This is a genomic window from Lysobacter sp. A289, assembly GCF_054072675.1.
The window spans coordinates 1,994,686-2,051,833 of record NZ_JBSVRN010000001.1 but is presented as its reverse complement, the minus strand read 5'-3'; the positions used below and the strand labels follow the sequence as shown (position 1 = coordinate 2,051,833).

Below are 57,148 nucleotides of genomic sequence, written 5' to 3'. Positions count from 1 at the left end.
CGGACAGCGCGTAGCGGGCGGCTTCCCATGATTTTCCGGATTTCACGATCGTTCCCGGGATGTCGTGCATCAAGGTCGGGGTCGTGGGATTACCCGGCTAGTCGTGCCGGGTAAACCGCATGCCTTGATCCGCGGTTGGTTACACCCTGGGATTTATCCGTCGCTCCACCAGCATCCAGCACATTAGCCATCCGAGCAGTATTACCCAATGCATATATCGATAGCTTTCGATCGGGCTGCTCAGCAACAGGGAGCTCGCCAATCCAGCGCCGCTCAGGCCCATGAAGAGTAAGGGTTCCAGTCTAGCCCTGGCGTTACGCAGGCCCACCAAACCTCCTGCCAATACGATGGTTAGCCATAGCCATGGAGCGTATAGGCGCGCTAAGGATGAACTCAGGAGTGTGGCGCGCAGAGCTGATTGAAGGGGGTGCGCGTTTTCGGAAGTGATGTAGTCAGGGTTGAGCACATAGCTGTGCTTCTTCCAAGGCCCGATATCGCACAACTGGATCAGACAACGAAAGGTCGCCAGCCTATGCCTTAGGTAGGCGCTCGGGTGACGCACCACTATGTCCTTCCATGCGCCGCGAACCGATTCTGCATCGTGGCTAGGCCGATACACGATGATGTCGAATGGCGCGTTCTTCCGACGCGATGTTTTGAGGATCCCGTTGGCGGAGGCCGGGTCGTATCCGTCCCGAACTTGCTGCAGGAACTTGGCTGGAGCGCGGTCACTCAGGGCTGGGTGTCCGATGAGCAATTGTCGGGATGCCGATGCGGGGTCGGGCGTGCGGAGGAGTGTCCCGGCGATGTCGTGGAGCAAGATGGTAGTGGTCGGATTGGTCGGTGTGGCAACCATCCGGTTGATGCTCGTCACGGCCAGGGCGAAGCCGACTGCAAGTAGAACCCCAAGACTGCACGCCGACAACAAGCGAAGCCACGGGCGTGGGATTGCAAGCAGGTAGTAGCACCCGCCCGCCAACAGTCCTGCAGTTGCCGCCATGGCGTTGTGGCGGAGCGTAGTTGCCAGAACGCAGCAGGCCAACAGCAGCAGGAAAGCGCGAACCCTGCGGCGTTGGTGGTCCGCTGAAGCCATTTGGAAGACGTAGGCCAACCCCAACAGTAAAAAGCTGGACATCCAGATGTCCTTCCACATCATGCCGGTGAGCGCGAACACCGGAGGAAATGCGCCTACCAACAGCACCAGCAGCCACGGTGGCAAGCGGTGTGCCAGCATTGGAAATGCTTTGGCGCAAAGTTTCGCTACCGCCCCTGCATATAACAATGCCTGCGCGACCAACATCAGCGCCGGGCCCTCCACGATCGCGTCCAGACCCCGCCAGATCAGGGCCATGATTGGAGGGTGCCAGTCTGTCAACTCCAGAGTTCGCGCTTGTTTGAGTACGGCGTGGCTGTCGTTGGTCATCACGCCCGGATAGAAAGTCAGCACGATGATGCCGGCCAAAACCAGGGCGCCGATGGCAAGTCCGGTAGTGCTTGCCCGTCGCGACGATTCATTCAACATATCGCAGCTCCCATAACTGGCGTCGTGTCAGAGAGTCGTATCAGGGCGATCGTGCAGGTTGGATACGTGTTGCTCGATGTTGCGAACGCGGAACTGCATCCTCTCCATCAACTTCCGGTTGGTCGAGATCAGGTCCGCCAACAACCCCATCATGAACATCAATGACCCCAGGATCAGGCACAGGGCAGCAAACACCACTGACTGGATATGACCGTCGCCGCTGGAAGTGATGAAGAAGTAGAGGAAGCGCAGCCCGGCGATGATTCCAGCCAGTAGCAGGATGGCGCCCGGCCAGAAGAACAGGGTCAGGGGGCGATAGATTGCGAACACCCGAAGGATGGTGATCAGTGAGCGCTTGACATAGCTGGGAATGCTTTTCACCAGCCGCGAAGGCCGCAAGTCGCCATTGGTGCGGATTGGCACCGACATCACCCGCAGGTTGCTATGACCGGCCTGGATAATGGTTTCCAGGGTATAGGTGTAGGCGCTGAATACGCTCAGCCGCATCGCGGTTTCGCGGGAGATCGCCCGGAATCCGCTGGGAGCGTCGGTGACATCCGTGCGGCTTGCCACCCGAACTGCCCAACTGCCGAGACGCTGCAGCTTCTTTTTGATCCACGAAAAGTGTTCCGTGTCGTCGATTGGGCGCTCACCAATCACCATGTCGGCTTCTCCGGCGATTACCGGCGCGGTCAGTTTGGGAATGTCCTGGCCCTGGTACTGGTTGTCCGCGTCGGTGTTCACGATGACATCGGCACCGAGACGTAAGCAGGCATCTAGCCCGGTCATGAAGCCAGCTGCCAATCCGCGATTGACGGGATGACGGATCACGTGGTGCACGCCGAGTCTCTGGGCGATCTCCGCGGTGCCGTCCGTGGATCCATCGTCGATCACGAGCCATTCGACAGTGTCGAACCCTGGCACATCGCGTGGCAGGTCGTTCAGGGCGACCGCCAGGGTGCCGGCCTCATTCAGGCACGGGATCTGGATGATGAGCTTCATTTATGGATGTCCTTTGGGTTCGGGTGTTGCAGGAGTGCCATGATGGCGGCCGCGGCGTGTGAGCAACCAGCCGGTGATGAAAGCGACGAAGTCCCCGCTCAAGGATATCAATCGGAACAGCACGATTGCGGCCGATACGCCGGCGGCGGGCAGCGATGGCCCCATGCCGAGGCTCAGTGCGGCCTCTCGCAAACCCGCGCCCGCGGGTGCGCCGGGAATGACGAAGCCTGCCAACCACGCTACCGCTGCGGTGCCGATGGCCGGCCCGGCCATGATCGCAACCTGCGTAGACCAGGCCAGGCACAACCAGTACAAGCCACCAAATATGACGAAGAAGCCGAGATAGCCACCCATGGCGATGGCGACGGTGCTGGTTGGGAGTTCTGGAAGCCAACGCTGCGAGGGCAGCAGTTTGGCAGGTACCGATACGCTAAATCCAGCCACCAACGGAAGCAAGCCGAGCCACATAGGTAACACGGGCCATTCGGGAGCCATGGAGGAGATGGCCGGCATCCCGGCGCCCATGGCCACGGCGGCGCCGCAACATACCAGAAGGTAGATTTCAGCGAAGGCGGCGGCGACCAGACGTGGATGGCTGGCACCGGCGGTGATCCCTAGGCCATGGCGCGCCGCGTACTGGAGCACGTTGCCTGGCAGGTACTTGGCGAACTGGCCGATCAGATATGAGGTCACCAGCGGCCTGATGGATCGGCCGGCTGGAATCGCGGAGCGCAGCATCCGGGCCCAAGCCAGTGCCAAGATCCCGACGGCCGCTGCATACGCGACCGAACAGACCAGCACGAACGCCGCATTCTCGCCGACCGACCGGCCCGGTGTGGACAAGCCGACCTGCTGCACATGACGAACGAAAAACACCAGACACGCGATGCTGATCACCCAGCCCGCGAGCCTTGCGATCATCTTTAGGGTCATCGTGACCGGGGCCGGCAGAGCGCCATGGTCCAGGGCAACGGCCTGCGCAGCTCGATAATCTCGAAGTGCTTCTCAAGCATTATGCGGAACGCCGTGCTTGACCAATGCTGGTAATGCCCGGGCGTGTTGCCCAGGTCGCTCCAGTACTTCCCACGAGCTAGATTCAGAGCCCGCCAAATCGGCTCGCGTGGCACGCTCACAATGAGGTGTTGCCCACATACCGACGCGAGCTTTTCAACCGCGGCTCCAGGCTCGTCAAGGTGTTCAAGTACCTCGCAGCAAACCACGAGGTCAGCTTGGTCCCGGGGTGCCGAGAGTTCGTAGATGCTATCGCTGCGGAACGTGATCCTGTCTTGGACGCCGGCCGCGGCGGCGCGCTGGCGGGCTTCACCGACAACCTCCGGGGAAATGTCGAATGCATTGATGGCAGCTGGCGTGGCCCTGGCAACTCGAATGGTGAGCTCGCCCTCCCCACAGCCTGCCTCCAATGCGGTCGCCGGCTTGCCGGTGCGCGAGAGGAGGTCATCGAACGAATCGAAGAACCCCTGCATCAACCGGCGCGCGATTGGGTTACGGGTATTGTATTTGTCGTAGTAGTTGCCAGCGGGCTGGATAGTCATTGGCGCTGCTCGGTGGAGGGTGTCATGCGGTGCGCCCGTAAACGTCTTCGAAGCGAACGATATCGTCTTCGCCGAGATAGCTGCCTGACTGGACCTCGATTAATTCCAGCGGCAATTGTCCAGGGTTCTCGAGGCGATGGGTGACGCCGATGGGGATGTAGGTGCTCTGGTTCTCGGTGAGCAGGAAGACATCCTCCCCGCGAGTCACGCGCGCGGTGCCGCTGACTACCACCCAATGTTCGGCCCGGTGGTGGTGCATCTGCAGGCTCAGTGTCGCGCCGGGCTTGACCGTGATGCGCTTCACCTGGAAGCGCTCGCCCACGTCGATCGAATCGTAGGCGCCCCACGGACGATAGACTTTGCGGTGCCACGTGGCTTCCGGTCGCTCGGATTGCTTCAGGACATCGACCATGTTCTTCACGCCCTGCGCCTTATCCTTGTGAGCTATCAGCACCGCATCGTCGGTATCGACCACGATGATGTTGTCAAGGCCGAGCAAGGCGACCAGGCGACCATTACTCCATGCAAAAGTGTTGCGGCAGTCGTCGGCCAGCACGTCTCCGTGATGTGCGTTCCCGTCGCCATCCTGCTGGGCGACCTCCCACAGCGCAGACCAGGAACCGACATCGCTCCAGCCTGCAGCCAGCGGCAGAACGGCCGCGTCGGGTGTGTTCTCCATTACCGCGTAGTCGATAGAATCGGATGGGCTGGCGGCGAATGCATCGGCATCCACGCGGACGAAGTCCACATCGCGTTTGGCGTGATCGAACGCGGCGCGGCATGCAGCGACTATCTCAGGCCGCAGGCGTTCCAGTTCCGCCAGATACCTGGAGGCCCGGAACAGGAACATTCCGCTGTTCCAGTAATACTGCCCCGAGTCGACGTAGGACTTGGCCGTGGCGAGGTCGGGCTTCTCGACGAACTTTTTCACGCGCCGCACGCTACCGTCTTGCTCTCCGGCCAATATGTAGCCGTAACCGATTTCCGGCCCGGTTGGAACGATGCCGAAGGTGACCAATTTGCCGCTTTCGGCGGCGGGGAGGGCGGCGTTCACGGCTGCGCGGAACGCGTCGGGCTCGCGGATGACGTGATCGGATGGCAGCACCAGCAGCACCGGGTCGTCACCCTCTGCCATGGCCTCCAGTGCGGCAACGGCGATGGCCGGCGCAGTATTGCGGCCGACCGGCTCCAGCACGATGGCGCCGGGTTCGCAATCGACCTGTCGCAACTGCTCGGCGACCATGAAGCGATGGGCTTCGTTGGCCACGATGATAGGGGGCAGGTCGGCGGCGGTTGCTACTCGCAACCAGGTGTCCTGGAGCATCGAGCGGTCACCGACCAGCGGCAGGAACTGCTTGGGGTGGGCGCTGCGGGACAATGGCCACAATCGTGTACCTGAGCCACCGGAAAGGATCACGGGCTGGAGCATGGTTGCGACGGTCTCCTTGGGATGGTTCATGCCGGACTAGCGGACAGCACAAGCGCCGCGATGGTGCGGGCGATGCGGCCCGACGCTTTCCCGTCACCATAAGGATTGTGGGCGCGCGACATGGCTTGGTACGCACCTTGATCGTCGAGCAAGCGCGAGGCTTCCTCCACGATCCGCGCGCGATTGGTACCGACCAGCTTCACCGTTCCGGCCTCGACTGCTTCCGGGCGTTCGGTCGTGCTGCGCATGACCAGGACCGGCTTGCCTAGCGACGGCGCTTCTTCCTGGACGCCGCCGGAGTCGGTGAGGATCAAGTGGGCGCGCGTCATCAAATAGACGAACGGCAGGTAATCCTGGGGTTCGATCAGGGTAATACCGGCTTTTCCGGAGAGGATGCGATTCACCGGTTCCTGAACGTTTGGGTTCAAATGCACTGGATAGACGATCTGCACGTCTCCGCGATCCGCCAGCTCACCCAAGGCGCTGCACATCTGTTCGAAGCCGTCACCGAAGTTTTCGCGGCGGTGGCCGGTGACCAGGATGAGCCGTTTGGAGTCGTCCAGGAACGGGAATCGAGAGGCGAGCTGCCTTTCCAGGTCGGGGTGCGCCTGGATTTTGTCGACGACGGCAAGTAACGCATCGATAACCGTGTTGCCTGTGACATGTACGGCCGCGGCGGCCACACCTTCCGCGAGCAGGTTGGCTTGGGAGCGCTCGGTTGGTGCGAAATGCACAGCGGCCAATGGGGTGGTCAGCCGTCGGTTTGCTTCCTCGGGCCACGGAGCCTGCATGTTGCCGGTGCGCAGCCCGGCTTCCACGTGACCGATCGGCACCTTGGCGTAGAAGGCGGCAAGGGCAGTCGCCAGGGTCGTGCTGGTGTCTCCATGAACCAGAACCAAGTCTGGCTTGCGCATCTCGATGATACGTCCCATGCCTACCAGGATTTTGCTGAACGCGCCGGGGAGGGACTGACCCGGCTCCATCACGTCGAGGTCATCATCGGGCGTGATCTCGAACAGCTCGAGTACCTGATCCAACATCTGGCGATGTTGGGCGGTGACGGCGACGAAAGTCTCGATGCCGGGAGTTGCAGCCAGTGCCGACACGACGGGGGCCATCTTGATGGCTTCCGGGCGTGTGCCGAACACCACCATTACCTTCTTGTTGTTCAAGTCATTGGTTCCTTGTTTGTGGGTCAGGCCAGCGCCGCTTCCAGTTCCGGTAAAATCTTGAACAGATCCCCCACCAGACCGATATCCGCAATCTCGAAGATCGGCGCGTCGCCGTCCTTGTTGATCGCCACAATCGTCCCCGCGTCCTTGATGCCGGTCAGGTGCTGGATCGCGCCGCTGATACCGATCGCGATATAAAGCTCCGGTGCGATGATCTTGCCGGTCTGGCCGACCTGCATTTCATTGGGGCAGTAACCCGCATCAACCGCAGCACGCGAGGCACCGACCGCAGCGCCGAGCTTGTCAGCAAAGTCGTAGATGATCTTGAAGTTTTCCTCCGAGCCGACGCCGCGGCCGCCGGAGACCACGCGCTTGGCGCTCTGCAGGTCGGGGCGGTCGGATTCGCCGGCAGCGAGGCCGATGTAGCGGGTGTGGCTGGGCAGTTCGACGTCGGCCGATGCGGCTTCGATGCTTGCATTGCCGCCCGTTGCCGCTTCCTGCCAAGAGGCGGTGCGCACGGTGGCGACCACGGGGTGCTCGGCCGGTGCTTCGACGGTGATGATCGCGTTGCCGGCGTATATCGGGCGCTTGAACACGTGGCTGGATTCGACCGCCATGATGTCCGACACCTGGGCCACGCCGAGCAGGGCGGCGACGCAGGGCATCAGATCCTTGCCGAAGGTGGTGCTCGGGCCGAACACGTGGCTGTAGCCGTCTGTCAGCTTGGCGACCTGAGGGGCCAGTACCTGGGCGATCGCGTGGGCGTTGGCGTCGTTGGCGACGGTCAGGACTTTGGCGACGCCGGCGATCTGCGCGGCTTCAGCGGCGACCGCGGCCGGGTCGGCGGCGAGCACGACGATGTCGATGCTCTGCGGCGACAGCGCTTGCGCGGCGGTGACGCACTTGGCGGTGGAGGCGTTGAGCTTGCCGTCCAGGTGTTCGGCGATGATCAGGACTTTGGGCATTGGGGAGTTCCTCGTTCCGTCGTGTCCGCTAGGTGGGGCTTGGGCTGCGGGGCTGACGTCCATGGATTCCCGCCTGCGCGGGAATGACGGTTGGATCTGTAGGGCGGGTTTTAACCCGCCGTTTGACGTTGCGGTGTGGCGGGTTAAAACCCGCCCTACAGCAGCCCTTTGGATTTGAGTGCGGCGACCAGTTCGGCGGCGTCCTTGACCATGACGCCCTTGCTGCGTTTCGGCGGCGGGGTGTAGTGGGTGGTCTTGAGGGTATCGCCGGTGTCGACGCCAAGGTCGGCGAACGGGATCGTCTCCATCGGTTTGCTCTTGGCCTTCATGATGTCGGGCAGCTTGATGAAGCGCGGCTCGTTCAGGCGCAGGTCGGTGGTGATTACGGCTGGCAGGTCGACTTCCAGCGTTTCCAGGCCCGCATCCACTTCACGGGTCACGGTGGCCTTGCCGTCCGCCACCTCCAGCTTGGAGGCAAACGTCGCCTGCGGGCGACCCCACAACGTGGCCAGCATCTGGCCGGTCTGGTTGGCGTCGTCGTCGATCGCCTGCTTGCCCAGGATCACCAGGTCCGGCTGCTCTTTCTCGATCAGTTTGACGAAGGCGCGCGCTGCGGTCAGCGACTGGATGTTCTGTCCGGCGTCGACCACCACGTGGATCGCGCGGTTGGCGCCCATCGCCAGGCCGTTGCGCAGGTGGGCCTGGGCGTCGGCCGGGGCAATGGTGGCGACGATGACTTCCGTCGCGATGCCCTTGTCACGCAGGCGCAGGGCTTCTTCCAGGGCGATCTCGTCAAACGGGTTGGCCGACAGCTTGACGCCGTCGGTGACCACGCCGGAGCCGTTCGGCTTGACCTGGATGCGGACGTTGAAGTCCACCACTCGCTTGTAGCCGACAAGGATTTTCATCGTTGTGGGGGTTCCTTGATGGGGATGCCTTGCGTAGATGACCGCGCGGCGAAATCAAATGCCAATTCTAACCGCGCCTCCCGATTCATGCATTTACTGGTGCCTCCGGCGCTCAGGCGTAGCCCAGATCCGAACGCAACCGATGGAGCCTATTGGCCGCAATGTCGATGAGTGGTTGCGGCAGGCCGGCCTTCGAACCCTGATAGACATTGCTGAGCCTCTGGCCACTCCCTTGCTGTGCGTCTGCCGAGTATCGTTCGGCGATGCCCTGAAGTGTGCTGGTCGCGGCCGGCCGCCCGAGCCACGTCGCCATGCGGCCAAGCACCTCCGCAGGTCCTTCACGGATATCTTCGTATCGCACGAGGTGTTCCGGTTTACGTCGCAATGCCGAGCGGTAGAACTTCTCGACCATCGAGATGTTCTGCTCCAGATACTGCTCGTCACTCGCCATAGGCGTGACGTGGCGACGCAGTTTCGGCTTCCGGAACGTTCGGGAAGCAACCACGTCCAGTGGGTCGCGAACCAACACTACCGCCAGCGCCGAACTTCCCATGAGGTCGTGTGGATTCCAGCTGTGGGCGGAATTGATGAGGATGTCTTGGTCCGCGACTTCAGTCGGGACCTCCATGTGCAGTTGGTGCAGTGCATCCAGGAAGAAAGCCCTATCGTCCTGCTCGGCATCGGCCAATTCGCCGCCGATAGCAGGAGGGACATAGACTTCGCCGCATGCGTGGATCCCGGGAAGCGCGGACAGCATCGCCTCGACCCAGTGTGACCCGGAGCTCCCGCAATTCACCAGGAACAACGTTGGTGGACGGGAGACCACCCGTTGGCTGGAATTCCGGGAAACGCGCGAGATCATGCCGTCGACGGCGAGATTACGCGTTTGGCATTGTCGCGCAGCGCACTCCTGGAGTTTGCGGGCCTGCAGGGGGCGATCTTGTGGCCATGCCTCAAACGGCGCACGGACGTAGTCGCTGAATTTCAGCGTCCAGTTCATAGGAACCTCGAAGTGGAAGACGAGCCCGATCAGCGGGCCACATGGAGGCGATTCCGGAACAGTCGCGTCCGGGGGAGCGGCAATTGTAGGGGGTTCCGATCGCGTAATATTAGGGGGCTGGGCTGCCCATGCTTCCATCCGGAAGCGTCTAAGGGCAGGACTCGATCCTGCTACGTGCAAAGGGCAACTGGATGCTGGACGAACTCGGTTGGGATGCTTGGCTGACTTTGGCGGTGATCCTGCTGACGTTGGCCGCGCTGCTGTCGGAGCGCTTCAGTCCCGAGAGGATACTGGCCACAGCGGCTTTGGTATTCCTTGCCACGGGCGTGCTCACTCCGGCACAGGCGCTTGGCGGCTTCTGGAATCCCGGGGTGCTAACCGTGGCATTGCTTTTTGTGCTGGTGGCGGCGCTCAAGACTACCGGCGCGATCCGTTGGATAGGCGACTGGGTGCTTGGTCGCCCGCGCGGGGAATTTCGTGCCCAAGCGCGCCTTGTCGGTATCTCCGCTCCGCTCAGTGCCTTCATCAACAACACACCGGTAGTGGCCATGCTCACGTCCGCAGTGGAGCATTGGAGCCGGACCAGCCGTGTCGCCCCATCCAAGCTGCTGATGCCGATGAACTACGCCACGATCCTGGGAGGGATGTGCACGCTTGTGGGGACCAGCACCAACTTGATCGTGGCCGGGTTGGTGGTCCAGGCCGGGCTGCCCGCATTGCATATGTTCACCCCGTTGGGGGTCGGTATGGTGGCGACGACGGCAGGTGGCGTGTATCTGCTGACCGTGGGGCGATGGCTGCTGCCCGAGCGCCGCTCAGCGTGGGAGCAGGCCACCGCCGATACGCGTGAATACTCAGTCGAGATGCTGGTTGAGGCGGCCGGAGACGTGGCCGGCAAGACGATCGGTGAAGCTCGGCTCCGCCACCTTGCCGACTCGTACCTGCTCGAGTTGGTGCGCGACGGTCGCGTATTCGTCGCCGTTGGGCCGGAGATGCGATTAGAGGTCGGTGACCGGCTGGTGTTCGTCGGCGTGACCCATGCGGTGCGCGAGTTGCGGCGGATCCCGGGTTTGCGCCCAGCTACCGACCAGGTATTCAAAATCGATGGTGGCCAAGGACAGCGCACGCTGGTGGAGGTGGTGCTGTCGAAGTTCAGCCCTGCTGTCGGCAAAACCTTGGTGGAATCGGTTTTTCGTAGTCATTACAACGCCGCGGTGATCGCTATCTCTCGTCGTGGCCAACGCATGCATCAGAAGCTTGGGGAGGCTGTGCTGCAGCCGGGCGATACGCTTCTGCTCGAAACTAGTGGCAGCTTCCTGGGTGATCATGGCGGATCACCGGATTTCCTTGTCGCCAGCGAGATTGACGGCGACGCACAGGTTGATCGCCGTGGCGCGATCACGGCCTTATCGATCATTGGCCTCATGATCGTTGCCAACACGGTGCTCGGGGTGGATATCCTGATCTCGGCGCTGGTCGCGGCGGTGGCTGTCATCGTTGCTCGATGCGTGAGCCTGGCTGAACTGCGCCGCACATTCGACTTGCAACTGATCGTTGTGATCGCATGTTCGTTCGCGCTGGGCGCGGCACTGGATCACAGCGGCTTGGCAGCAGTGGTCGCGGGCAGCCTTGCGACATGGGCCGGCGGCGACCCCTTCTGGACGCTCGTGCTGGTCTACGTGGCCGCAGTACTGTTCACCGAGGTTCTGACCAACAATGCCGCCGCGGTGCTGGTATTCCCGATAGGACTCTCCGCCGCCCATCAGCTCGGGGTGGAGGTCATGCCGTTCGTGATTGCGGTGATGATGGGGGCCTCTGCGGGATTCATAAGCCCCATTGGCTACCAGACCAACCTGATGATTTATGGTCCCGGCGGCTACCGCTTCAGCGACTACCTGCGGGTTGGCGGGCCGCTGTCGCTGGTCGTCGCTGTCGCGGTACTGTGGGCGATCACGTACCTGTGGTCATTCTGATGATGGCCCGGTTAGACTCCCTCTTCACCACGGATCCCACAACCTCCATGCCGGACACGCAAGCACTTTCCCACCTCGACCGCCTCGAAGCAGAGAGTATCCATATCTTCCGCGAGGTCATTGCCGGGTTTCAGAACCCGGTGATGATGTATTCGGTAGGCAAGGATAGCTCCGTGCTGCTCCATCTGCTGGTCAAGGCCTTCTACCCCGCCACGCCCCCGATCTCGATGTTGCACGTGGACACCGGCTGGAAGTTTGGCGAAATGATTGCTTTCCGCGACCAGCGCGCAGCAGAAACCGGCGTGGAGCTGCACACTCACACGAACCCCGATGGCGTGGCGCAAGGCATTGGCCCAATCAGCCACGGCGCAACCGTCCACACCGACGTCATGAAGACCCAGGCCTTGAAACAAGCGCTGGACAAATGGGGATTTGATGCGGCCATCGGCGGCGCCCGCCGTGACGAGGAGAAATCCCGCGCGAAGGAGCGCATTTTCAGTTTCCGCAACGCCCAACATCGCTGGGATCCAAAGACCCAACGCCCCGAATTGTGGAGCCTATATAACACTCGCATCCACAAGGGCGAGTCCGTCCGTGTATTCCCCATCTCCAACTGGACGGAACTGGACGTTTGGCTATACATCTTCCGCGAAAACATCCCGGTGCCCTCGTTGTATTTTGCCAAAGAGCGCCCGGTAGTGGAACGCGATGGTGCCTTGATCCTGGTCGATGACGAACGTTTGCCGCTGCGGAATGGCGAGAAACCGAAAATGAAGAAGGTCCGGTTCCGGACCTTGGGCTGCTATCCCCTGACGGGTGCGATTGAGTCGGAGGCCGAAACCTTGGAGCAGATCATCGCTGAAATGTTGGTATCCACCACATCCGAACGCGAAGGCCGCGTGATCGACCAAGACCCCTCCGCGTCGATGGAGAAGAAGAAGCAGGAAGGCTATTTTTGATGAACGAGCCCCGCCAAGGCCAGCCAGCATGGGCTGCCGTCGCCGCGTATTTGCAACAGCATGAGACCAAGAGTCTATTACGTTTCATAACTTGCGGTAGTGTCGATGACGGCAAGAGCACTCTCATTGGTCGTTTGTTACATGACACGAAGCTGCTACTCGACGATCAACTTGCCGCCCTGGAAGCCGACAGCCGCCGCCACGGCACCCAGGGAGGAGACATCGACTTCGCCCTGTTGGTAGACGGCTTGGCCGCCGAACGCGAGCAAGGAATAACCATTGATGTAGCCTATCGGTTCTTCGGGACAGACAGGCGAAAGTTTATCGTTGCAGACTGCCCGGGTCACGAGCAGTACACGCGCAACATGGCTACAGGGGCATCCACTGCAGACCTTGCCATCGTTCTGGTGGACGCGCGCAAGGGCCTGTTGACCCAGACACGCCGCCATAGCTACATCGTCTCGTTGCTGGGAATCCAGCACGTGGTGCTGGCGGTCAACAAGATGGATTTGGTGGACTACGACGAAAAGGTGTTCGACGAAATTTCCGCTGGTTACCGGGATTTGGCCCTGCAGTTGGGAATCCCCAATGTCACCTCCATTCCCTTGTCTGCACTAAAGGGCGACAACATGCTGGAGCGCTCGGCAGCGACGCCTTGGTACCAGGGCGTAACATTGTTGGAGCATCTGGAGACGGCTGATGTGGGTCGCGAAGTGGATACCGGGGGATTTACCCTACCAGTGCAGTGGGTATGCCGCCCGAACCAGAATTTTCGGGGTTTCGCCGGAACCGTAGCCACGGGTCGGGTAACGGTCGGCGATGAAATCGCGGTGCTTCCGTCTGGGCAACGTAGCAAGGTTGCCGCCATCGTTACGGCAGATGGTGACCTTCAGTATGCCGTATCCGGCCAGGCCGTTACCTTGACTTTCACCGATGAAATCGATGCGAGTCGTGGCGACGTCATAGCCGCGACTGAGAACTTGCCTGAGGTGGCTGACCAGTTTGCCGTGCATCTGTTGTGGTTGGGCGAGCAGCCACTTCTTCCTGGTCGACCCTACTGGCTGAAAATCGGTGCCCGCACGGTAGGTGCGCAGATCACTGAAATCAAACACAAGGTCGATGTCAACACGCAAGAAGAACTGGCTGCGAAGCATCTGGATTTGAATGAGGTCGCTCAATGCAACCTCTATCTCGATCAACCGATCGCGTTCGAGCCATACGCTCTAAGCCCCGAATTGGGGGGCTTCATTCTGATCGATCGCCAGACCAACAGCACGGTGGCCGCCGGAACCGTGGACTTCGCGCTGCGTCGGGCTGGCAACATCCATTGGCAACACGTGGACGTGGACAAGTCCGCGCGAGCGCGGATCAAACATCAGCGACCGAGATGCTTGTGGTTTACCGGTCTGTCGGGGTCCGGAAAGTCGACTATCGCCAACCTGGTGGAGAAGCGCCTGTTGGCGTTGGGCCACCACACCTACATTCTGGATGGCGACAACATTCGTCATGGCTTGAACAAGGATCTGGGCTTTACTGACGAAGACAGGGTGGAAAATATCCGCAGGGTCGCGGAGTTGGCCAGATTGATGGTCGACGCCGGTCTCATTGTCTTGGTGAGCTTCATTTCGCCCTTCCGTGCAGAGCGGCAAATGGCGCGTAGCATGTTCGAGCCCGGTGAATTCCTAGAGGTATTCGTGGACACACCACTCGAGGTCGCGGAGCGACGTGACGTAAAAGGGCTGTATGCCAAGGCTCGGGCGGGGGAGATCAAGAATTTCACGGGCATTGATTCAGACTACGAGCGCCCGGTGGCACCGGAGCACGTCTTGGACACACTGGCGAACGAGTCCAACGCCCTGGCAGAGACATTGGTCAAGTCCCTTCTAGCGGAATAGTTTCGGAATGATAAAACCCTCCACTTTTCAAGACAATCCAGGTCATAAAGCATGAGATATTTGATAGCTATTGCCGTGGCGACGATCTTGGTCGTTGGTTGTTCCGAGCAATCGCAAGAAACTGCTGCCGTCGATGTGACGTCGGGAGCGCCTGTCGCATCCACGGATTCCACCACTGCTAACAGTCGAATCCGGCAGTTGACCGAGCCGCTGCCGGAAGGCGTGGAACTGGCTTTCCCGTATCACCTCCGCAGCGATCGCATTGTGGAACGGGAAGAGCGGTCTGATCGGCGTCGCATTGGGCTTGAGTATCTGGCTGGTGACAAAGAGAGCATCTTTGCGGGTATCGAGCAGTCATTGGTGGCGGCCGGCTTTGAACAGCGGGAGCGAAAAGATTCAGAAAATGGGAACATTCGTGCCAAGTTCGACAAGTCGAAGGTTGGGATCGTGATCGTGACGGTCACGCCATCCAACGACTCCAAGGCAGATCACTCCGACGCACGTGGACGCATTTTGCTGGATTGGCCGGCGAAGATCGCCGAAGACACCGCTCCCGAGTGACGACGCAGGTGAGATGCGGTGCGCGGTGGCTTTTGGCCCTACGCTGATTGTCAACCGCTGCATCACTGCCCCAATGGACGATCCCTTGGGGCAGGTGTCCACGCTAGACTCGTCGAATCCCGCAAAGGAGTTGTTCCCATGGCCCAGACCAGTGCCGCCTCGCCACGTGTCGACGATGCGAAGAGCAAGCTCTACCCCGACGCCAAGACTGCCCTCAACGGCGTGGTCGCCGATGGCCAGACCCTCGCCGTGGGTGGCTTTGGCTTGTGTGGCATCCCCGAGGCGCTGATCGAGGCGCTGCGCGATTCGGGCGTCACCGGCTTGACCGCGATATCCAACAACGCCGGTGTCGATGGTTTCGGCCTTGGCCAGTTGCTTGGGACCCGCCAGATCAAGAAGATGATTTCGTCCTACGTGGGTGAGAACAAGGAGTTCGAACGCCAGTTCCTGGCCGGTGAGCTTGAACTTGAATTCAACCCGCAGGGCACGCTGGCCGAGCGCCTGCGCGCGGGTGGCGCCGGCATCCCGGCGTTCTTCACCGCGACCGGTTACGGCACGGTGGTCGCCGAGGGCAAGGAGACCCGCGAGTTCGACGGCAAGCACTACGTGATGGAGACAGCGCTCAAGGCCGATGTGTCGCTGGTCAAAGCCTGGAAGGCCGACCCGTCGGGCAACCTGGTGTTCCGCAAGACCGCGCGCAACTTCAACCCGGCGGTGGCGATGGCCGGCGCAGTCTGCATCGTCGAAGTCGAGGAGATCGTCGAACTCGGCGCGATCGACCCTGACCACGTGCACCTGCCCGGTATTTACGTCGATCGCATCGTCCACAACCCGACCCCTGAGAAGCGGATCGAGCAGCGCACCGTGCGCGAAGGAGACAAATAATGGCCTGGTTCCGCGAGCAGATGGCGCAGCGCGCCGCGCAGGAACTCACCGATGGCGCGTACGTCAACCTCGGCATTGGCCTGCCGACCCTGGTTGCCAACTACATCCCCGATGGCGTCGATGTCTGGCTGCAATCGGAGAACGGCCTGCTCGGCATCGGCCCCTTCCCGACCGCCGAGGAGATCGACGCCGACCTGATCAACGCCGGCAAGCAGACCGTCACCGCACGCTCCGGCGCCAGCTATTTCGGCAGTCACGACAGCTTTGCGATGATCCGCGGCGGCCACATCGACCTGGCGATCCTGGGCGGCATGGAGGTCACCGACAGGGGCGACCTGGCCAACTGGATGGTGCCCGGCAAGATGGTCAAGGGCATGGGCGGCGCGATGGACCTGGTGGCCGGCGTCAAGCGCGTGGTCGTGCTGATGGAGCACACCACCAAGCGCGGCGAGCCGAAGATCCTGTCCGAGTGCACGCTGCCGCTGACTGGTGTCGGCGTGGTCAGCCGGATCATCACCGACTTGGCGGTGATGGACGTAACCGCGGACGGGTTGAAGCTGGTGGAGCTGGCGCCGGATGTCGGTGAGGACGAGTTGCGGGCGAAGACCGGGTGTGCCTTCTGCTGAGGAGTGTGACTCCTACAGCATTTTTCCTCGACCAATCAGGGCCGCCAGATACTGGCCGTAGCCGTTCTTGAGCAGCGGTTCGGCGAGCTTGAGCAATTGCTGGTTGTCGATCCAGCCGTTCTGCCAGGAAATCTCCTCGGGGCAGCAGATCCGCAGTCCCTGACGTGCTTCGATGGTCTCGATGAAGGTCGAGGCTTGCAGCAGCGACTGGTGGGTGCCGGTGTCGAGCCAAGCGGAGCCCCGTCCCAGGGCTTCCATGTGCAGTGCACCGTCATCCAGGTAGAGGCGGTTGAGATCCGTGATCTCCAGCTCGCCGCGCGGTGACGGTTTCAGCGACGCGGCGCGGTCGCAGACGGTGTCGTCGTAGAAGTACAGCCCGGTGATCGCATAATTGGAGCGCGGCTTGGCGGGCTTTTCCTCGATATTGAGGATCTTGCCGTGGGCGTCCAGTTCGGCCACGCCATAGCGCTCCGGATCGGTGACGTGGTAGCCGAAGACGGTGGCGCCTTCGGTACGGGCGCTGGCCCGGCGCAGGGTGTCGGTCAAGCCCTGGCCATAGAAGATGTTGTCGCCGAGCACCATGCAGCTGGGGTGGCCGTCGATGAAGTCGCGGCCAATGGTAAATGCCTGCGCCAAGCCGTCGGGGCTGGGCTGCACCGCGTACTGGATGTCCAGACCCCACTGCGAACCGTCGCCGAGCAGTCGCTGGAACAACGCCTGCTCGTGCGGGGTGTTGATGATCAATATTTCGCGGATCCCGGCCAGCATCAACACGCTCAGCGGGTAGTAGATCATCGGCTTGTCGTACACCGGCAGCAGTTGTTTGCTGATGCACTGGGTGATCGGGTACAACCGGGTGCCGGAGCCGCCGGCCAGGATGATGCCCTTGCGTGTCATGGTCAGTCTTCCTGTCCGAGGCGTTGGAGGCGGTAGTCGCCATCGAGGATCCGTTGCGTCCAGTCGGTGTTGTCGAGGTACCAGTCCACGGTGCGCGCGATGCCTTCTTCGAAGCTCAGCGCCGGATGCCAGCCCAGTTCGGATTCGATCTTGCTGGCATCGATCGCATAACGACGGTCGTGCCCGGGACGGTCGCGGACGTAGGTGATCTGGCTGGCGCGCGGCTGGCCATCGGCGCGCGGACGGCGCTCGTCGAGCAGGCGGCAGATGGTCTGGACCACGTCGATGTTCTGGTATTCGGCATTGCCGCCGACGTTGTAGGTCTCGCCCACGCGACCGGCCTCCAGCACCCGCACGATCGCGCTGCAGTGGTCCTTGACGTACAACCAGTCACGCACGTTCTTGCCGTCGCCATAGATCGGCAGCGGTTCGCCGGCGACGGCCTTGGCGATCACCAGCGGGATCAGCTTCTCGGGAAACTGGTAGGGGCCGTAATTGTTGGAGCAGTTGGTGGTCACCACCGGCAGCCCGTAGGTGTGGTGGAAGGCGCGGACCAGGTGGTCAGACGCGGCCTTGGACGCGGAGTAAGGGGAGTTGGGCGCGTACGCGGTGGTCTCGGTAAACTTGCCTTCCGCGCCGAGCGAGCCATAGACCTCGTCGGTGGACACGTGCAGGAAGCGGAACGCCGCTTTGCGATCGTCGGGCAGGTCGCGCCAGTAGTCGCGGGCGCACTCGAGCAGGCCGAGGGTGCCGACGACGTTGGTCTGCACGAACTCGGCCGGGCCATCGATGGATCGGTCGACGTGGCTCTCGGCGGCAAAATTGACGATTGCGTCGGGCTGGTGCTCGGCCAGCAGCGTTGCGACCAGTGCCCGGTCGCCGATGTCGCCCTGCACGAAGGCATGGCCGGGATTGCCGTCCAGCGACTTGAGCGTGTCCGGGTTGCCGGCGTAGGTCAGCAAGTCGAGATTGACGACCTTGATGCCGGCGGCCACCGCGTCAAGCACGAAATTGCCGCCGATGAAGCCGGCGCCGCCGGTGACGAGCCAGGTTTTATGGGTCATTGATTGGCCCTTCAGTTGAGTCTTTGCCGCGCCGTTCTGATGGTCCGAACAACGCTATTTGTTTTCATTCCGGCCATTCCGGCCATTACCGCGTCGCTTCCGTCATCCGCGTGGCGTCCTTCATCCCCGCATAGCTTCGGTCATCCCCGCATAGTCCGTCATCCCCGCGAAAGCGGGGATCCAGTGACTTCAGGCCCCGAAACGGCAAAGGCACTGGATTCCCGCTTTCGCGGGAATGACGGGGAAATGATGGAAATTGCGGTGATTGTCCGGGGATGACGGCAGTTGTTCAAATCTTGGCTAATGCCCTTCGCGCTCATGCTGGTTGCCACTGGTCAGGATCCAGCCGGTGAGATCGCCGGTGAGGGTCTGCAGGGATTGCTCGAATGCGTTGACTACGTCCCCGATGTCCGCGCTGGCCGCTGGTTGCGCTTGCACGAACGTACGGGCGGCGACGATTTTCTGGTCGGGAGCATGCAGCAGCTTGGCGTTGAGCTCGATCGTCGCGGCCGGATTGGCACCGTTGGCATAGTCCGAATCGAACCGGCGCAGGTCCAGCACGAGCTTGTAGTCCGCATTGACCCCGGTGCCTTGGCGGGCGATGGCGCGCAGCTTGCCCGAATCCTCCAGCGTCTGCAGCAGCGCGTCCTCGACCATCTCGGTGGGCACCTTGGCCCAGCGTGCGCCCTTGTAGATCTGCAGTTCGTTGGCCGTCGGGCGCACGGTGATGCGCAGGTTGTCGGTACTGCGCGAGGCGTTGGCAGGCGTCAACGAGAGTTGCCAGTCCGCGCTGGGCCAATCGGCCTGGGGCGTCACGTGCGGGTCAAGCGTATAGATGGTGGAGGCTTCGCGGGTGCCGGCACCCAGGATCGAGCAGCTCGCGAGCGCGATCGCCAGCGCAGCAGCGGCGAGCACGCGCGTAATGCCGTGCCACTGGCGGAGATTGTCGGGACGGAGGGCTTCGGTAGCCGGCGGGCAGGTCGTTTTCATTCTGGCTCAAACTCCTTCGGACCATCGCGGCCGAGCAAGTAGCGGGTCGGATTGTTGTCCAGGCGGTCACTCATCCGGCGCAGGTCGCGCACCAGTGAGCGCAGTTCGCCCAGGGTCGGTCCCAACTGGGCCAACCCGTCGTTGGCGAAACTGTTGATCGCGTTGCGGTTCTCGCTGAGTATGCCGTCGGCGCTGGTTGCGGCCGAGTCCAGCCGGGTCAGGGTGCCGTCCAGCTTGTCGACCAGTTGTGGGAGTTTCTGTATCAGTTCGCGGTCCACGTCCAATACCACTTGGTTGGTGTTGGCCAGGGTTGCCTGCAGTTGTTCGCTGGCCTTGCGTGCATTGACGATCAGTGCGCCCAGGTCCTCGCGCTGGGCGGCGATCGAGCCGGTCATGGCCTCGATGTTCTCCAGGGTGTTGGACACCCGCGCCACGTTCTCTTCGCTCAGGACCTGGTCGAGCCGGGCGACCAGCCGGTTGGCGGTGTCGGCGATGTTCTGCAGCGCGGACGCTTCGGTCTGGATAACCGGGATATCGCGTTTGTCCACGTCGTCCAGCCGTGCGCTGGCCGGATCGCCGCCGGTGAGCTGGATGATCGGGCTGCCGGTGATGCCGGTCATCGACATCTTGGCCCGGGTGTCGGTCTTGACCGGCGCATTGGCCTGCACCCGCAGCAGCGCGCGGACCCGGCGCGGGTCGTCGGGCGCCAGGCTCAGCTTCTCCACCGTGCCTACCGAGATGCCGTTGTACTGCACGCTGCTGCCTTCACTCAGCCCGGTCACCGGCTCGTTGAATATCACCAGATACTCCTGCCAGCTTTTCTCGGAGGAGTATTTCGCCGCCCACAATGCGAACAGCAGCAGCGACAGGGTGGCGATGATCGTGAAGGCGCCAATCAGGACGTAGTTGGCCTTGGTTTCCATCAATCAATTGCCTCTTTGAGCCGGCCCGGGTTGCCGCGCGCCGTCTGGGCGGCGCGTGCGCGTGGACCATGGAAATACTCGCGCACCCAGGGGTGGTCGAGCCGTTCGATCTCGGCCAGCGGCGCACAGGCAATCACCTTGCGGTCCGCCAGCACCGCGATCCGGTCACAGATAGCGTAGAGGGTATCGAGGTCGTGCGTGATCAGGAACACGGTCAGCCCGAGCGCCTGCTGCAAGGTGCGGATCAGGTGGTCGAATGCGGCCGCGCCGATCGGGTCCAGGCCGGCGGTCGGCTCGTCCAGGAACAACAGTGGCGGATCCAGCGCCAGTGCACGTGCGACCCCGGCGCGCTTGCGCATGCCGCCGGACAATTGCGACGGTAGTTTGTCAATGGAATCGGCGGGCAACCCGGACAGCTTCACCTTCAACAGCGCCAGCTCGTACAGCAGGGATTCGGGCAGGTCGCGGTGGTATTCCTTCAACGGCACCTGCACGTTCTCGCCGACGGTCAGCGACGAGAACAGCGCGCCGTCCTGGAACAACACCCCGGTATTGCGCTCGATCTGCCGGCGGACGTTGTCATCGGGGCTGCGTGCATCGATCCCGAGTACCTCGATCGCGCCTTCGTTGGGCTTGCGCAGTCCCAGGATGGAACGCATCAACACCGATTTGCCGGTGCCCGACCCGCCGACCACACCGATGATCTCGCCGGGCAATACGTCCAGATCCAGGTCGTCGTGCACGAGCTGGTTGCCGAAGCGATTGACCAGTCCGCGCACGCGGATGATCGGTTCGGTGCTCACCAGCCCATCTCCATGAACCAGATCGCGAAGAACGCGTCCAGGATGATCACCACCGAAATTGCCTGGACCACGCTGGAGGTGGTGCGCTCGCCGACCGACTGCGCCGTGCCTTCCACCTGCAAGCCTTCCAGGCAGCCGATCAACGCGATCAACATCGCAAACACCGGCGCCTTGACCAGACCCACCCACAGGTTGCTCAGCTCCATCGTGTCCTGCATCCGGACCAGGTACTGCTGCGGTGGGATGTCCAGGCCGAACGCACCGACGCTCAACCCGCCCAGCAGTCCCGCCACCATCGCCACGAAGGTGAGCAACGGCAGCATCACCAGCAGCGCCAGCACGCGCGGGATCACCAGCAGGTCGACCGGATCCAGCCCGAGGGTACGCATCGCGTCGACCTCCTCGCGGCTGACCATCGCTCCGATCTGGGCGGTGAATGCGCTGGCGGTGCGGCCGGCCAGGATGATCGCGGTCAGCAAGACCGCAAACTCGCGCATGAAGGCGATGCTGACCAGGTCGACCACGAAAATCTCCGCGCCGAACTCGCGCAGTACATTCGCGCCCAGGAAGGCGACCACCGCGCCGACCAGGTAACAAAGCAACGCCACCAGTGGCACCGCATCCAGGCCGACCTGCTCCATGTGGAAGACAGTCGCGGTGGGCCGGAACCGGCTCGGCTCCTTGATTAGCCGCAGCAACTTGACCAGCACCTCGCCGAGGAAACCGAGCAGGGCGAGGAATTCCCGCCAGTTATTGGTGACCGCGCGTCCCAGTCGCGCCAGCGCGTCGTACACGCCGTATTCGCGCCGGCGCGGCGGCCGGTCGTCGGCGACATCGTCGATTGCCTCGACCAGTGCCTGGTGATCCGGGCGAAAATTGAAATGGGTGAAGTCCAGATTGCGCTGACTGGCGAAGCGCAACAGGTGCAACACACCCAGCGAGTCGAGTCGCTCCACCGCGCACGCATCCAGATAGGTGATGCCAGGCGGCACCGTCGCCAGACAGTCGCCAACCTGGCCGGCATACTCCAGAGTCCACTGTCCCCCCAACCGCAGGCAGCCGGGCGTGCGGTCGTCGGATTCAATCGTCGGCGGCTGGGCTGAGGGCGGCTTCATGGGTGTCTTGGCAGGATACACGGGCCACCGGGATCGAGGCGCGAATCTCCCGGCGTGAAACCCTGTTGGTTCTCAACCTCGTCGTGCGATGCTTGCCCGATGACGACCCCGCTGCCGCTGCCAAGCACCTCCGATGCCTTCCCGCTGAGCAACGCCAGTTATCCGGATCGCATCGCCTTCATGGTGGAACTGGCCGAGCGGCTGCATATCTACGGCACCACCGCCCAGCGGCTGGAGGGCGCGTTGCTGTCGGTGGCCGAGCGGCTGCGCCTGGATTGCGAGCCGTGGGTGAGTCCAACGGCATTGATCCTGTCGTTCAGCGATCCGCAGCGCCTGACCGGTGCCAGCGACATCACCCGCGTGATCCGGTTGCCGCCCGGCGATAACGACTTGTATCGGCTGGCCGAGACCGACCGCATCGCCGAGGCACTGATCGGCGGCGAGATGGATCTGGCGAGCGCGTTCGAGGCCATGAACGCGCTCGACGCGCCACCCAGTTGGAAAGGGCGGTTGGCCCAGATAGTGGGCTACGGGCTGGTCGCAGCCGCCGTTGGTGGGTTGTTGCGGTTGCCATGGCTGGATATCGGCGTGGCGGGCTTCAATGGGCTGGCGATCGGCCTGTTGACCCAGTTGGCGGAATCGCGCCCGCGCCTGCGCGAGGCTTCCGATGCGGTACTGGCGATGATCGCGACCATGGTGGCGGTGCTGGTGGCGAGTTTCATCGCGCCGTTGAACCAGAACACGGTGATCATCGCCTCGCTGATCGTGTTGCTGCCGGGTCTGACCCTGACCAACGCGATGAACGAGTTGACCAGCCAGCACTTGGTGTCGGGCACCGCGCGTGTTGCCGGCGCGTTGACCACGGTCCTCAAACTTGCCCTGGGTACGGTGATCGCGTTGTACCTGGCCAACTTGATGTCGCTTGAGCCAGCGGTGCGCGCGCTGCGGCCGCAACCGGACTGGGTGGAATGGGTGGCGCTGGTCGCCGCGTCGCTGTCATTTGCGGTGCTGTTCCGGGCCAAGGCCAGTGATTACCCGTTGGTGATGGTGGCAGCGGCCAGCGGTTACCTGATCTCGCGTTTCGGTGGGCTGGCCTGGGGCGCCCCGGCCGGTATCTTCCTGGCGGCGCTGGTGATGACCGCGGCCGGCAATGCCTATGCGCGCTGGTTCCATCGGCCAGGGACCATCGTGCGCGTGCCCGGAATCATCTTGCTGGTGCCCGGCAGCGCGAGCCTGCGCGCCTTGCTGGACTTGCTCCAGCAACAGGACATGGGGGTCGGGGAGGAAGCGCTATTGGGGGTATTGAATATCCTGCTGGCGGTCGTCGCCGGTTTGTTGTTCGGCAACCTGTTGCTACCGACACGCCGGAATCTCTAGGGAGCGCTTGTCGTCATCCTCAGTAATCAGGTATCCCCACAGCAAACCGTCATCCCGACAGCGCACGGTCATCCCGCAGTAAACCGTCATCCCGCAGTAAACCGTCGTCCCCGCGAAGGCGGGGATCCATGGACGTGGGCGCGTGAAAAGCAACGTCCTTGGACTCCCGCCTCCGCGGGAGTGACGATCAAAAACGAACTGTCCAGAACCAGAAATGCCGGCACATGGCCGGCATTCTGGTGAAACCGGCTACGGCCGGTTTCTATGTTTCATTCACATTCCCGTTCAGGAATTGGATGCGGAATAACTGCTCGTGCCGGTGCCCGGGTTCTTCTCAATGAGAAACTCGTCACGGTTACGACCGCTGTCGGTATACGCCGCCAGCCACAATGGCTGCCTGCCGCGACCGGTCCAGGTGTTGTCCGCGTTGGATGGATCGCGGTATTTGGGCGCAACCTTGCCCGTCGATTTGCGGGTCTTCTTTACTGCGGTACCGCGCGGAGCACGCGCGACACTGGCTACGGCGCCGGTACCGAACAGCTCATCGAGGGTGTATCCCTCGTTTTTTGCCTGCTGGGTCAGCTTCTTGCGGACCTGCGCCAGCGGCTTGCGCTTGCTCAAGGTGGTCTTGCGCTTACGTGCCTTGCTGATCAGGGTTTCGAGTTCTTTCGCGGACAGCGCATTGATATCAATCGACATTGGGGCCTCCAGGGGTTGTTAACTCGGGCCACGCGATGGCCTGCGCCGCAATGGTAGTCGCGCCGAGGGTATTAGTAAATACAGTGGGTTACTCTGAAAAAGCCATCAATTCAGGTTCGAGGGCCCGTTGGGGCCGTGCTTTTCAATTTGGGTCGGCAATACCCAACTGCGTCCGCAATGCCGCCGCCGCCAGATTGACCGATTCGCTGACCCGGCGATGGCGATATTCAAAGGTTCCGGCGGCCAGGCCTCGCTCGGACACGACAATCCGATGCGGGATGCCAATCAGTTCAATATCGGCAAACATCGTGCCCGGCCGCAGGCCGCGGTCGTCCAGCAGGGTCTGGATGCCGGCGGCATTGAGCTGTCCGTACAAGGTTTCGGCGGCCTCGCTGACGGCAGGATCTTTTTTCGGGTTGATGATGCAGACCACCGCTCGCCACGGCGCCATCGCCTCCGGCCAGGCAATACCGTTATCGTCGTGGTTTTGCTCGATGGCCGCCGCGACGATCCGCGACACGCCGATGCCGTAACAGCCCATGGTCGGGTTGGCGGCCTTGCCGTTGGCGTCCAGCACGGTGCAACCCATGGCTTCGGCATACCCGCGACCCAACTGGAATATGTGGCCAACCTCGATGCCGCGCGCGATGTCGAGCGTCCCGTGGCCGTCAGGCGAGGGATCTCCGGCCACCACATTGCGGATATCGGCGACCAGCGCCGGCTCGGGGAGGTCGCGGCCCCAATTGACGCCGGCCAGGTGGAATCCTTTCTGGTTGGCGCCGACCACGAAGTCGGCCATGGCAGCGACGCTGCGGTCGGCAATCACGTGGATACGGCTTTTGGGAACGACCGGCCCGAGGAACCCCGGCTCGCAGCCCAGCGCATCGTGGATTTCCGCCTCCGTGGCGAGCCGGTAGCCGGCCATTCCGGGAAGCTTGGCCAGCTTGATCTCGTTGATGGCGTGATCGCCGCGCACCAGTGCCATCACAAGCCCGGGCTCGCCGACCATGACAACGGATTTCACCGTCTTCGCAAGCGGGATGTCGAGCAGCGTTGCCACCGCCTCACAGGTGCGCTGGAAAGGGGTCTCGACCTGGCGCATTGTCTCGCCGGCCACGCCGCGCCCAGCGGGTGGCAGCGCTTCGGCCAGTTCGGTATTGGCCGCGTAATCGGAACCGTTGGAAAACGCGATCGCGTCCTCGCCCGAGTCGGCCAACACGTGGAACTCATGGGACGCACTGCCGCCGATCGCGCCGGTATCGGCGAATACCGCGCGGAACTCCAGGCCCAGGCGAGTGAATATCCGGCTGTAGGCCTCGTGCATCACCTGGTACTGGCGATCCAGGTCGGCGTCGTCCAGGTGAAACGAATATGCATCCTTCATCAGGAACTCGCGCGCGCGCATGACCCCGAACCGCGGCCGGATCTCGTCACGGAACTTGGTTTGTATCTGGTAGAACGTCACCGGCAGTTGCTTGTAACTGGCCAACTCGCTGCGCGCAAAGTCGGTCATGACTTCCTCGTGGGTCGGGCCTACGCAATACCAGGCGTCCTTGCGATCCTGCAGTTTCAGCAGTTGGCCGCCAAATTTCTCCCAGCGTCCGGTTTCCTCCCACAGCTCCCGCGGCTGCACCGAGGGCATCAGCATCTCGATGGCGCCGGCCGCCTCCATCTCCTCGCGCACCACGCGCTCGACCTTGCGCAACACGCGCAGGCCCAGCGGGGACCAGGTGTAAAGACCGGAGGCGAGTTTGCGGATCATTCCGGCCTTCAGCATCAGCTTGTGGCTGATGATTTCGGCTTCGGCCGGGATCTGCTTGCTGGTATGGAGGTGAAACTGCGACAGACGCATGGGCGGGGTTCTTGCCGGAGGGATCGGGCATTCTGCCACGGAGCAAGTCCCGTGGCCCCTGCCAAGGGATGGTCAGGACTCGGCGACAGGCGCCGCGTCAGTGCTGCAATGGACGTTGATCGCCGCCTCGGCCAGTTGCTGTTGTGCGTTGCGCTGCTCGACCGTCATTTCGCTGTCGGGTTTGCCATCGCCGTCGCTGTCGATCCCGACCGGGCCCTCTGCGCCCAGCAGCGCCAGGTTGCCGCGTGCGGTGGTGCACTGGGTGTTTTCGGCCGGGGCGTCGTCGGTGGGCGCGCTGGCAATTGCCGCCGAGCCGGTGTTGCTGATCACCCGGTTCTTGTACTCGCCATTGGGTGGCGGCGCGTCGGAGTAGTGGGTTACGCCGCTGGCATCCTTCCACTGGTACAACTCGCCGGCCGTCAGCGGCAAGGCAACCAGTAATGCGGCGGCACCCAGCCAGGGCAGCAAGTGGAAACGGGGCGAGCGATTGAGGTCAGACATGGAGCTTCTTCCGTGTGCGGCGTTGTCAATGGTGATTGCAGCACCGCTGCGCGCGGCAAGCAAGCGCTAAACTGCTGAAATGGAACCTACAGACCCACTTTCCACCTCGTCCCCCAACCCGCCGTCGCGCCCGCGCGGGATCTACCTGTTGCCCAATCTGTTTACCACCGGCGGTTTGTTCGCAGGTTTCTACGCGATCATCGCTGCGACCCAGGGCCATTTTGATCATGCCTGCATCGCGATATTTGTGGCCGCCATCCTGGACGGACTGGATGGCCGGGTGGCGCGGCTGACCAATACCCAGAGTGAATTCGGCGTCCAGTACGACTCGCTTGCCGACTTGATCAGCTTCGGCCTGGCGCCGGCGTTGGTGATGTACCACTGGGCGCTGTTCGCGATGGCGCTGGACGGTGTGACGATGCGAAAGATCGGCTGGGTGGCCGCGTTCCTGTACGCCGCCTGTGCCGCGCTGCGACTGGCGCGGTTCAATTCCCAGGTGGGGCAGGTCGACAAGCGCTGGTTTATCGGCCTGGCCAGTCCTGCTGCGGCGGGACTGTTGGCAAGCCTGGTGTGGACCTGTTTCGTGCTCGGCTATGACGGCCCGCAATTGCGCTACCTGGCATTGGCGGCCACCATCGCTGCCGCGTTACTGATGGTCAGCCCGGTGCGGTATTTCAGTTTCAAGGGTGGCGGGCCGAGTCACGACCGGATGCCGTTCTTGACGGTGCTGGTGATAGTGGTGGTGGTGGCGGCGATTGCGATCGACCCGCCGCGCGTGCTGCTGGCGATCACCGTGCTGTATGCGATTTCCGGGCCGCTGTACGTCGCCGGCCGGCGCCTGCGGAAGGCGCCGGTGGAGCCGGTCTCGTGAGCTTGTGGACGGCGCAGCAACACGAATGGTTGCAGGCGCTGGGTCATCCGGTGCTGTTGTTGGTCGGCGATCCGGCGTTGTCCGTGATCGCCCCGGTGCCGCTGCCGGTCGCCGAACCGGCGGGAGCCACCGGAACGACGGCGGCGACCAGGCCGGCACAGGTCGACACGCGCCCGACTCGCGCATCAGGCACCGCCTCGACGCGGGTAAATCCGGTTGCTGTCGATGAGCCGGTGGCGGTCGCGGAACCCGGACGCACTCCGCAACGCACCGACGTGGCCGCCAAGAAGGCGGCGCTGGATGAGGCGCGTCGCGGCCGTCGTGCGGCTCGCCCCGCCGCGTCAAACGTGCCGCTCGATGATGATGCGTTGCTGGCAGCGATCTTGCTTGCGGCGGGACCGGACAAATCGTTGGCCAGGGATGCCGTGGCGGCGTTGGCGATCGATCTGGAAACGCTGCGTGCCGACCCATCGGCCAAGCGCGCGTTGTGGCGGCAATTGAAGCGCCTGCGGGGAGGCCGCGAACGGTGAGTGCATTGGCCGCAGACGCGCTGCAGGCACCGGTGTCGCGCCGTCCGATGCGCGAGGACGATCTGCTGGCGGTGCATGCGCTTGAGGTCCGCAGCTACGAGTACCCGTGGACGCTGGGGATCTTCCGCGACTGCCTGCGCGCGGATTACCCGGCGTGGGTGTTGCTGGCCGAAGACCGCATTGTCGGCTACTTCCTGATCAGCCTGGCGGCGGGCGAGGCACACATACTTAACATCTGCGTCGCCCCTGAATTGCAAGGCCACGGCCATGGTCGTGAGTTGTTGCACGCGTTGTTGCAGGTTGCCCGCATGCGTCGCGCGCAACGGGTGTTCCTGGAAGTACGCCCGAGCAACGTCGGCGCGATCGCGTTGTATCACCACGAGGGCTTCAACGAGATCGGCCGGCGCCCGCGTTACTATCCCGCCCGCAGTGGCCGCGAGGACGCCGTGGTGATGGCGCTGGAGCTGCTGGAATCCGCCCTGTAATCAACCCGGGAAACGTTTGAACCATTGCCGTCATTCCCCGAAAGCGGGGATGACCAGGCTTTCGCGGGGATGACAGGTAAAAAACGCTGTCGTGTAGTTCCGCCAGATCATCCTCACCGCAGCTCACCCAAAAACCGTCACTCCCGCGAAGGCGGGAGTCCATGGACGTTGCTTTTCACGGGCCCACGTCCATGGATCCCCGCCTTCGCGGGGATGACGGGTAAAGCCGTGTTGTTCAGGCTTTCCCCAGTTTGTTGCGTTGAGTGGCAAGCGCCTCGCGTTGCAGGTTCCAGTCGAGCAGCCGCTTTCGCTCTTGCTCGACCACTGCCGGTGGCGCGTTGTTGACGAAGGTTTCGCTGGCCAGCTTGCCGTTGCACTTGCCGATTTCGACTTCCACGCGCTTGAGCTCCTTGTCCAGCCGGGTGCGTTCGGCGCCCAAGTCGACCAGGCCTTCCAGCGGCACCAGCAACTTGAGCTCGCCGACCACGGCGGTGGCGGAGGCGGGCGCGGTGGATGCGTCCTCAATGAATTCGATCCGTTCCAGCTTGGTCAGGAAACGCAGCGAATCGTCAAACCGTGCAGTGCGCTCGCGGTCACGATCGGTCGCACCGGCCAGCAGCAGCGTGACCTGCCGGGACGGCGCTACGTTGAGCTCGCTGCGCACCCGGCGCAGCGCGGACACCATCGCTTTCAGCCACTCCACATCGGCCTCGGCGCTGGCATGACCTGCGGTCGCGATGTCGCCGGCCTGCGGGTACGGCTGCAGCATGATGGTGTCGCCGTCGATCCCGAGCCGGGGCGCGACCTGTTGCCACAGTTCCTCGGTGACGAACGGAATCAGCGGATGCAGCAGGCTGAGCAGGCGCTCCAGCACGTACAGCAGGGTGTGGCGGGTGCTCGCGGCGGCTTCCCGGCCTGCATCGGTGCCGGTGTCGCCGTGCAGGGCCGGCTTGGCGAGCTCGACAAACCAATCGCAAAAATCATTCCAGGCGAACTCGTACAGCGACTGGGCGAGCAGGTCGAAGCGGTAGCCGGCGAAGTGCTGCGCGGCGTGGGCGGCGGTCTTCTCGAGCTGGGCGAGGATCCAGCGTTCGGCATCGGTCTTCGGCTGCGGGGCACCGCTGAAGGTCACGTCCTCGGTGTTCATCAGCACGAAACGACTGGCATTCCACAGCTTGTTGCAGAAGTTCTTGTAGCCCTCGGCGCGGCCCATGTCGAAGCGGATGTCGCGGCCGTGGGTGGCAAGCGCGGCGATGGTGAAGCGCAGCGCGTCGGCGCCGAACGCCGGGATGCCCTCGGGGAATTCACGCCGGGTGGCCTTCTCGATCTTCGGCGCGTCCTTGGGCTTCATCAGGCCGGTGGTGCGCTTGGCGACCAGCGCCTCCAGCGAGATGCCGTCGATCAGGTCGATCGGGTCGATGATGTTGCCCTTCGACTTGGACATCTTCTGGCCGTGGCTATCGCGGATCAGGCCGGTGATGTAGACGTCCTTGAACGGCACCTGGCCGGTGAAGTGATCGGTCATCATGATCATCCGGGCGACCCAGAAGAAGATGATGTCGAAGCCGGTGACCAGTGCCGACGACGGCACGAACTTGTCGAAACCGCGCTCGGCCATCAGGGCCTGGTTGGGCCAGCCCATGGTGCTGAACGGCCACAGCGATGAGGAGAACCAGGTCTCCAGCACGTCGTTGTCCTGCGACAAGGCGACATCGTCGCCGAGCGAATGTTTCGCGCGGACCTCGGCCTCGTCGCGGCCGACATAAATCTTGCCGGCCTCGTCGTACCACGCCGGAATCCGGTGGCCCCACCACAGTTGGCGGCTGATGCACCAGTCCTGGATGTTCTCCATCCAGTGGCGATAGGTGTTGATCCAGTTACCGGGGACGAACTTGACCGCGCCCGGCTGGCCATCGACGCCCTCGACCAGTGCCAGCCCGCGCTTGGCCAACGTGTCCATCTTCACGAACCACTGATCGGTCAGGTACGGCTCGATCGCGACGCCGCTGCGGTCGCCGCGCGGCACCTGCAGCTTGTGCGGGGCGGCTTCCACCAGCAGGCCGGCGGCTTCGAGATCGGCGAGCACCAGCTTGCGGGCCTCGTAGCGGTCGAGACCGCGATACGGGGCGGGCACGGTGTCGTTGGTCGCGGCCTCGTCGGTAAAGATGTTGATCAGCGGCAAGCCATGTCGCTCTCCGACCGCGTAATCGTTGAAATCATGCGCCGGAGTGACCTTGACCACGCCGGTGCCAAATTCGCGGTCGACGTAGTCGTCGGCGATCACCGGGATCTCGCGGCCGGTGAGCGGTAGGCTGACCTGCTTGCCGATCAGTGCGGCATAACGCGCGTCGTCCGGGTGCACCATGGCCGCGCTGTCGCCCAGCAGGGTTTCCGGGCGGGTGGTGGCCACCACCAGGTAGTCGCGGGTTTCGCGCAGCAACTCGTTACCGTCCGCGTCGCGCTCGATGTGCTCGTAGCTGACGCCGTCGGCCAACGGGTAGCGGATCGACCACAGGAAGCCTTCTTCTTCCTCGTTGACGACTTCCAGGTCGGAGATCGCGGTCTTCAGCACCGGGTCCCAGTTGACCAATCTTTGACCACGGTAAATCAGGCCGTCGTCGTGCAGCTTCACGAACGCTTCGATCACCGCCTCGGCGGCCATCGGGTCCATCGTGAATACGCTGCGCGACCAGTCGCCGGAGGTGCCGATCCGGCGCATCTGGCGCTCGATGGTGTCGCCGGAATGCTGCTTCCAGTCCCAGACCTTGCCGATGAAACCGTCGCGGCCGAGCGAATCGCGGGTCTCGCCCTTGCCTTCCAGCGCCAAGTTGCGCGCGACCACCATCTCGGTGGCGATGCCGGCGTGGTCGCTGCCCATCTGCCACAGCGTGTCGAAGCCGCGCATCCGGTGGTAGCGCACCAGCGCGTCCTGCAGGGTGTGCTGGAACGCGTGGCCCATGTGCAGGGTGCCGGTGACATTCGGCGGCGGCAGCAGGACGGTGTAGGGCTCGCCTTCGCCACGCGGCTGAAACACGCCGCTGGCCTCCCACTGCTGGTACAGCCGGGTTTCAAACTGGGTGGGGTCGTAGCTGGAGGCGAGGGTGTTGGTCATGGGTCTTGGCTGGTTGTCGAGCGTTCCCCCATCATCGTCGCGAAAGCGGGGGAGTCACTGGGTTCCCGCTTTCGCGGGAATGACGGTGTAGGGCGGAATGACGGTGTAGGAGGGAATGACGGTGTAGGAGGGAATGACGCTGTGGGGGCTACATGTTGTGTGAGTTAACGTCGAGTCCGCGCGCCTTGTACTGTTTCCAGCGCTCACGCAGCGGGCCGCGGGCCGAATCGTCGGCGGGTACCACTTCCAGTACCCGCTCGAACTCGCCTTCCACGGCGCCATCGCGCAGGTTGATGACCAGCGGTCGCAGCGCGACATCGTGCTCCGGGGTGGCGATCAGCACCGTCACCTCCTCGTTGGCCTCATCAAGAGCGTCTTCGTCATCGTCCGCACCCACGATCTGGTGCGGGATGAAGGCGTCGGGATCGAAGGACCACAGCAGGTCGTCGAGCAGCTCGGCCTGGGCGGTGTCGCGGGCCAGTACCAACGTCGCCAGGCCGGCGTCGCTGGCTTTGCGGGCCAGCTCGCAGACCAGCAGCAGCGGCTCCTCGCGGAACCGCGGCTTGGCGATCAGGTAGAAGTCGGCGCGCACGGCAGCCGGTCTACTTGGCGGCCTGGTCGAGCAGCCACTGGCTCAGCAAGCCGACCGGGCGGCCGGTGGCCATGCCGCGCTTGCCGTCGTCGCTGCCGCTGCCGGCAATGTCCAGGTGCGCCCAGCGCTGGCCTTCGGTGAAGCGCGACAGGAAGCAGCCGGCGGTGATGGCGCCGGCCCAGCGGCCGCCGATGTTGTAGACGTCGGCATAGGTCGAGTCGAGCATGCCCTGGTACTCGTCCCACAGCGGCAGGCGCCAGGCGCGGTCGAACACGTTTTCGCCGGCGGCCAGCAGCTCGTTGGCGAGCCCGTCGTCCTTGCTCATCAGGCCGGAGGCGTACTTGCCCAGCGCGACCATGCAGGCGCCGGTCAGGGTGGCGACATCGACCAGTGCCGCTGGCTCGTACTTCTGCGCATAGGTCAGCGCGTCGCACAGGATCAGCCGGCCCTCGGCATCGGTGTTGCCGACTTCAATCGTCTTGCCGGACATGCTGGTCAGCACGTCGGACGGGCGGTAGGCGTCGGCGTCGGGCATGTTCTCCACCGCCGGCACAATCACCACCAAGTTGACCGGCAGCTTCATGCCGACCGCCGCCACGAACGTGCCCATCACGGTGGCGCCGCCGCACATGTCGAACTTCATCTCCTCAATCCCGCCCTGGGTCTTGAGGTTGATGCCGCCGGTGTCGAAGGTGATGCCCTTGCCGACCAGCACGTATGGTTTGGCGTCGCCGCCGCCGTCGTACTTCAGTGCAATGAGCTTGGGCGGGTTGGCCGAGCCGCGGCCGACCGCGAGCAGCGAGCCCATGCCGAGCTTCTCCATCGCGGCGACGTCGAGCACTTCGCAACTGGTGTTGTCGAAGCGGCCGGCGAACTCCTGCGCCTGCTGCGCGAGGTAGGCCGGGTTGCAGATATTCGGCGGCAGGTTGCCGAGCTCGCGGGCGAAAGCGACGCCGGCGGCGATGGCCTGGCCCTGGGCGACCGCAAGTTGATGCTCGGCGTCACTCTGGCCGGCGGGCGCATGCATGGACAGCTTGCGCAGGCCCGGCTCGCCGGCTTTGGCCTTGTTCTTGTCGCCCAGCGTCGCGGAATAGCGGTAGCAAGCGTGATCGGCGGCGATCGCGGCCTGGCGGACGGCCCAGGCGCTGTCGCGGCCGGTCACCGGGGCGTCGGTCAAGGTGAACAAGGCATGGCTCACCGGGCCGGTCTTGAGTGCATTGGCGGTATCGGCGACCGCCTTGAGGTACTGCGGCACACCAAACTTGCCCGCCTCGCCCAGGCCGATCACCAACACCCGCGGGGCGCTCACGCCGGGCAGGTCGTGCAGCAACGCGGTCTTGCCGGCCTTGCCGCTGACATCACCGCGCGCCAGCAATGCTTGCAGCCGACCACCGGAGGCCTGATCCACGGCGCTGCCGGTGGTGGTCAGGGAGTTGTCGGCAAACGCGCCGACGACGATGCAGTCCACCTTGGCAGCGGCGGGAGCGTCGTGGTTCAGGTCAAATTCGAGGGCCATGCAACAGATTCCAAGGGAAGTGAAAGGAGGATTCGCGGCGCCCGGGCGGCGAAAACGGTCGATCCGGGCGACAATGTCGGCCGGATCGCGCGCGGCGCGGCCGGCGTGAACCGTGCGAATGAACCATCGAGTCTAAAGCAAGCCCCTGTCTTTATAAAAAGAACGCAACCATAGGCCGCCGATGTCCAAGCTCGACCGTTACCTGCTGAGCGAACTCGCCCAATCGACCTTCGCCGCCCTGGTGGTGCTGCTGATCGTCAGCGTTGGTGGGGTGATCACCGACGTACTCAAGGACATTGCCTCGGGCCGGCTGCCGGCCGGGCTGATGCTGGCCCAGCTCGGCCTGGTGTTGCTCAACTGGTTGCCGCTGATCCTGCCGTTGGCGCTGATGCTGGGCATCATGATCGGCGTCGGCCGGCTGTACCGCGACTCGGAAATGCCGGTGATTGCCGCCATGGGCATTGGTCCCAGGCAACTGCTGCGGCCAGTACTGACGCTGGTGCTGCCGGTGGTGCTGGTGGTCGCGCTGTGTTCGTTGTGGCTGGGGCCGATGGCCGAGCGTATCTCGCGCCAGATGATCAACGAGGCCAACCGCAACCTGGTGATCTCCGGGCTGGAGCCGGGCAGCTTCACCGAGATTCCTGGCGGTGGCGGGGTGGTCTACGTGGGTGCGATGTCCAGTGACGGCAGCCAGTTCCGGCGGATCTTCATCTACCGCCAATCGGAAGGACGGCTGGATGTCACCACGTCCAACAGTGGCGCGCTCAGCGTGGACGACAGCGGTGAGCGCTACCTGACCCTGGACGACGGCTTCCAGGTGGAAGGGCCGATGGACACGGGGCTGGACTACCGGTTGATGCGCTATGCCAGCAACGAGGTGCGCCTGCCGGCCGGTCGCCAGCGCTTCGACCCGGACGATCCGGAAGTACTTCCCACCACCGAGCTGTTTGGCGACCCGCGTCGTGCCGCCAACGCGCAGTTGCATGTCCGGTTGGTGCCGCCGCTGCTGACCCTGGCGTTCGCGCTGCTGGCGATCCCGCTGGCGCGTACCACCCCGCGCCAGGCGCGCTATGGCGGAATGATGATGGGCTTTTTTGCCTACCTGATCGGCATGAACCTGGTGTTGATGGGCGAGGACTGGCTGGTTACCGGGCGGATCGCGCCCGCGCTGGGCTTGTGGTGGCTGGTACTGCCGCTGCTGGGCGGATCGCTATGGCTGTATTTCAACGATGGCCGGATGCGCCGTAGTCGACTGCCGAAGGTGCAGGAGGCGGGGCCATGATGCCGTTTCCGAAGATCCACGACCTGTACCTGGGCCGAGTGGTGATTGGCAGCGTGTTGTTGACCTGGGCGGTGTTGCTGGGGCTGGACATGATGCTGGCGCTGGTCTCCGAGTTTGGCAGCGTCGGTGAGGGCAATTACGGCGCGATGGAGGCGTTCGTCTACATCCTGTACACGGTGCCGCGGCACGCCTACGCGCTCTTCCCGACGGCTGCGGTGATCGGCTCGCTGATGGCGCTGGGCCAGCTTGCCGCGACCTCGGAGTTGACCGCGCTGCGGGCCATTGGCTTGTCACGGCAACGCATGACCATCGCTGTTGGCGCAGCACTGGCGTTGTTGACGCTGCTGATGGTGGTCAACGGCGAGACCCTGGCGCCCTGGGGGCAGCGCAGCGCCGATGCGCTGAAGGCGTCATCGAAGTCCAAGAACATGATCGTCGCCCGCTATTCCGGGGTGTGGGCACGCGAAGGCGCGGTCATCCTGAATGCCGAAGGTGGCGAGGAGCACGACACGGGCGCCGACCGATGGCTGGAGCTGCATGACGTGCGCTTGTATGAGTTCGAGGACGACGGCCGGCTGAAGTCGCTCGCACTGGTGAAGGTCGCCGAGCACCGTCCTGGGGGTTGGCTGTTGCGCGACGTGACCCGGACCACGTTTGGCGAGGATTCGGTCACCCGCACCCAGGTCGCCCAGGAGCGTTGGGAGTCCGAGCTGGATGCCACCGCGTTGAGCGCGGACATCGACCGGCCGCGCTATTTGAGCACCCGCGAATTGCGCGAGGCGATGCAGTACCGCGCCCGCAACGGGCTGGATGCGCGTGACTACGAGGAAAATTACTGGGGCCGCTGGTTCTACGCGATCAACGTCCTGGCACTGTGCCTGGCCGCGATCCCGTTTGCATTCGGCAGCCTGCGCAGCGGCGGGATGGGCAAGCGGCTGTTCATCGGTATCGTCTTTGCGCTGGGCTTCTGGTTGCTGCAGACCCAGTTCGTGAAAATGGCGAGCGCGTTCAAGTTCGACTTCCGGCTGGCGTATGCGTTGCCAACGATGATCATGATCGGGGTGTCGATGTACCTGTTCAAACGGCGATCGGGTTAGGGAAAGCCAGACGGCCGTATTCAGCGTGGCCGGCCGGGCTCGCGGCGCATCCTGGTGCCGCTGGCGCGGTCGTGCCAGGTCAGCCGGTCGCGGTCGATCCAGGCCCACCAGAAACCCAGCCCGCCCAACAGCAGCGACAAGTTGCCGACTGCGTAACGGACCAGCAGGGCGCGCCAACCCGGGCTGCGGCCGTCGGCTGCCACCACCCGCAGCCGCCACGGCCGCATGCCCAGGGTCTGGCCGCCGTAGCGCCAGCTGGCGATGGCATAGGCGGCGGTGATGCTCCACAGCGCCGCGAACTCGAACCCGCCCCACACACCACCGGTAATGGCGTCGCGGTGCACGGCGACGAAGATCGCGGCCACCAGCAGCCACAGTCCGAGCGCCGCGAAGAAGTCGTACATCAACGACAACAGCCGCCAGCCGATCAGGGCTGCGGTGGCGTGCGTCGTGGACGGCCGGGTTTCCGTTGGGTTCTGGGTCATTGGCGTGCGGCGGATCGGTTTCGGCGGGCGAGATGGGATAGGCATGACGCGATGGACATGACGCGGTGATCGGCAAGTCTAGGGCAAGCCTTCGCGCTGCGGCTAAGCTGGGACGATGAGCCCGTCTACAGCCTCCGACCGCCGTCGACACGCGATGGCCATGCCGCCGGTGCCGGACGCGGACGCAGTCGTGATCGCCGCGTTCCTGGATGCGGTCTGGGCCGAGAATGGCTTGTCCCAGTCAACCCTGGCCAGCTATCGGCGTGACCTGGAGGGGTTTGCCCGCTGGCGCGGCGGGAGCAGCGGCGGCTTGACCGGCGCTGACCGGAGCGGCCTTTTTGCGTACCTGTCCGCGCGTGCGGCGCAACAGTATTCGCCACGCAGCAACGCGCGGTTGCTGTCGTCGCTGCGTGCGTTCTACGCCTGGCGGGTGCGTCACGGCGAGCGCGCCGACGACCCAACGGCATTGCTGGATCCGCCCCGGTTGCCACGCCCGTTGCCCAAGGCGCTGACCGAGAGCCAGGTGGAGGCCTTGCTGCGCGCGCCCGACATCGATACCCCGCTGGGGCTGCGTGACCGGGCGATGCTGGAGCTGATGTATGCCTGCGGCCTGCGGGCGAGCGAACTGGTCAACCTGCCTTCCACGGCGATCAACCTGCGCCAGGGCGTGTTGCGGGTGACCGGTAAGGGCAGCAAGGAGCGTCTGGTACCGCTGGGGGAGGAGGCGCAGTACTGGGTCGAACGCTACATCACCGGCGCCCGGGCGCAGTTGGCGGGGAAGCGCGTACTGGCGCCGCTGTTCATCGCCGACAGTGGCCAGCCGCCGACCCGCCAGCAACTGTGGCAGCTGGTCAAGCGCTACGCCGCCGTCGCCGGTATCGACCCGGCACGGATCAGCCCGCACGGACTGCGCCACAGCTTCGCGACCCACTTGCTGAACCACGGCGCCGACCTTCGCGCTCTGCAGATGCTGCTCGGCCACAGCTCGCTGTCGACCACCCAGATCTACACCCTGGTCGCCCGCGAGCAACTCAAGCAACTGCATGCCAAGCACCACCCGCGCGGGTAGGGACGGGGCGGCGGACGTGCCACAATTCGGGATTCCCTCCGGGGCGGTGTCCTTGCCGCCCAGCACCCAGGACAGTCCATGAAGCGTCTCCTCCTTGTCGCCGCGCTTGGCGCGATCAGCGTTTCCGCCTGCGCGAAGACGCCCGGCCCGGACAGCGACGGCTCCGTGCCGGCTACGGCCACATCGGCGACGGTGGAACCGGTTGCCGGTACCGCAGAGGCCCGCGCGGTGGCGGCCATCGAGCGACTCAATCCCCGCGTGAAGATCGAACATATTGGTCCCGCGCCGCTGCCGGGCTTCCGCGAGGCGGTGGTCGGTGGTCAGGTCATTTATGTCAGTGACGATGGCCGCTACCTGTTCCTGGCCGGTGCCGGCGGTGCGCTGCTGGATACCCGGACCCAGGAAAACCTCAGCGAGGGCACCTTGGGAAGCATGCGCACCAAGTTGCTGGCGACCATCCCGGCCGGTGAGCGGATCGTGTTCGCGCCGCCGAACCCGAAGCACACCGTCACCGTGTTCACCGACGTGGAATGCGGCTATTGCCGCAAGATGCACAGCCAGATCAAGGAATACAACGACCAGGGCATCGCCGTGGAGTACCTGGCGTTCCCGCGGATGGGGATCGGCAGCGAGGACTTCGAGAAGATGGTCTCTGTGTGGTGTGCGGCCGATCGCAAGGTGGCGTTGACCACGGCCAAGACCACCGGTGGTGTCGCCGAAAAGGACTGCAAGAACACCGTCACCATGCAGTACAACATCGGCCAGCGCGTCGGCCTGACCGGGACGCCGATGATCATTGCCGCCGATGGCACCCAGCTCGGTGGCTACGTGCCGCCCAAGGCGCTGCGCGAGGCACTGGATAAAATGGCCGCACAAGACGCGCCCAGCGGCGGCGTCTGAGCGCTTTGGCCCGGGTCTGGCTTACAATGGCCGGCCCGCCGACCTGTGGTTCCCGGACATGATCGTCCTTGAGGGCGCTTCCGCCCTGTCCGCGTTCCGTCGTGAACGCCTGCAAGCCCGTCTCCAGACCCTCCACCCCGGGATTCGCCTGCTCGATGCATGGCCGGTCTATTGGGTCCAGCCCGAGCCAGGCGCCAGTCCCGACGATGCCGCGCTGCGCCGGATACTGCAGGCCGAACCCGCCGCCGCCGCGCGTGCCGACGGCGCGGTCTCGCGTTATGTCACCCCCCGGCTGGGCACGATGTCGCCCTGGGCGAGCAAGGCCACCGACCTGCTGCACGGGGCCAACCTGGCGGTTCAGCGCGTCGAGCACGGGACCCGTTACGACTTCGCCGGCTGGCCCACCGATGCGGCCGTCCAGCGTGCGTTGGCCAAGGCGCTGCACGACCCGATGACGCAATCGTTGCTGGAGTCCCGTGACCACGCCGCCGCGTTGTTCGTGACCCCGGCGCGCGGCGAGCTTGAGCGCATCGAGCTGGCCGAGCTGGAAGTAGCCAACGACCGCCTGGGCCTGGCCTTGGCCGAGGACGAGATCGCCTACCTGCGCGAGCGTTACACCGCGCTCGGTCGTGCGCCTTCGGATGTCGAACTGATGATGTTCGCCCAGGCCAACTCCGAGCATTGCCGGCACAAGATCTTCAACGCATCGTGGACCATCGACGGAGTTGCGCAGTCCACCTCGCTGTTCAAGATGATCAAGCACACCCACGCGCAGACCCCCGAGAACACGTTGTCGGCCTACAGCGACAACGCGGCGGTGGTGGCGGGCTACACCAGCCAGCGGTTCCGGCCCGACCCGGCGACCGGTGGCTATCGCGCCGAGGCGCCGGTCGAGTCGGCGTTCTGCATCAAGGTCGAGACCCATAACCACCCGACCGCGATTTCCCCGTTTGCCGGCGCCTCCACCGGCAACGGCGGCGAGATCCGCGACGAGGGCGCGACCGGTCGCGGTGGCAAGCCGAAGGCCGGGTTGTGCGGGTTTTCGGTCTCGCATCTGCGTATCCCGACCCTGCCGCAACCGTGGGAGGGCGAACGCGCCTTGAACCCGCGCATGGCGCCGGCGCTGGAGATCATGCTCGACGGCCCGCTGGGCGCGGCGGCGTTCAACAATGAGTTCGGCCGTCCCAATCTGGTCGGCTACTTCCGCACGTTCGAGCTGGGCGAAGGCGAGCTGACCCGTGCCTACGACAAGCCGATCATGCTGGCCGGCGGGCTGGGCGCGATCGACCGCAACCAGGTCGAGAAGCTTGGCCTCAAGCCCGGTCACGCGGTCATCGTGCTGGGCGGCCCGTCGATGCTGATCGGCCTGGGCGGCGGCGCGGCCAGCTCGGTGGCGTCCGGTGACAGCCACGAGGCGCTGGATTTTGCCAGCGTCCAGCGCGACAACCCCGAAATGGAACGGCGCTGCCAGGAAGTGATCGACCATTGCGTCGCACTGGGCGCAGCCAATCCGATCGACAGCGCCCACGACGTCGGTGCCGGCGGCCTGTCCAACGCGATCCCGGAATTGCTGCACGACTCGCAACTGGGCGGGGTGATCGATCTGGCCAAGGTGCCCAGCGACGACCCCTCGCTGTCGCCGATGCAACTGTGGTGCAACGAGTCGCAGGAACGTTACGTGCTCGGCCTGCCGGCCGATCGCGTAGCCGAGTTCGCCGCAATCTGCGAGCGCGAGCGCTGCCCGTTCGCCGTGGTCGGTCATGCCACCGCCGAGGAGCGGCTGGTGGTCGGGTATGGCGCGACGGTTGAGTCGGTGTATGGCGGATTGGTAAACGATGCCGGTTTGGCGACACCCGGCTCGGCGCAGCGCGCCGGGCGTTCGGATGACCCGCGCGGCGGTGCCGCGCAAGCGGGTCTTCCTCACCCCATCGACTTGCCGATGGACCTGCTGTTCGGCAAGGCGCCGAAGATGCAACGCGACACCCATCGGCCCGACGACGCGCCGTGGCCGGCGCTGGACTGGAGCGGGCTGGACCTGCGCGACGCCGCGCTGCGGGTGATGGCGCATCCGACCGTGGCTTCCAAACAGTTCCTGATCACCATCGGCGACCGCAGTGTCGGCGGCTTGACTGCGCGCGACCAGATGGTCGGGCCCTGGCAGGTACCGGTGGCAGATTGCGCGATTACCTTCGCCGGTTTCGATGGCTTCACTGGTGAAGCAATGGCGATCGGTGAGCGCGCACCACTGGCATTGCTCGACTCGGCCGCGGCGGCTCGGATGGCGGTTGGCGAGGCGATCACCAATTTATGCGCGGCGCCGGTGGAATCACTCAACCGGGTCAAGCTGTCGGCCAACTGGATGGCGGCGGCCGGGCACGACGGCGACGATGCGTTGCTGTTCGACGCGGTCCGCGCGGTGGGCCTGGAACTGTGTCCGCAGATCGAGCTGAGCATCCCGGTCGGCAAGGATTCGCTGTCGATGCAGGCGCAGTGGCAGGCGGATGGCGATCACGACAAGGGCGGGCCGCAAAAATCGGTCTCGCCGGTGTCGCTGGTCGTCACCGCGTTCGCACCGGTGGTCGACGTGCGTCAGCAACTGACTCCCTTGCTTGCTCGCGAGGAAGACTCGGAGTTGTGGCTGATCGGTCTTGGCGCTGGCAAACAGCGTCTTGGCGGCTCGGTGCTGGCCCAGGTGCATCCCAACGCGATGGCTGGCAGCGACGGCAATGGCGCAGGTTCCCAGGTAAGCCGGTTGCCGGCGTTTGCCGGACAGCCGTCCGAGGACGGTCGCCGCGATGCCGGCGTGCCGGACCTCGACGAGCCCAAGCGCCTGCGCGACTTCTTCGAGCTGATCCGCGAGGCGCGCGAGGCGAACTTGTTGCAGGCTTACCACGACCGTTCCGACGGTGGCGCGTTCGCGACGCTGTGCGAGATGGCGTTCTGCTCGCGCCTGGGCCTGGAGATCAACCTGGATGGCTGGGGTGAGGATCCGTTCCGAACCCTGTTCAACGAAGAGCTTGGCGCGGTGGTCCAGATTGCCGCCGAGGACCGGGCGGATTTCGCCGATCTGGTCGCACATCACGGCCTGATCGATTGCGCTCAGCGCATTGCACGGCCAACCACGGCCCCGGTGATCCGGATCAGCGAGGAAGCCGGGACCCTGGTCGAATGGCGTTGGGACGAGTTGTTCGATGCCTGGTGGTCGACCAGCCACGCGATGCAGAAGCTGCGCGACAACCCTGATTGCGCCGACCAGGAGCGCAGCGCCGCACGCGACTTCAACGCGCCGGGGCTGATACCCAAGCTGGGCTTCGACCCGGCCGAAGACATCGTGGCGCCGTACATCAACCTTGGTACTCGGCCGAAGGTGGCGATCCTGCGCGAGCAGGGCGTCAACGGCCAGATCGAGATGGCGGCTGCCTTCGACCGTGCCGGCTTCGAGGCGTTCGACGTGCACATGAGCGACCTGATCGCCGGGCGCGTCGTGCTGGACGGCTTCAAGGGCTTGGCTGCCTGCGGTGGCTTCAGCTACGGCGACGTGCTCGGCGCCGGTCGCGGCTGGGCCACCAGCATCCTGGAGCGCAGTGCGTTGCGCGACCAGTTCGCGGCGTTCTTCGCCCGCGACGACAGCTTTACCCTGGGCGTCTGCAATGGTTGCCAGATGCTCAGCCAGCTCAAGCCGATCATCCCCGGCGCCGAGCACTGGCCGACTTTCCTGCGCAATCGCAGCGAGCAGTTCGAGGCCCGCCTGAGCCTGCTCGAAGTGCTCGAATCGCCGTCGCTGTTCCTGCGCGGCATGGCCGGATCAAGGATCCCGGTGGTGGTGTCCCACGGTGAGGGCCGCGCCGCCTTCGACAACCCGTCCGATCGCGCCGCAACCAACGCCGCGGCCCGCTACGTCGACGCCGACGGCTCCCCCGCCAGCCTGTATCCGGCCAACCCGAACGGTTCGGCCGACGCGATCGCGGCCGTCACCAGCGCCGACGGCCGCGCCACCATCCTGATGCCGCACCCCGAGCGCACCCTGCGCACCGCCAACCTGAGCTGGGCCCCGCGCGAATGGGGCGAGGATTCCCCGTGGCTGCGGATGTTCCGCAACGCACGGGTGTTTGTCGGCTGACTCGCGAGGGCGCGCGCTGACGATTTTCGCGCCGCGGAGGGCGGCCGGCGGGGGCATTGCTGCAGCCCTTCATCAGGGCATCCTGCCCTGAGGCGGGCCGCCGGCCATCCATGGCCGGCTTTTCCGCAATACCCCCGCCGGCCGCCTCCCGCCCCACCATTCGTTGGCTTCCGTCATCGGCGTTCCAGTATTGGAGTCAGCTGTTCGCAACAAGACGCGGTCGGAACCCAAACGCCGGTGCGGCGTCCTGTCTGGGGCGTGCGAACAGTGCGCCATGGATGGCGCACGTCGGCGAGTCAGGGCATGGATGGACTGATCGAGCCGGGCAGCACGCCCTCGACAAGGCGCCGCTTCCACCCGACGCCGGACTTTTGCTCGCTGTCGTTTCTTGCCCGGCAGCAAGGTTCGACGCCCGGGAAACCGACTGGGCCACGAGCCGATCGCCACCGCAACCGACCTGCTAAAGTCAGCCGTTGAAGGACTCGGAGAGTGATGTGAGCGCAGCTGCAGACGCACTCGCGGGCGGCACGGATGGTCGCGGCATCGGCAGTAATCCTGTCGAGGGCAATCCTGTGGAAGAACGGATCGTCGACGCCTTGCTCGCGAAAGGCCGGCTCAAGGAGGCCGACCTCGGCCGCGCGCGCCGGCTGCAGGCCGAGACCGGTGGTAGCCTGCTCGCCCTGCTGACCCGGCTCGGGCTGGTGTCGGAGCGCGACCATGCCGAGACCGTGGCGACGGTACTTGGCTTGCCGCTGGTGAGCACGAAGACAGTACCGGAGCTGCCGCCCGACGGTGTGCAGCTGACCATCAAGTTCATGAAGCAATTCGCGATCGTGGCGGTGGCCGAAACCGACCAGATGGTCGAGGTGCTAGCCGCCGACCCGCAGGACACCTACACCCTCGACGCGGTGCGGCTGGCAACCGGTCGCGAGGTCCACGCCAGCGTCGCATTGCGCTCGGAAATCGACGAGCTGATCGAGCGCTGGCATGGCCAGGGCCGCAGCGCGATGGGCGCGATCATCGAGACTGCCGAGGGCGAGGGCAGCGATCTGGACGACGTCGAGCACCTGCGCGACCTCGCCTCCGAAGCGCCGGTGATCCGGCTGGTCAACCTCGTCATCCAGCGTGCGGTCGAATTGCGCGCCTCCGACATCCACATCGAGCCGTTCGAGAACCGGCTCAAGGTGCGTTACCGCGTCGACGGTGTGCTGATCGACGGCGAGAGTCCGCCGGTCAACCTGACCGCGGCGGTGATCAGCCGCATCAAGATCATGGCCAAGCTCAACATTGCCGAGCGTCGGCTGCCGCAGGACGGACGGATCATGTTGCGGGTGCAGGGCAAGGAGTTGGACCTGCGTGTCAGCACGGTGCCGACCGCGCATGGCGAGAGCGTGGTGATGCGCCTGCTGGATCGCGAGTCGGTGGTGCTGGATTTCCACCAGTTGGGTTTCACCGACGAGTTCCTGCCGCAGTTCCAGCACGTGTTGCAGCAACCGCACGGGATCCTGCTGGTGACCGGCCCGACCGGCTCGGGCAAGACCACCACGCTGTACGCCGCGCTGAGCAATCTCAACACGCCCGACGTCAAGATCATCACCGTCGAGGACCCGGTCGAGTACCAGATCGAAGGCATCAACCAGATCCAGGCCAAGCCGCAGATAGGGCTGGATTTCTCGCAGGCGTTGCGCTCGATCGTGCGCCAGGATCCGGACATCATCATGATCGGCGAGATGCGCGACCTGGAGACCGCGCGCATCGCGATCCAGTCGGCGCTGACCGGTCACCTGGTGTTGTCCACCCTGCACACCAACAACGCCGCCGGTGGCATCACCCGGCTGCTCGACATGGGCGTCGAGGATTACCTGCTGACCTCGACCGTCAACGGCATCCTGGCCCAGCGGCTGGTGCGGAAACTGGAGCCGACGCATGCCGAGCGTTACCCGGCCACACAGGAGCAGATCGAGAAGTTCGCGCTGCGCCGCTACCAGCCCGATGGCGACATCCACCTGTACCGCCCGGTCGCCTCGCCGTTGGCACCGACGGGCTACAAGGGTCGCTCCACGATCATGGAATTCATGGTTCTGAATGACGACCTGCGCCGCGCCGTCATGCGCCACGCCGGCATGGGCGAGATCGAGCGGATCGCCCGCGATGCCGGCATGCGCACCATGTACGAGGACGGCATCATCAAGGCGCTGGCGGGCCTGACCACCATCGAGGAAGTGCTGCGCGTGACCGAGGATGCCTGAGATGGTCATCCCCGTTTCGACCGTCATTCCTGCGAAGGCGGGAACCCCTGCGACATCAACCAACACCATCATTCCCGCGAAGGCGGGAATCCGTCCGGCATCAGTACACTCCGTCATTCCCGCGAAAGCGGGAACCCAGTGCCTCATCGCCACTACCCGCACAGGAACGTCATGAAACACAGCCTGCCACTTACCTCTTGACCAGCGCTCGCAACGGTATTTTGTACGTCGGTGTAACCAGCAATCTCGTGAATCGGATCTGGGAGCATCGAAATCACGTGATGAAGGGCTTTACCGAAAAGCACGGCGTCACACACTTGGTGTGGTACGAAATGCACGACACCATGGAGGCCGCCATCAGTCACGAGAAACGGATCAAGAAGTGGCGGAGGGACTGGAAGATGCAACTGATCGAGAAAGCCAATCCCTACTGGAATGATCTTTGGCCGCAGATCACCGGCGCGGAGGCCGAAGTCGCTGGGTTCCCGCTTTCGCGGGAATGACGGCGGGAATCAACCCCATGCCCCTCTACAACTACAAGGCGATCAACGCGCGCGGCGACATGCTGGACGGCCAGATGGAGGCTGCCAGCAATGCCGAGGTGGCTGCGCGCCTGCAGGAGCAGGGGCATCTGCCGGTCGAGGCGCGGCTGGCCAGCGAGGGGGGCGGGGCGTCGCTCTTGCAGGGGCTGTTCCAGACCAGGCCGTTTGCCGGTGAGCGGCTGGTCCAGTTCACCCAGCAACTGGCGACGCTGCTCGGCGCGGGCCAACCGTTGGACCGCGCGCTGACGATCCTGCTGGAGTTGCCCGAGGACGAGGCGGCCAGGCGCGTGGTCAGTGACGTGCGTGACGCGGTGCGCGGCGGCATGTCGTTGTCGACCGCGCTGGAGCGCCAGCACGGCACGTTTTCGCGGCTGTACGTCAACATGGTCCGGGCCGGCGAGGCCGGTGGCAGCCTGGACGAGACCCTGGCGCGGCTGGCCGATTACCTGGAGCGCTCACGGGCGATGCAGGGGCGGGTGATCAATGCGTTGATCTATCCGGCCATCCTGCTGGTGATGGTCGGGCTGAGCTTGTTGTTCCTGCTCGGCTACGTGGTGCCGCAGTTCGCGCTGATGTACGAAAGCCTGGATGCGCAGTTGCCGTTCTTCACCCGGATCGTGCTGGGCGTTGGCTTGTTCGTGCGCGACTGGTGGATTTTCCTGATCGTGGTGCCGGCGTTGCTGCTGCTGTGGATCGACCGCAAGCGACGGGATCCGGTGTTTCGCGAGGCGCTTGATGGCTGGATACTGCGCCGCCGTTTCTTTGGTGGACTGGTCGCCAAGGTCGAGACCGCGCGGTTGGCACGTACGCTGGGCACGCTGGTGCGCAATGGCGTGCCGTTGATGGGTGCGCTCGGCATCGCCCAGAAGGTGATGGACAACCGGGTTTTGGCCGCGGATGTCAGCGCCGCCAGCGAGGAGGTCAAGAACGGCGTCGCGCTGTCGACCGCGCTCGGTCGTGGCAAGCGCTTCCCGCGCCTGGCGCTGCAGATGATCCAGGTCGGCGAGGAATCCGGCGAGCTTGATGCGATGCTGGTCAAGACCGCCGAGACGTTCGAACATCAGACCTCGCTGGCACTGGACCGGATGCTGGCGGCGCTGGTGCCGATCGTCACCGTGGTGCTGGCCGGCGTGGTCGGCATGGTGGTCATGGCGGTGCTGACCCCGCTGTACGACCTCACCAACCAGATCGGGTAAGTCAGACGAGCAAAGCACACCATTGAACCCACACAGGACCTCCGCAATGCACAACAGCCGTTCCCTGACCCGAAACTTCCGGCCCCGGAATTTCCGTGCCCCTTCCGCCGCGAAACAGGCCGGCATGAGCCTGATCGAGATCATCATCGTGATCGTGCTGATCGGCGCGGTGCTGACGTTCGTCGGCTCGCGCGTGCTCGGCGGCGCCGATCGCGCCAAGGCCAACCTGGCCAAGTCGCAGGTGATGACCGTGGCGCAGAAGGTCGAGGCATTCCAGATGGACACCGGCCGGCTGCCGACGGCGCTGGACGAGCTGGTCACCGAGCCCGGTGACGCGCCCGGATGGCTGGGGCCGTACGCCAAGTCAGCCGAGCTGAATGATCCCTGGGGCCATCCGATGGAGTACCGCGTGCCGGGCGAGAGTGGTGATTTCGACCTGACGATCCTGGGCAAGGATGGCAAGGTCGGCGGCAGCAGCGTCGATGGCGATATTCACTACCAGTGACGTGGCACACCGTGGGCGGCCGAGGCCGCTTCGCCGGTGACCGGGATGCGGCCGCGCCAGGCAGGCGTCTCGTTGCTGGAGATGCTGCTGGTGGTCGCGCTGATTGCGGCGGCCAGTCTGCTGGCGATGGCGGCGTTCAGTGGTGGGATGAAGGGTGCCCAGTTGCGTTCGGCGGCCAAACAAGTCGCCGCCGAGCTGCGCTACACGCGGTCGCGGGCGATCGTCACCGGGCAGCCGCAACGCTTTGTGATCGACCCGCAAGCGCGTACCTGGCAAGGACCGGGCGACCACCACGGCGAGATCCCTGCGGCCCTGCAAGTACGGTTCATCGGCGCGCGTGAGGCACAGCCCAGTGAGCGCGAGGGCGCGGTGCTGTTTTTCCCGGACGGGGCGGCGACCGGCGGCCGGGTGCAGTTGGGTCGCGATGGCGCTAAATGGAACATCGACGTGGCCTGGCTGACCGGGCAGGTCACCGTGGAACGCTCGGGGCAGGACGGCTGATGCCACGGCGTGCCGAACACCGGCGCGTGGTGCGGGGCGGTTGCGGCCGTCGGCAACGCGGTTACACCTTGATCGAGGTGATCGTCGCGTTCGCGCTGCTGGCCGTCGCGTTGACCTTGCTGCTGGGCACGTTGTCGGGGGCAACCTCGCAGGTGCGCTGGTCGGGCGATGCGGGGCGAGCGGCGCTGCACGCGCAATCGCTGCTGGACACGGTCGGGGTGGTGGCGCCGGTGCAACCGGGGCAGCGCCATGGCGAGTTCGATGACGGGCGCTATCGCTGGTCGTTGCAGGTGGCCGTCTGGCGTGACCCGGCGCTGGCCAAGATGCCCGTTGCGCTTTCCGCTCCCCAACTGCTTGAAGTGGTGCTGGATGTGACCTGGGGCGACGGTGGTCCACGCGAACGCTTGCAGATGCGCACCCTGCGGCTGGTGGCGACCGAGCCGGCGGACGGATGGCCATGAGCGCGCTCCGCATGCCGGGGCCGCGTGCGCCGCACTCGAGTACGCGGCAGACAAACGTGGTGCCAACCGGCGCCCGGCGTCGGCGGGTGGCCGGGTTCACGCTGATCGAGGTGTTGCTGGCGACGGTGTTGCTGGCCGCGGGGCTGGCGCTGGCTTTCGCCACCCTGTCGGCGGCCAGTCAGACCACGACCCGCGGCGAGCTGCTGGCGCAACGCAGCGAGCAGGTGCGCGCGGTGGAAGGCTTCCTGCGCAAGCGGCTGGCGGCGGCCCGGCCGCTTGCCTTCAGTACCGGGCAAGACGATGCGTTGCCGCGATACTTCATTGGTGAACCAGGGCGGATGCGGTTCGTCGCCAACCTGCCCGATTACCTCGGCCGGGGCGGTCCGTACCTGCATGACTTCCGTGTCGAGGCCGACCAGCAGCAGGTCAGGATCGTGTTGGCGCTCAATATCGTCGTGGCGGGGCAGACCATCGAGGATCCCGAACAGCGGCCTGCGGAGTTGCTGGCCGGCGGACTGGGCGCGGTCGCGTTCCGCTACCGCGGGATGGATCCCGATCGCCCGGGCCTGGGCGACTGGCAAGACAGCTGGGATCACGCCGGCCAACTGCCGCGACTGGTCGAGGTGGAGTTCACCGACGCGGACGGACGCAAATGGCCGACGTTGGTGGTCGCACTGCCCCAGGCGGGCGCCGTTGCCGGTATCGCGCCGGGTGCAGGCTGGTGAGGGTGCCCGGCAGGTCTGGCGTGAGGCCGCGACGGGCCGCGAAGTCCGCCCTCCGCGGGGCGGCCTTGTTGCTGGTGCTATGGCTGATCGTGCTGTTGACCGCGCTGGTCGGCTCGTTTGCGATGGTGGCCCGGGTGGAGCACATGCAGGGACGCGTACTGGTGCGCGGACTGGCGGCCGATGGCGCGGCCCGCGCCGGGGTGGAGTACGCGATCAGCCGGTTGCAGGCCACCGACCCACGCTTGCAATGGGTGCCCGATGGCCGCTTGTACCCATGGAGCTATGCCGGCGCGCAGGTCGAGATCCGGATTGTCGACGAGAGCGGCAAGATCGACCTAAACCAGGCCGGCGCGCCATTGCTGGAGAGTCTGCTGCACGAACTGGGCAGTGACAGGGTCGAGGCATCGCGGTTGGCGGCGGCGATCATCGATTGGCGCGATCCTGGCAGCCTGACCCAGGTGGCAGGCGGCGCGGAAGACCAGGATTACGCGTCCGCCGGCCGTGGCTATGGCGCCAAGGACGCCGCTTTCGAAAGCATCACCGAACTGGAGCAGGTACTGGGTTTCACGCCGGCCCTGTATGCCGGTTTGTCGCCCCATGTGACCGTGCATGGCGGGTTGCCGCACCCCAATCCTGCATTCGCGTCGCAGCCGGTGTTGAACGCCATGGGTCTGGACGGCGCGGCCATCGTGGGACAACGCGGCCGTCCCGCGCAGCGCCAGGCAGGGGTCAACATCGGCATCGGCGCACGCCCCGGCGGTACGTATAGTATTGACAGCCGCGCCCGGCTCGCCAACGGGCGACAGTCCGGGTTGCGGGTCGTGGTGCGCACGGGCGCGGGTCGCTTGCCCGGGATGGCCTACACCGTGCTGGATTGGGACATGTCGTATTGGAGCATGTCGCATTGGGGCGCGTCGGATTTGGACGCGTTGGATCGAAGACAGGGAGCCTCGTCAAAATGAGCCAGATCGCTTCCAGTACCGGCAGTCGCCTGGGCGATTTCGGCACGCGCCTGGCCCCGAGTGTTGCCGGGCTATGGCGCTGGTGGGGGCGCTCACTGGCGGAATGGTTGCCGCCGCGGCTGCGCCAGGCACTGGGCTTCGATCGTGGCCGGCTGCTGCTGCACGTGGATGGCTATGACATGCAACTGCGCCTGCAACAGGGTGATGAGCTGCGTGACCTGGCGCGAGTGCCGCTGGCGGATATCTCCGGCCCATCCGATCCGCTGGACCGGCTGCTGGGCCGCGGGCAGGACGACCTGCCGCGCTGGCTGTTGCTGGCGCCAGCGACCAGCCTGCGTCGTCGCCTGGTTCTGCCCGCCGCGGCAAGTGATCGGCTGCGTGATGTGGTGGGTTTCGAGATTGATCGACAAACGCCCTTCCGTGCCGATGTGGTCGCGTTCGATGCACGGCTGGCGGGACGACGCGAAAGCGACGGCCAACTCGATGTAGAACTGGTGGTCGTCCCGCGGCAGGTGTTGGATCCGGCACTGGACCGGCTGGGGGCGCTGGCCTCGACCCTGGCCGGGGTCGACGTGGCGGCGGCCGACGGCGTGCCATTGGGCGTCAACCTGCTGCCGGTGGCCCAGCGTCGGCCTCATCGCGATCCGTGGGCAATCTGGAACGCCGCGTTGGCGGCGGTCGCGGTGGTTGCCGTGGCAGCGCTGCTGTGGCAATTGCTGGATAACCGCCGCACGGCGGCCGACGCATTGGAGCAGGCAATGGCCGCCCAGGCCGATGCCGGGCGTCAGGCCGCCGCCCAGCGCCATCAACTGGCCAGCCTGGTGGAAGGCCAGGCGTTCCTGGACCAGGCACGGGCCCGGCGGCCCACCGCGATCGAGATAATGGACGAGTTGACCGTGCGGCTGCCCGACCATACCTACCTGGAAAAGCTCGCAATCAATGACGACCAGTTGTTGCTGATCGGCCTGAGTGGCCAGGCGGCGGCCTTGATCGGCCAGTTGCAAGGGGCCGAGGCGTGGAGCTCGCCGGCGCTGGCCGGCGCCCTGCAACCCGATCCCGGCAGCAGCCGTGATCGTTTTACCCTGACCGCGAAATTGGCGGTCGCTGCGCCGCCCGCGCCAATACCACCAACGCCCGGGGAGCTCGCCGATGGCGCTGCCAAGCCGGGTCGCTGAACGCCTGGGTGGCCGGGACCGCTGGCTGGCGTTGGCGCTGCTGCTGGCGGTGCTGGGCATTGTCTATGCGTTGTTGATCCACCCGTGGTGGACGGTTCCCATGGCCGACGCGAACCAGCGCATCGAGTCGCTGCAACAACGTGAACTGCGCCTGCGCGCGCATCTGCAGCAGGCGCCGCAGATTGCACGCCGACTGGAGCAGGTGCAGGCACGACAGAAGCAGCTTCCGGGGTTCCTTCCCGAGGCCAACCCGGAGTTGGCGACGGCGAGCCTGATCCAGCGACTGGAGGCGGTGGTGCTCCAGGCCAGCCCGGGCAACCGCAGTTGCGCCATCACCAATCGCTCGCCGCTCGATTCCGATAGCCGCGAGTCCTATATCCGGGTGACGGTGCAGGTGCGGTTGCAGTGCGGGACCCCCGAGCTGGCCAGGGTGTTGGATCTCCTGGAGAGTGGCGCTCCCAGACTGTTCGTCGACAACCTCAATATCCTGGCCCGCGGCCGCTTCCTCAGTCGCGGCACGCCCAGCGGTGCCGGGGGGCTGGACGTGTCGTTCGACCTGTACGGCTATCTGGCGCCTTCCACATCGCTGGTGGTATCCGACGCCGCCACCGGGGTGAGCCATGCGGATTGATGACGCCGGCCCGCGAACCCGGCTGCTGGCCGCTGTCGCCGGCGTCGCCGTGTTGGCCTGGGCGCTGGCCATGGCCGGGATGGGAGGGCGTGTCGCGCCGCTGGATGACGCATCCGGCGTGCTGGCGCCGTTGCCGCCACTGCCCGCTGCGCCGGCGCCCCGGCCGGCCGCGCCGGGCGAGCATGAAGCCATTGCCGCACGACCGTTGTTCTCGCCTGATCGCACCCCGCAGCCGTTTTTCCTGGAAAACGGCGGTGGCGAGGAGACGCAGGGCTTCAACTACGTGCTGACCAGCGTGCTGCTCACGCCCCGGCTGCAGTTGGCGATCCTGCAGCCACCGGACGGCAGCACCTCGTTCCGGGTCCGCCTCGATCACGGGCCGGAGCCCCATCCCGCTTGGCGCCTGGTCGAGCTGGGCGAGCGCAGCGCGGTATTCGATGGGCCGGAAGGACGCCGCACCTTGCCGCTTCGGGTGTTCGACGGCGTCGGTGGCTTGCCGCCAACTGTCCTGGGCAGGTCCGATGGCACTGCCGACGGTCAGCGGCGCGCGCCGTCGCCGGCACCAGCTGAAGCATCCGCGCGGCGCGTGGATGACGCCCCGGAGCCGGTCATCCCCGATGACCCGCAAGCACCGGTACGCGAGCAGCCACCCGCACCAGCCTCGCCCGATGGCACCACGCAGGATGCGTCCGGTACCGCTGCCGACCCACCGGCCACCGATGCGGCGCAGATGGATGCGATCCGTCAGCGCATCCAGGCGCGACGTGAGAAATTGCGCAACCCACCCGAAGCGAAACCACCGGCCAACAACCGCTAAAGTGAATGCAATGAAGCAACGCCCCACCGATCGCCCGTCATCGTCGCCGACTCGCTTGCCCTCCATGCGGTCGGGGCCGGCCGTGATCCGCCTGGTCGTTGCCTGCCTGATGGTCGCCGGCCTGGTGGCGGGATGCGCCAGCACGGCGGTGCCCAACGTCCGCCGTGACGGGCCACCCAACCCGACCGGAGCGGCGGGGGTGCAGATACGCACTGCGGGAACCTCCCCGGCCACGGTGGTTGATGGCGTGCCAGTGCAGTCGCCGGAAGATGCGGAGACCGGATTGCAGCCCCGGATCCACCGCGGCACCGGCCAGGTCATCAACCGTTCCGCCGCAGCGGCACCGCGACCCAATGCGGGTGGCACCAGCGGGCAGGCCACCTTCAACTTCGAAGGTGAGTCCCTGCATGCGGTGGCCAAGGCGATCCTTGGCGACATGCTGGGCCAGAACTACGTGATCGCGCCGGGCGTGCAGGGCACCGTGACCCTGGCCACGCCGAACCCGGTCAGCCCGGCCGAGGCGATCAGCCTGCTCGACCAGGTCCTGGGCTGGAACAACGCCCGCATGGTCTACAGCGATGGCCGCTACAACATCGTGCCAGCCGACCAGGCGTTGGCCGGCAACGTCGCACCGCGTACCGGCAGTGCGGCCAACGCGCGCGGTTTCGAGGTCCGCACGGTGCCGCTGCGCTATGTCGCTGCCGAGGAAATGAAGAAGATCCTGGAGCCGTATGCGCGCCCCGGCGCGATCATCGGCACCGATGCGTCGCGCAACGTGATCAGTGTCGGTGGTACCCGCGCGGAGTTGCAGAACTACCTGCGCACGATCGAGGTCTTCGACGTCGACTGGTTGTCGGGCATGTCGGTAGGCGTGTTCCCGCTGCAATCGGGCAAGGCCGACCGGGTGGTCGCCGACCTGGAAAAAGTGTTTGGCGAAAGCAGCAAGTCCCCGGTGGCCGGCATGTTCCGTTTCATGCCGCTGGAAGGCGCCAACGCGGTGATGGTGATCACCCCGCAAGCAGAGTATCTGGACCAGATCCAGCAATGGTTGGAGCGCATCGATGGCGCGGGCGGTTCGGTGCAGCTGTACACCTACCAGCTCAAGTACATCAAGGCGCGTGACCTGGCCGATCGTCTGTCAGAGGTGTTTGGCGGTTCATCGGCGGGCTCGGGCGGCGGCGACGACGGCCGGCCTTCGCTGATGCCGGGGCTGCAATCGGCGGAGATATCGTCCAGCGACTCCGGGTCGAGCGTGGTGCTGGGCAACAACGCGAACGTCGGCGGCAGGGGCGGACGCAGCGGCAGAGGCGGGCGCAGTGGTGGTTCCGGCGGCGGTGAGATGTCGCTGGATGCGGCGCAAAGCGGCAATGGCAGCGTCAGCCTGGAGATTCAGGGCGACAAGGTCGGCGTGTCCGCGGTGGAGGAGACCAACGCGCTGCTGATCCGCTCGACCCCGCAAGCCTGGCAGTCGATCAAGGACGTGATCGTCCAGCTCGACGTGATGCCGATGCAGGTCCATATCGAGGCGCAGGTGGTCGAGGTGCAGCTCAGTGGCGCGCTGGAGTACGGCGTCAACTGGTTCTTCGAGCGCGGCGTGACCGATGCCGGCTTGCCGGATGCGGTCGACCGCACGACCTGGAGCACCCTGGCCGGAAGCGTGCAGGGCGACGCCGGCAACGGCAGCCCGGCCGGAATGGCGTGGACGTTCCTGGGGCGCAATGCGGCCGCGGTCATCAGCGCGCTCGACTCGGTAACCGACGTCAACATGTTGCAGACCCCGTCGGTGGTGGTGCGCAACAACGCGCAGGCGGAGTTCAACGTCGGCAGCCGGATCCCGGTGTCCTCGGTCACCGTCAACCCCGGCCTGGGCGGCGACAACAGCTACAGCCAGGTCGAGTATCTGGACACCGGCGTGATCCTCAAGGTTCGACCGCGGGTGACCCAGGACGGCATGGTGTTCCTGGACATCGTGCAGGAGGTCAGCGCGCCCGGCGGTGACCCGGACAAGTACGGCAACGTGCGCATCGACACCCGCAAGCTCAAGACCGAGGCGGCGATCCAGAGTGGCGACACGGTGATGCTGGCCGGCCTGATCCGCGATGGCGTGACCCGCGGCTCGAAGGGCTTCCCGGGCCTGAGCCGGATCCCGGTGATCGGCGGCCTGTTCGGCACCCAGAGTTCCACGACCCACCGCGAGGAAACCATCGTCCTGCTGACCCCGACCATCATCAGGAACCCGCAGGAGGCGCGCGAGATGACCGACGAGTACGGCCGCCAGTTCCGCGCGCTGGAGCCGTTGTACCGCCAGCCCAAACCATGACCCGGAACTTCACTCCGGCAGGGATCCATGGCTGAACTGCCGATCGTTGTATTCCCGGTCGGCGCTGACGACGCCGCGCTCGACGCCAGCCTGGCAGCATTGGAGGCGGCGACCCCGGCGGGCACCCGGGTCTGGCTGGCCGACGACGCCCTGGCGGGTCCGCGCGGCTACGCGATCATCGAACATTGGATGTCGCGCACCGCGTTGAAGGCCGACTACACCCGTCGCCAGCGCAGCATCGGCGAGCTGGCGCACCTGGACGAGATACTGGCCGCTTGTGGCGATGCCGACGTCGCCGTGCTCGCCGCCGATGCGGTGCCAGTGGCCGGCTGGCTCGATGCAATGGCCGCCTGCCTGGGCAGCGACGGCGCAATCGCCACCGTCAGTACTTGGAGTAACGCCGGCGAGGCGGCGGCCTGGCCGCGAATTGGCGAGATCGATCCCATGCCGGCCGATCCCGAGCGACTGGGACGCGCTGCTGCGGGGATGCCTGAAATTCATCCCGAGCTGCCTGCCGCGATCAGTCACGCCGTGGTGTTGCGCGGCAGCGCGCGCAAGCGTGCCGGCGGGCTGGACGTGGCCAGTTACGGGTCCTGGTACGCCGGTCTGATCGACCTGTCGTTGCGACTGTCCGGCTTGGGTTGGCGCAATGTGTTGTGCGAGTCGGCGTTCGTCGCCCGCCCGGCAGAGGGCGCGGCGTTCGAGGGCGACATGGATCGCCTCGCGGCGCGCTGGCCGGACTGGCATGCGCGGCTGGCCGCCTTCTTGATGCGCGATCCGTTGCACGGCGCGCGCGAGCAGTTGGGCCAGTTGCTGGCTTCAATTGGGCCACCGGTGCCGCAAGCCGATCTGTTTCCGCCGCCCGACGCGATGGTGGATGCATCCACCGGGCCGGATCGAACGTGACCAGTCCAGTGCCCGCTGCCACCATGCCGGCTGCCGACATTGCCGTGGTCGTAGTGACCCACCAGAGCGCGTCGACCATTGACGACTGCCTGGGCCGCTTGCGCGCGGCCACCGGCGTCGCTGCGATCCGGGTAGTGGACAACCTGTCCGACGACGGCAGCCTGGAGATCATCCAGCGCCACGCCACCGCTGACCCGCGCGTGCGTTTTATCGCCAACCCGGACAACCCCGGATTCGGGGTGGCCTGCAACCAGGGCGCGGCGGATGTCGCCAGCCGCGCGCCGGGATGCGAGTGGCTGGCCTTCGTCAATCCCGATGCGATGGTCGAGCACGACACGCTTGCCCGCCTGCGGGCGTTGGCGATCGACGCAACCACACCCGGGCACATCCTGCTGGGCGCTGACCTGGTCGGCGAGGATGGCGTGCGTGACCCTGCTGCGCGTCGCCACGCCCCCGATTTCGGCGCCATGCTGGCCGGCTGGTTCAACCGCGCAAGCCGCAGCTCCGGGGGCGCCGACATGGCGATCCCGGCAGACGACGCCCAGGTGCTGCAGCCGGTGGCGGCGATTTCCGGGGCGTTGATGTTCCTGCCGCGCCGCCTGTTCGAGCAGGTTGGAGGATTCGACGAGGACTACCGCCTGCATGCCGAGGACCTGGATCTGTGCCGCCGGATCGCCGGGCTTGGCGCAACCATTGCCGTCGCCAACCAGATCCGCGTGGTTCACGTGCGCGGCGTGTCGAGCCGGTCGCGGCCGGTGTTCGTCGAGTGGCACAAGCACCGTGGCCTGTGGCGCTACTTCCGCAAGTTCGAGGCGCCCCGCCGCGGCGTACTGGCGCGCGCTGCCGTCTGGCTGGCGATCTGGCTGCACTTCCTGCAGGTCTTGACCCGGCAACTGATTGCCCAACTGATCAACGGAGATCGTTGACGCCGCGCGCGAAGCCTTCCGGCAATAAACCGCAGGCGCGGCTCAGCGATACCGGTTGATCTGGTCGCGCAAGGTGCGGGTGACGGTGGCGGCGGCCTGTGCGAAGTCGTCACCGGGGGAGGCATACAGGATCGCGCGGGAGGAACTGACCATCAGGCCGGTCCCGTCGGCGGTCTTCGCGTTTTTCACCACCGCCTCGACGTCGCCGCCCTGGGCACCGACGCCGGGGACCAGGAAAGGCATCTCGCCGACGATCGCACGCACCTCGCGCAGTTGTTCCGGCCAGGTCGCGCCGACCACCAGTGCGCAATTGCCGTGGCCGTTCCAGTCGCGCGCGATGGTTTCGGCGACGTGCTGGTATAGCGGGCGCTCCAACGGGCGTTCGCGGCCGTTGCCGGTCACGAGCAGGTCCTGCAGGTCGCTCGCACCGGGATTGGAGGTGCGGCACAGGATCACCACACCGCGGTCGGCGCGATCCAGGAACGGCTGCAGCGAGTCGCGT

52 protein-coding genes (1 of these 52 cut by a window edge) are annotated in these 57,148 nt (G+C 65.0%); 29 read left to right on the top strand and 23 right to left on the bottom strand.

Annotated features, from left to right (window positions below):
• Positions 1-139: 139 nt before the first annotated feature.
• From ACW5DN_RS09490 to ACW5DN_RS09450, 9 genes are all read right to left on the bottom strand, one after another.
• Positions 140-1,522: a hypothetical protein gene (locus tag ACW5DN_RS09490; protein ID WP_456962437.1), complete on the bottom strand. Its 1,383-nt coding sequence runs from the start codon at positions 1,520-1,522 to the stop codon at positions 140-142.
• A 27-nt stretch (positions 1,523-1,549) separates the two neighbouring features.
• The gene (locus ACW5DN_RS09485; RefSeq protein ID WP_456962436.1) at positions 1,550-2,524 is read right to left on the bottom strand and encodes a glycosyltransferase family 2 protein; all 975 of its coding nucleotides are present in this window, start codon (positions 2,522-2,524) and stop codon (positions 1,550-1,552) included.
• Positions 2,525-3,445, bottom strand: coding sequence for a hypothetical protein (locus tag ACW5DN_RS09480; protein WP_456962435.1), 921 nt, complete (start codon positions 3,443-3,445; stop codon positions 2,525-2,527).
• Between the two features lie 8 nt (positions 3,446-3,453).
• A complete protein-coding gene (locus tag ACW5DN_RS09475; RefSeq protein WP_456962434.1) occupies positions 3,454-4,077 on the bottom strand; it encodes a class I SAM-dependent methyltransferase in 624 nt (207 codons plus the stop codon).
• Positions 4,078-4,099: 22 nt separating this feature from the next.
• Positions 4,100-5,506, bottom strand: a complete 1,407-nt coding sequence (locus ACW5DN_RS09470) for a mannose-1-phosphate guanylyltransferase/mannose-6-phosphate isomerase (RefSeq protein ID WP_456963023.1) — start codon at positions 5,504-5,506, stop codon at positions 4,100-4,102.
• Between the two features lie 26 nt (positions 5,507-5,532).
• Positions 5,533-6,678 (bottom strand): non-hydrolyzing UDP-N-acetylglucosamine 2-epimerase, encoded by a 1,146-nt coding sequence (gene wecB / locus ACW5DN_RS09465; protein WP_456962433.1) that lies wholly within the window; start codon positions 6,676-6,678, stop codon positions 5,533-5,535.
• A 23-nt stretch (positions 6,679-6,701) separates the two neighbouring features.
• Positions 6,702-7,643 (bottom strand): electron transfer flavoprotein subunit alpha/FixB family protein, encoded by a 942-nt coding sequence (locus tag ACW5DN_RS09460; protein ID WP_456962432.1) that lies wholly within the window; start codon positions 7,641-7,643, stop codon positions 6,702-6,704.
• A 155-nt stretch (positions 7,644-7,798) separates the two neighbouring features.
• Positions 7,799-8,551 carry an electron transfer flavoprotein subunit beta/FixA family protein gene (locus tag ACW5DN_RS09455; protein WP_456962431.1) on the bottom strand — a complete coding sequence of 251 codons (753 nt, stop codon included), beginning with the start codon at positions 8,549-8,551 and terminating at the stop codon, positions 7,799-7,801.
• Positions 8,552-8,663: 112 nt separating this feature from the next.
• Positions 8,664-9,551, bottom strand: coding sequence for a sulfotransferase domain-containing protein (locus tag ACW5DN_RS09450; protein WP_456962430.1), 888 nt, complete (start codon positions 9,549-9,551; stop codon positions 8,664-8,666).
• A gap of 248 nt (positions 9,552-9,799) precedes the next feature.
• Between ACW5DN_RS09450 and ACW5DN_RS09445 the strand changes: the two genes are divergently transcribed.
• The 6 genes from ACW5DN_RS09445 to ACW5DN_RS09420 all read left to right on the top strand — a co-directional run bounded on the left by ACW5DN_RS09445 (position 9,800) and on the right by ACW5DN_RS09420 (position 16,450).
• On the top strand, positions 9,800-11,524 hold the full coding sequence (locus tag ACW5DN_RS09445) for an SLC13 family permease (RefSeq protein WP_456962429.1): 1,725 nt from the start codon (positions 9,800-9,802) through the stop codon (positions 11,522-11,524).
• 47 nt (positions 11,525-11,571) lie between these two features.
• Positions 11,572-12,483, top strand: coding sequence for a sulfate adenylyltransferase subunit CysD (cysD, locus tag ACW5DN_RS09440; protein ID WP_456962428.1), 912 nt, complete (start codon positions 11,572-11,574; stop codon positions 12,481-12,483).
• Positions 12,483-14,378 (top strand): sulfate adenylyltransferase subunit CysN, encoded by a 1,896-nt coding sequence (cysN, locus tag ACW5DN_RS09435; protein ID WP_456962427.1) that lies wholly within the window; start codon positions 12,483-12,485, stop codon positions 14,376-14,378. Before cysD ends, cysN begins: the two co-directional genes overlap by 1 nt.
• 51 nt (positions 14,379-14,429) lie before the next feature.
• Positions 14,430-14,939, top strand: coding sequence for a hypothetical protein (locus ACW5DN_RS09430; protein WP_456962426.1), 510 nt, complete (start codon positions 14,430-14,432; stop codon positions 14,937-14,939).
• 138 nt (positions 14,940-15,077) lie between these two features.
• Positions 15,078-15,824 carry a CoA transferase subunit A gene (locus ACW5DN_RS09425; protein ID WP_456962425.1) on the top strand — a complete coding sequence of 249 codons (747 nt, stop codon included), beginning with the start codon at positions 15,078-15,080 and terminating at the stop codon, positions 15,822-15,824.
• Positions 15,824-16,450: a CoA transferase subunit B gene (locus ACW5DN_RS09420; protein WP_456962424.1), complete on the top strand. Its 627-nt coding sequence runs from the start codon at positions 15,824-15,826 to the stop codon at positions 16,448-16,450. The genes ACW5DN_RS09425 and ACW5DN_RS09420 overlap by 1 nt, the downstream gene beginning before the upstream one ends.
• 12 nt (positions 16,451-16,462) lie before the next feature.
• Here the strand turns inward: ACW5DN_RS09420 and rfbA are convergent, their stop codons facing one another.
• The 6 genes from rfbA to ACW5DN_RS09390 all read right to left on the bottom strand — a co-directional run bounded on the left by rfbA (position 16,463) and on the right by ACW5DN_RS09390 (position 22,242).
• Positions 16,463-17,347: a glucose-1-phosphate thymidylyltransferase RfbA gene (rfbA, locus tag ACW5DN_RS09415; protein WP_456962423.1), complete on the bottom strand. Its 885-nt coding sequence runs from the start codon at positions 17,345-17,347 to the stop codon at positions 16,463-16,465.
• Between the two features lie 2 nt (positions 17,348-17,349).
• Positions 17,350-18,411 carry a dTDP-glucose 4,6-dehydratase gene (gene rfbB, locus ACW5DN_RS09410; RefSeq protein ID WP_456962422.1) on the bottom strand — a complete coding sequence of 354 codons (1,062 nt, stop codon included), beginning with the start codon at positions 18,409-18,411 and terminating at the stop codon, positions 17,350-17,352.
• 300 nt (positions 18,412-18,711) lie between these two features.
• The gene (locus tag ACW5DN_RS09405; RefSeq protein WP_456962421.1) at positions 18,712-19,401 is read right to left on the bottom strand and encodes an ABC-type transport auxiliary lipoprotein family protein; all 690 of its coding nucleotides are present in this window, start codon (positions 19,399-19,401) and stop codon (positions 18,712-18,714) included.
• Positions 19,398-20,324 (bottom strand): MlaD family protein, encoded by a 927-nt coding sequence (locus tag ACW5DN_RS09400; protein WP_456962420.1) that lies wholly within the window; start codon positions 20,322-20,324, stop codon positions 19,398-19,400. Before ACW5DN_RS09400 ends, ACW5DN_RS09405 begins: the two co-directional genes overlap by 4 nt.
• Complete coding sequence (locus ACW5DN_RS09395; RefSeq protein WP_456963022.1) at positions 20,324-21,148, bottom strand: ABC transporter ATP-binding protein; 825 nt, start codon at positions 21,146-21,148, stop codon at positions 20,324-20,326. Before ACW5DN_RS09395 ends, ACW5DN_RS09400 begins: the two co-directional genes overlap by 1 nt.
• Positions 21,124-22,242, bottom strand: a complete 1,119-nt coding sequence (locus tag ACW5DN_RS09390) for an MlaE family lipid ABC transporter permease subunit (protein ID WP_456962419.1) — start codon at positions 22,240-22,242, stop codon at positions 21,124-21,126. Before ACW5DN_RS09390 ends, ACW5DN_RS09395 begins: the two co-directional genes overlap by 25 nt.
• Before the next feature lie 117 nt (positions 22,243-22,359).
• Between ACW5DN_RS09390 and ACW5DN_RS09385 the strand changes: the two genes are divergently transcribed.
• A complete protein-coding gene (locus ACW5DN_RS09385) occupies positions 22,360-23,619 on the top strand; it encodes a threonine/serine ThrE exporter family protein (RefSeq protein WP_456963021.1) in 1,260 nt (419 codons plus the stop codon).
• A 285-nt stretch (positions 23,620-23,904) separates the two neighbouring features.
• Here ACW5DN_RS09385 and ACW5DN_RS09380 read toward each other — a convergent pair whose 3' ends face one another.
• The 3 genes from ACW5DN_RS09380 to ACW5DN_RS09370 all read right to left on the bottom strand — a co-directional run bounded on the left by ACW5DN_RS09380 (position 23,905) and on the right by ACW5DN_RS09370 (position 26,671).
• On the bottom strand, positions 23,905-24,318 hold the full coding sequence (locus tag ACW5DN_RS09380) for an H-NS histone family protein (RefSeq protein WP_456962418.1): 414 nt from the start codon (positions 24,316-24,318) through the stop codon (positions 23,905-23,907).
• Between the two features lie 142 nt (positions 24,319-24,460).
• Positions 24,461-26,170, bottom strand: a complete 1,710-nt coding sequence (locus ACW5DN_RS09375) for a proline--tRNA ligase (RefSeq protein ID WP_456962417.1) — start codon at positions 26,168-26,170, stop codon at positions 24,461-24,463.
• Between the two features lie 72 nt (positions 26,171-26,242).
• Complete coding sequence (locus ACW5DN_RS09370) at positions 26,243-26,671, bottom strand: DUF4124 domain-containing protein (protein ID WP_456962416.1); 429 nt, start codon at positions 26,669-26,671, stop codon at positions 26,243-26,245.
• A 79-nt stretch (positions 26,672-26,750) separates the two neighbouring features.
• Between ACW5DN_RS09370 and pssA the strand changes: the two genes are divergently transcribed.
• The 3 genes from pssA to rimI are packed head-to-tail and all read left to right on the top strand — an operon-like array spanning position 26,751 to position 28,557.
• Positions 26,751-27,542 (top strand): CDP-diacylglycerol--serine O-phosphatidyltransferase, encoded by a 792-nt coding sequence (pssA, locus tag ACW5DN_RS09365; RefSeq protein ID WP_456962415.1) that lies wholly within the window; start codon positions 26,751-26,753, stop codon positions 27,540-27,542.
• Positions 27,539-28,072 (top strand): hypothetical protein, encoded by a 534-nt coding sequence (locus ACW5DN_RS09360; RefSeq protein WP_456962414.1) that lies wholly within the window; start codon positions 27,539-27,541, stop codon positions 28,070-28,072. The genes pssA and ACW5DN_RS09360 overlap by 4 nt, the downstream gene beginning before the upstream one ends.
• A 47-nt stretch (positions 28,073-28,119) precedes the next feature.
• Positions 28,120-28,557: a ribosomal protein S18-alanine N-acetyltransferase gene (rimI, locus tag ACW5DN_RS09355; protein ID WP_456963020.1), complete on the top strand. Its 438-nt coding sequence runs from the start codon at positions 28,120-28,122 to the stop codon at positions 28,555-28,557.
• A gap of 235 nt (positions 28,558-28,792) precedes the next feature.
• Here rimI and ACW5DN_RS09350 read toward each other — a convergent pair whose 3' ends face one another.
• From ACW5DN_RS09350 to ACW5DN_RS09340, 3 genes are all read right to left on the bottom strand, one after another.
• On the bottom strand, positions 28,793-31,669 hold the full coding sequence (locus ACW5DN_RS09350; protein WP_456962413.1) for a valine--tRNA ligase: 2,877 nt from the start codon (positions 31,667-31,669) through the stop codon (positions 28,793-28,795).
• A 148-nt stretch (positions 31,670-31,817) separates the two neighbouring features.
• Positions 31,818-32,261 (bottom strand): DNA polymerase III subunit chi, encoded by a 444-nt coding sequence (locus ACW5DN_RS09345; protein WP_456962412.1) that lies wholly within the window; start codon positions 32,259-32,261, stop codon positions 31,818-31,820.
• Positions 32,262-32,271: 10 nt separating this feature from the next.
• The gene (locus ACW5DN_RS09340; protein WP_456962411.1) at positions 32,272-33,777 is read right to left on the bottom strand and encodes a leucyl aminopeptidase; all 1,506 of its coding nucleotides are present in this window, start codon (positions 33,775-33,777) and stop codon (positions 32,272-32,274) included.
• Between the two features lie 181 nt (positions 33,778-33,958).
• Here ACW5DN_RS09340 and lptF point away from each other — a divergent pair, with 181 nt between their 5' ends.
• Positions 33,959-35,059: an LPS export ABC transporter permease LptF gene (lptF, locus tag ACW5DN_RS09335; protein WP_456962410.1), complete on the top strand. Its 1,101-nt coding sequence runs from the start codon at positions 33,959-33,961 to the stop codon at positions 35,057-35,059.
• Positions 35,056-36,156: an LPS export ABC transporter permease LptG gene (lptG, locus tag ACW5DN_RS09330; protein WP_456962409.1), complete on the top strand. Its 1,101-nt coding sequence runs from the start codon at positions 35,056-35,058 to the stop codon at positions 36,154-36,156. The genes lptF and lptG overlap by 4 nt, the downstream gene beginning before the upstream one ends.
• A gap of 20 nt (positions 36,157-36,176) precedes the next feature.
• Here the strand turns inward: lptG and ACW5DN_RS09325 are convergent, their stop codons facing one another.
• Entirely contained in the window at positions 36,177-36,641 is a 465-nt protein-coding gene (locus ACW5DN_RS09325; protein ID WP_456962408.1) for an RDD family protein, read from the bottom strand.
• Between the two features lie 115 nt (positions 36,642-36,756).
• Between ACW5DN_RS09325 and xerD the strand changes: the two genes are divergently transcribed.
• The 17 genes from xerD to ACW5DN_RS09240 all read left to right on the top strand — a co-directional run bounded on the left by xerD (position 36,757) and on the right by ACW5DN_RS09240 (position 56,646).
• Positions 36,757-37,710 carry a site-specific tyrosine recombinase XerD gene (xerD, locus tag ACW5DN_RS09320; RefSeq protein ID WP_456962407.1) on the top strand — a complete coding sequence of 318 codons (954 nt, stop codon included), beginning with the start codon at positions 36,757-36,759 and terminating at the stop codon, positions 37,708-37,710.
• 78 nt (positions 37,711-37,788) lie between these two features.
• Positions 37,789-38,610: a thioredoxin fold domain-containing protein gene (locus ACW5DN_RS09315; RefSeq protein ID WP_456962406.1), complete on the top strand. Its 822-nt coding sequence runs from the start codon at positions 37,789-37,791 to the stop codon at positions 38,608-38,610.
• Between the two features lie 58 nt (positions 38,611-38,668).
• Positions 38,669-42,730 (top strand): phosphoribosylformylglycinamidine synthase, encoded by a 4,062-nt coding sequence (purL, locus tag ACW5DN_RS09310; protein WP_456962405.1) that lies wholly within the window; start codon positions 38,669-38,671, stop codon positions 42,728-42,730.
• Between the two features lie 542 nt (positions 42,731-43,272).
• Positions 43,273-44,979: a type II secretion system ATPase GspE gene (gspE, locus tag ACW5DN_RS09305; RefSeq protein WP_456963019.1), complete on the top strand. Its 1,707-nt coding sequence runs from the start codon at positions 43,273-43,275 to the stop codon at positions 44,977-44,979.
• A 197-nt stretch (positions 44,980-45,176) separates the two neighbouring features.
• Positions 45,177-45,482, top strand: a complete 306-nt coding sequence (locus ACW5DN_RS09300) for a GIY-YIG nuclease family protein (RefSeq protein ID WP_456962404.1) — start codon at positions 45,177-45,179, stop codon at positions 45,480-45,482.
• A gap of 17 nt (positions 45,483-45,499) precedes the next feature.
• On the top strand, positions 45,500-46,717 hold the full coding sequence (gene xpsF / locus ACW5DN_RS09295; protein WP_456962403.1) for a type II secretion system protein XpsF: 1,218 nt from the start codon (positions 45,500-45,502) through the stop codon (positions 46,715-46,717).
• Positions 46,718-46,763: 46 nt separating this feature from the next.
• On the top strand, positions 46,764-47,222 hold the full coding sequence (gene gspG, locus ACW5DN_RS09290; RefSeq protein WP_456962402.1) for a type II secretion system major pseudopilin GspG: 459 nt from the start codon (positions 46,764-46,766) through the stop codon (positions 47,220-47,222).
• Between the two features lie 45 nt (positions 47,223-47,267).
• The gene (gene xpsH / locus ACW5DN_RS09285) at positions 47,268-47,723 is read left to right on the top strand and encodes a type II secretion system protein XpsH (RefSeq protein ID WP_456962401.1); all 456 of its coding nucleotides are present in this window, start codon (positions 47,268-47,270) and stop codon (positions 47,721-47,723) included.
• Positions 47,723-48,184: a type II secretion system protein XpsI gene (gene xpsI / locus ACW5DN_RS09280; protein WP_456962400.1), complete on the top strand. Its 462-nt coding sequence runs from the start codon at positions 47,723-47,725 to the stop codon at positions 48,182-48,184. The genes xpsH and xpsI overlap by 1 nt, the downstream gene beginning before the upstream one ends.
• On the top strand, positions 48,181-48,909 hold the full coding sequence (locus ACW5DN_RS09275) for a prepilin-type N-terminal cleavage/methylation domain-containing protein (protein WP_456962399.1): 729 nt from the start codon (positions 48,181-48,183) through the stop codon (positions 48,907-48,909). Before xpsI ends, ACW5DN_RS09275 begins: the two co-directional genes overlap by 4 nt.
• 20 nt (positions 48,910-48,929) lie before the next feature.
• Positions 48,930-49,871 carry a general secretion pathway protein GspK gene (locus ACW5DN_RS09270; protein WP_456962398.1) on the top strand — a complete coding sequence of 314 codons (942 nt, stop codon included), beginning with the start codon at positions 48,930-48,932 and terminating at the stop codon, positions 49,869-49,871.
• A complete protein-coding gene (locus ACW5DN_RS09265; RefSeq protein ID WP_456962397.1) occupies positions 49,868-51,046 on the top strand; it encodes a PilN domain-containing protein in 1,179 nt (392 codons plus the stop codon). The genes ACW5DN_RS09270 and ACW5DN_RS09265 overlap by 4 nt, the downstream gene beginning before the upstream one ends.
• Positions 51,021-51,677, top strand: coding sequence for a type II secretion system protein GspM (gene gspM / locus ACW5DN_RS09260; RefSeq protein ID WP_456962396.1), 657 nt, complete (start codon positions 51,021-51,023; stop codon positions 51,675-51,677). The genes ACW5DN_RS09265 and gspM overlap by 26 nt, the downstream gene beginning before the upstream one ends.
• A complete protein-coding gene (locus ACW5DN_RS09255) occupies positions 51,667-52,494 on the top strand; it encodes a type II secretion system protein XpsN (RefSeq protein ID WP_456962395.1) in 828 nt (275 codons plus the stop codon). Before gspM ends, ACW5DN_RS09255 begins: the two co-directional genes overlap by 11 nt.
• A gap of 109 nt (positions 52,495-52,603) precedes the next feature.
• On the top strand, positions 52,604-54,814 hold the full coding sequence (gene gspD, locus ACW5DN_RS09250) for a type II secretion system secretin GspD (RefSeq protein ID WP_456963018.1): 2,211 nt from the start codon (positions 52,604-52,606) through the stop codon (positions 54,812-54,814).
• A gap of 27 nt (positions 54,815-54,841) precedes the next feature.
• A complete protein-coding gene (locus ACW5DN_RS09245; RefSeq protein WP_456962394.1) occupies positions 54,842-55,720 on the top strand; it encodes a glycosyltransferase in 879 nt (292 codons plus the stop codon).
• Between the two features lie 23 nt (positions 55,721-55,743).
• Entirely contained in the window at positions 55,744-56,646 is a 903-nt protein-coding gene (locus ACW5DN_RS09240) for a glycosyltransferase family 2 protein (RefSeq protein WP_456963017.1), read from the top strand.
• Between the two features lie 42 nt (positions 56,647-56,688).
• On the opposite strand, the gene pyrF is transcribed toward ACW5DN_RS09240, so the two are convergent.
• On the bottom strand, positions 56,689-57,148 hold the 3' portion of the coding sequence (gene pyrF / locus ACW5DN_RS09235; RefSeq protein ID WP_456962393.1) for an orotidine-5'-phosphate decarboxylase. Its footprint extends 377 nt past the window's final position; only the last 460 of its 837 coding nucleotides appear in the window; the start codon falls outside the window, past its right edge; its stop codon occupies positions 56,689-56,691.

Bases quoted from the DNA above. Each gene is read 5' to 3' on its own strand.
- ACW5DN_RS09490 (WP_456962437.1), bottom strand. From the start codon at position 1,522: ATGTTGAATGAATCGTCGCGACGGGCAAGCACTACCGGACTTGCCATC.
- ACW5DN_RS09485 (WP_456962436.1), bottom strand. From the start codon at position 2,524: ATGAAGCTCATCATCCAGATCCCGTGCCTGAATGAGGCCGGCACCCTG.
- ACW5DN_RS09480 (WP_456962435.1), bottom strand. From the start codon at position 3,445: ATGATCGCAAGGCTCGCGGGCTGGGTGATCAGCATCGCGTGTCTGGTG.
- ACW5DN_RS09475 (WP_456962434.1), bottom strand. From the start codon at position 4,077: ATGACTATCCAGCCCGCTGGCAACTACTACGACAAATACAATACCCGT.
- ACW5DN_RS09470 (WP_456963023.1), bottom strand. From the start codon at position 5,506: ATGCTCCAGCCCGTGATCCTTTCCGGTGGCTCAGGTACACGATTGTGG.
- ACW5DN_RS09460 (WP_456962432.1), bottom strand. From the start codon at position 7,643: ATGCCCAAAGTCCTGATCATCGCCGAACACCTGGACGGCAAGCTCAAC.
- ACW5DN_RS09455 (WP_456962431.1), bottom strand. From the start codon at position 8,551: ATGAAAATCCTTGTCGGCTACAAGCGAGTGGTGGACTTCAACGTCCGC.
- ACW5DN_RS09450 (WP_456962430.1), bottom strand. From the start codon at position 9,551: ATGAACTGGACGCTGAAATTCAGCGACTACGTCCGTGCGCCGTTTGAG.
- cysD (WP_456962428.1), top strand. From the start codon at position 11,572: ATGCCGGACACGCAAGCACTTTCCCACCTCGACCGCCTCGAAGCAGAG.
- cysN (WP_456962427.1), top strand. From the start codon at position 12,483: ATGAACGAGCCCCGCCAAGGCCAGCCAGCATGGGCTGCCGTCGCCGCG.
- ACW5DN_RS09430 (WP_456962426.1), top strand. From the start codon at position 14,430: ATGAGATATTTGATAGCTATTGCCGTGGCGACGATCTTGGTCGTTGGT.
- ACW5DN_RS09425 (WP_456962425.1), top strand. From the start codon at position 15,078: ATGGCCCAGACCAGTGCCGCCTCGCCACGTGTCGACGATGCGAAGAGC.
- ACW5DN_RS09420 (WP_456962424.1), top strand. From the start codon at position 15,824: ATGGCCTGGTTCCGCGAGCAGATGGCGCAGCGCGCCGCGCAGGAACTC.
- rfbA (WP_456962423.1), bottom strand. From the start codon at position 17,347: ATGACACGCAAGGGCATCATCCTGGCCGGCGGCTCCGGCACCCGGTTG.
- rfbB (WP_456962422.1), bottom strand. From the start codon at position 18,411: ATGACCCATAAAACCTGGCTCGTCACCGGCGGCGCCGGCTTCATCGGC.
- ACW5DN_RS09405 (WP_456962421.1), bottom strand. From the start codon at position 19,401: ATGAAAACGACCTGCCCGCCGGCTACCGAAGCCCTCCGTCCCGACAAT.
- ACW5DN_RS09400 (WP_456962420.1), bottom strand. From the start codon at position 20,324: ATGGAAACCAAGGCCAACTACGTCCTGATTGGCGCCTTCACGATCATC.
- ACW5DN_RS09390 (WP_456962419.1), bottom strand. From the start codon at position 22,242: ATGAAGCCGCCCTCAGCCCAGCCGCCGACGATTGAATCCGACGACCGC.
- ACW5DN_RS09380 (WP_456962418.1), bottom strand. From the start codon at position 24,318: ATGTCGATTGATATCAATGCGCTGTCCGCGAAAGAACTCGAAACCCTG.
- ACW5DN_RS09375 (WP_456962417.1), bottom strand. From the start codon at position 26,170: ATGCGTCTGTCGCAGTTTCACCTCCATACCAGCAAGCAGATCCCGGCC.
- ACW5DN_RS09370 (WP_456962416.1), bottom strand. From the start codon at position 26,671: ATGTCTGACCTCAATCGCTCGCCCCGTTTCCACTTGCTGCCCTGGCTG.
- pssA (WP_456962415.1), top strand. From the start codon at position 26,751: ATGGAACCTACAGACCCACTTTCCACCTCGTCCCCCAACCCGCCGTCG.
- rimI (WP_456963020.1), top strand. From the start codon at position 28,120: ATGCGCGAGGACGATCTGCTGGCGGTGCATGCGCTTGAGGTCCGCAGC.
- ACW5DN_RS09350 (WP_456962413.1), bottom strand. From the start codon at position 31,669: ATGACCAACACCCTCGCCTCCAGCTACGACCCCACCCAGTTTGAAACC.
- ACW5DN_RS09340 (WP_456962411.1), bottom strand. From the start codon at position 33,777: ATGGCCCTCGAATTTGACCTGAACCACGACGCTCCCGCCGCTGCCAAG.
- lptF (WP_456962410.1), top strand. From the start codon at position 33,959: ATGTCCAAGCTCGACCGTTACCTGCTGAGCGAACTCGCCCAATCGACC.
- lptG (WP_456962409.1), top strand. From the start codon at position 35,056: ATGATGCCGTTTCCGAAGATCCACGACCTGTACCTGGGCCGAGTGGTG.
- ACW5DN_RS09325 (WP_456962408.1), bottom strand. From the start codon at position 36,641: ATGACCCAGAACCCAACGGAAACCCGGCCGTCCACGACGCACGCCACC.
- xerD (WP_456962407.1), top strand. From the start codon at position 36,757: ATGAGCCCGTCTACAGCCTCCGACCGCCGTCGACACGCGATGGCCATG.
- ACW5DN_RS09315 (WP_456962406.1), top strand. From the start codon at position 37,789: ATGAAGCGTCTCCTCCTTGTCGCCGCGCTTGGCGCGATCAGCGTTTCC.
- purL (WP_456962405.1), top strand. From the start codon at position 38,669: ATGATCGTCCTTGAGGGCGCTTCCGCCCTGTCCGCGTTCCGTCGTGAA.
- xpsF (WP_456962403.1), top strand. From the start codon at position 45,500: ATGCCCCTCTACAACTACAAGGCGATCAACGCGCGCGGCGACATGCTG.
- gspG (WP_456962402.1), top strand. From the start codon at position 46,764: ATGCACAACAGCCGTTCCCTGACCCGAAACTTCCGGCCCCGGAATTTC.
- xpsH (WP_456962401.1), top strand. From the start codon at position 47,268: ATGCGGCCGCGCCAGGCAGGCGTCTCGTTGCTGGAGATGCTGCTGGTG.
- xpsI (WP_456962400.1), top strand. From the start codon at position 47,723: ATGCCACGGCGTGCCGAACACCGGCGCGTGGTGCGGGGCGGTTGCGGC.
- ACW5DN_RS09275 (WP_456962399.1), top strand. From the start codon at position 48,181: ATGAGCGCGCTCCGCATGCCGGGGCCGCGTGCGCCGCACTCGAGTACG.
- ACW5DN_RS09265 (WP_456962397.1), top strand. From the start codon at position 49,868: ATGAGCCAGATCGCTTCCAGTACCGGCAGTCGCCTGGGCGATTTCGGC.
- gspM (WP_456962396.1), top strand. From the start codon at position 51,021: ATGGCGCTGCCAAGCCGGGTCGCTGAACGCCTGGGTGGCCGGGACCGC.
- ACW5DN_RS09255 (WP_456962395.1), top strand. From the start codon at position 51,667: ATGCGGATTGATGACGCCGGCCCGCGAACCCGGCTGCTGGCCGCTGTC.
- gspD (WP_456963018.1), top strand. From the start codon at position 52,604: ATGGTCGCCGGCCTGGTGGCGGGATGCGCCAGCACGGCGGTGCCCAAC.
- ACW5DN_RS09245 (WP_456962394.1), top strand. From the start codon at position 54,842: ATGGCTGAACTGCCGATCGTTGTATTCCCGGTCGGCGCTGACGACGCC.
- ACW5DN_RS09240 (WP_456963017.1), top strand. From the start codon at position 55,744: ATGCCGGCTGCCGACATTGCCGTGGTCGTAGTGACCCACCAGAGCGCG.